At 65.8% G+C, this 56,295-nt stretch carries 54 protein-coding genes and 2 tRNA genes (2 of these 56 only partly in view); 31 read left to right on the forward strand and 25 right to left on the reverse strand.

Annotation, left to right across the window (positions count from 1 at the left end):
- From fabF to BJG93_RS11245, 8 genes are all read right to left on the reverse strand, one after another.
- Window positions 1–205: the start of a beta-ketoacyl-ACP synthase II gene (fabF, locus tag BJG93_RS11210; protein WP_027198348.1), read on the reverse strand. Its footprint begins 1,034 nt before the window's first position; the window shows 205 of its 1,239 coding nt (coding positions 1–205); it begins with the start codon at window positions 203–205; its stop codon lies off the left edge, out of view.
- Window positions 206–448: 243 nt separating this feature from the next.
- Window positions 449–688 carry an acyl carrier protein gene (gene acpP / locus BJG93_RS11215; protein ID WP_004197638.1) on the reverse strand — a complete coding sequence of 80 codons (240 nt, stop codon included), beginning with the start codon at window positions 686–688 and terminating at the stop codon, window positions 449–451.
- Window positions 689–838: 150 nt separating this feature from the next.
- Complete coding sequence (gene fabG, locus BJG93_RS11220; RefSeq protein ID WP_027198349.1) at window positions 839–1,588, reverse strand: 3-oxoacyl-ACP reductase FabG; 750 nt, start codon at window positions 1,586–1,588, stop codon at window positions 839–841.
- Window positions 1,589–1,702: 114 nt separating this feature from the next.
- Window positions 1,703–2,638 (reverse strand): ACP S-malonyltransferase, encoded by a 936-nt coding sequence (gene fabD / locus BJG93_RS11225; RefSeq protein WP_027198350.1) that lies wholly within the window; start codon window positions 2,636–2,638, stop codon window positions 1,703–1,705.
- A gap of 115 nt (window positions 2,639–2,753) precedes the next feature.
- Entirely contained in the window at window positions 2,754–3,743 is a 990-nt protein-coding gene (locus BJG93_RS11230; protein ID WP_027198351.1) for a beta-ketoacyl-ACP synthase III, read from the reverse strand.
- On the reverse strand, window positions 3,743–4,849 hold the full coding sequence (gene plsX, locus BJG93_RS11235; protein ID WP_027198352.1) for a phosphate acyltransferase PlsX: 1,107 nt from the start codon (window positions 4,847–4,849) through the stop codon (window positions 3,743–3,745). The genes BJG93_RS11230 and plsX overlap by 1 nt, the downstream gene beginning before the upstream one ends.
- Before the next feature lie 169 nt (window positions 4,850–5,018).
- The gene (rpmF, locus tag BJG93_RS11240) at window positions 5,019–5,198 is read right to left on the reverse strand and encodes a 50S ribosomal protein L32 (RefSeq protein WP_027198353.1); all 180 of its coding nucleotides are present in this window, start codon (window positions 5,196–5,198) and stop codon (window positions 5,019–5,021) included.
- A gap of 102 nt (window positions 5,199–5,300) precedes the next feature.
- A complete protein-coding gene (locus BJG93_RS11245; protein WP_027198354.1) occupies window positions 5,301–5,972 on the reverse strand; it encodes a DUF177 domain-containing protein in 672 nt (223 codons plus the stop codon).
- Between the two features lie 288 nt (window positions 5,973–6,260).
- Here BJG93_RS11245 and BJG93_RS11250 point away from each other — a divergent pair, with 288 nt between their 5' ends.
- Both BJG93_RS11250 and BJG93_RS11255 read left to right on the forward strand, forming a co-directional pair.
- Window positions 6,261–6,878 (forward strand): Maf-like protein, encoded by a 618-nt coding sequence (locus BJG93_RS11250; RefSeq protein ID WP_027198355.1) that lies wholly within the window; start codon window positions 6,261–6,263, stop codon window positions 6,876–6,878.
- A complete protein-coding gene (locus BJG93_RS11255; protein WP_027198356.1) occupies window positions 6,875–7,594 on the forward strand; it encodes an SAM-dependent methyltransferase in 720 nt (239 codons plus the stop codon). Before BJG93_RS11250 ends, BJG93_RS11255 begins: the two co-directional genes overlap by 4 nt.
- 112 nt (window positions 7,595–7,706) lie before the next feature.
- On the opposite strand, the gene BJG93_RS11260 is transcribed toward BJG93_RS11255, so the two are convergent.
- From BJG93_RS11260 to BJG93_RS11275, 4 genes are read right to left on the reverse strand one after another with little or no spacing between them, the layout of a single operon-like run.
- Window positions 7,707–8,708 (reverse strand): S49 family peptidase, encoded by a 1,002-nt coding sequence (locus BJG93_RS11260; RefSeq protein ID WP_027198357.1) that lies wholly within the window; start codon window positions 8,706–8,708, stop codon window positions 7,707–7,709.
- Between the two features lie 26 nt (window positions 8,709–8,734).
- The gene (locus tag BJG93_RS11265) at window positions 8,735–9,151 is read right to left on the reverse strand and encodes a Rieske (2Fe-2S) protein (protein ID WP_027198358.1); all 417 of its coding nucleotides are present in this window, start codon (window positions 9,149–9,151) and stop codon (window positions 8,735–8,737) included.
- Window positions 9,148–9,807: an HAD-IIIA family hydrolase gene (locus BJG93_RS11270; RefSeq protein ID WP_027198359.1), complete on the reverse strand. Its 660-nt coding sequence runs from the start codon at window positions 9,805–9,807 to the stop codon at window positions 9,148–9,150. The genes BJG93_RS11265 and BJG93_RS11270 overlap by 4 nt, the downstream gene beginning before the upstream one ends.
- On the reverse strand, window positions 9,800–10,849 hold the full coding sequence (locus tag BJG93_RS11275; protein WP_027198360.1) for an RluA family pseudouridine synthase: 1,050 nt from the start codon (window positions 10,847–10,849) through the stop codon (window positions 9,800–9,802). Before BJG93_RS11275 ends, BJG93_RS11270 begins: the two co-directional genes overlap by 8 nt.
- A gap of 736 nt (window positions 10,850–11,585) precedes the next feature.
- On the opposite strand from BJG93_RS11275, the gene BJG93_RS11280 reads away from it, so the two are divergent.
- From BJG93_RS11280 to BJG93_RS11300, 5 genes are all read left to right on the forward strand, one after another.
- Window positions 11,586–14,804: an Rne/Rng family ribonuclease gene (locus BJG93_RS11280; RefSeq protein WP_027198361.1), complete on the forward strand. Its 3,219-nt coding sequence runs from the start codon at window positions 11,586–11,588 to the stop codon at window positions 14,802–14,804.
- 191 nt (window positions 14,805–14,995) lie between these two features.
- The gene (gene moaA, locus BJG93_RS11285; RefSeq protein WP_027198362.1) at window positions 14,996–16,096 is read left to right on the forward strand and encodes a GTP 3',8-cyclase MoaA; all 1,101 of its coding nucleotides are present in this window, start codon (window positions 14,996–14,998) and stop codon (window positions 16,094–16,096) included.
- 11 nt (window positions 16,097–16,107) lie between these two features.
- Window positions 16,108–16,734, forward strand: coding sequence for a molybdenum cofactor guanylyltransferase MobA (mobA, locus tag BJG93_RS11290; protein ID WP_027198363.1), 627 nt, complete (start codon window positions 16,108–16,110; stop codon window positions 16,732–16,734).
- 61 nt (window positions 16,735–16,795) lie between these two features.
- Entirely contained in the window at window positions 16,796–18,112 is a 1,317-nt protein-coding gene (gene moeA, locus BJG93_RS11295) for a molybdopterin molybdotransferase MoeA (protein WP_027198364.1), read from the forward strand.
- 115 nt (window positions 18,113–18,227) lie between these two features.
- Window positions 18,228–18,503 carry a hypothetical protein gene (locus BJG93_RS11300; RefSeq protein WP_027198365.1) on the forward strand — a complete coding sequence of 92 codons (276 nt, stop codon included), beginning with the start codon at window positions 18,228–18,230 and terminating at the stop codon, window positions 18,501–18,503.
- A 54-nt stretch (window positions 18,504–18,557) separates the two neighbouring features.
- Here BJG93_RS11300 and BJG93_RS11305 read toward each other — a convergent pair whose 3' ends face one another.
- The 5 genes from BJG93_RS11305 to pncB form a co-directional block, all read right to left on the reverse strand.
- Window positions 18,558–20,006, reverse strand: a complete 1,449-nt coding sequence (locus tag BJG93_RS11305; RefSeq protein ID WP_027198366.1) for a DNA recombination protein RmuC — start codon at window positions 20,004–20,006, stop codon at window positions 18,558–18,560.
- Window positions 20,003–20,992 (reverse strand): 2-hydroxyacid dehydrogenase, encoded by a 990-nt coding sequence (locus BJG93_RS11310; protein ID WP_027198367.1) that lies wholly within the window; start codon window positions 20,990–20,992, stop codon window positions 20,003–20,005. The genes BJG93_RS11305 and BJG93_RS11310 overlap by 4 nt, the downstream gene beginning before the upstream one ends.
- 48 nt (window positions 20,993–21,040) lie before the next feature.
- Window positions 21,041–22,477, reverse strand: coding sequence for a sodium:proton antiporter (locus BJG93_RS11315; protein ID WP_051374419.1), 1,437 nt, complete (start codon window positions 22,475–22,477; stop codon window positions 21,041–21,043).
- A 91-nt stretch (window positions 22,478–22,568) separates the two neighbouring features.
- The gene (locus tag BJG93_RS11320; RefSeq protein WP_027198369.1) at window positions 22,569–23,231 is read right to left on the reverse strand and encodes a LutC/YkgG family protein; all 663 of its coding nucleotides are present in this window, start codon (window positions 23,229–23,231) and stop codon (window positions 22,569–22,571) included.
- A 185-nt stretch (window positions 23,232–23,416) separates the two neighbouring features.
- Window positions 23,417–24,613, reverse strand: coding sequence for a nicotinate phosphoribosyltransferase (pncB, locus tag BJG93_RS11325; protein ID WP_027198370.1), 1,197 nt, complete (start codon window positions 24,611–24,613; stop codon window positions 23,417–23,419).
- 292 nt (window positions 24,614–24,905) lie between these two features.
- Between pncB and fdxA the strand changes: the two genes are divergently transcribed.
- The 8 genes from fdxA (at window position 24,906) to BJG93_RS11365 (ending at window position 29,428) form a co-directional block, all read left to right on the forward strand.
- A complete protein-coding gene (gene fdxA / locus BJG93_RS11330; RefSeq protein ID WP_027198371.1) occupies window positions 24,906–25,229 on the forward strand; it encodes a ferredoxin FdxA in 324 nt (107 codons plus the stop codon).
- A 118-nt stretch (window positions 25,230–25,347) separates the two neighbouring features.
- Window positions 25,348–25,423, forward strand: a tRNA-Asn gene (locus BJG93_RS11335).
- Window positions 25,424–25,485: 62 nt separating this feature from the next.
- Window positions 25,486–25,561: transfer RNA gene (locus BJG93_RS11340), tRNA-Asn, on the forward strand.
- A gap of 158 nt (window positions 25,562–25,719) precedes the next feature.
- On the forward strand, window positions 25,720–26,196 hold the full coding sequence (locus BJG93_RS11345; protein ID WP_027198372.1) for a CreA family protein: 477 nt from the start codon (window positions 25,720–25,722) through the stop codon (window positions 26,194–26,196).
- Window positions 26,197–26,322: 126 nt separating this feature from the next.
- Complete coding sequence (locus BJG93_RS11350; protein ID WP_027198373.1) at window positions 26,323–27,165, forward strand: helix-turn-helix transcriptional regulator; 843 nt, start codon at window positions 26,323–26,325, stop codon at window positions 27,163–27,165.
- 156 nt (window positions 27,166–27,321) lie between these two features.
- Window positions 27,322–28,083, forward strand: coding sequence for an AzlC family ABC transporter permease (locus BJG93_RS11355; protein WP_027198374.1), 762 nt, complete (start codon window positions 27,322–27,324; stop codon window positions 28,081–28,083).
- The gene (locus BJG93_RS11360; RefSeq protein ID WP_027198375.1) at window positions 28,080–28,403 is read left to right on the forward strand and encodes an AzlD domain-containing protein; all 324 of its coding nucleotides are present in this window, start codon (window positions 28,080–28,082) and stop codon (window positions 28,401–28,403) included. The genes BJG93_RS11355 and BJG93_RS11360 overlap by 4 nt, the downstream gene beginning before the upstream one ends.
- A gap of 257 nt (window positions 28,404–28,660) precedes the next feature.
- Complete coding sequence (locus BJG93_RS11365) at window positions 28,661–29,428, forward strand: DUF4088 family protein (RefSeq protein WP_027198376.1); 768 nt, start codon at window positions 28,661–28,663, stop codon at window positions 29,426–29,428.
- A 50-nt stretch (window positions 29,429–29,478) separates the two neighbouring features.
- Here BJG93_RS11365 and BJG93_RS11370 read toward each other — a convergent pair whose 3' ends face one another.
- The 3 genes from BJG93_RS11370 to BJG93_RS11380 all read right to left on the reverse strand — a co-directional run bounded on the left by BJG93_RS11370 (window position 29,479) and on the right by BJG93_RS11380 (window position 32,490).
- Entirely contained in the window at window positions 29,479–31,467 is a 1,989-nt protein-coding gene (locus BJG93_RS11370; RefSeq protein ID WP_027198377.1) for an ATP-dependent helicase, read from the reverse strand.
- Between the two features lie 150 nt (window positions 31,468–31,617).
- Entirely contained in the window at window positions 31,618–31,881 is a 264-nt protein-coding gene (locus BJG93_RS11375; protein WP_027198378.1) for a hypothetical protein, read from the reverse strand.
- A 90-nt stretch (window positions 31,882–31,971) separates the two neighbouring features.
- A complete protein-coding gene (locus BJG93_RS11380) occupies window positions 31,972–32,490 on the reverse strand; it encodes a hypothetical protein (protein ID WP_027198379.1) in 519 nt (172 codons plus the stop codon).
- 327 nt (window positions 32,491–32,817) lie between these two features.
- On the opposite strand from BJG93_RS11380, the gene BJG93_RS11385 reads away from it, so the two are divergent.
- The 5 genes from BJG93_RS11385 to fumC all read left to right on the forward strand — a co-directional run bounded on the left by BJG93_RS11385 (window position 32,818) and on the right by fumC (window position 39,088).
- The gene (locus BJG93_RS11385) at window positions 32,818–33,036 is read left to right on the forward strand and encodes an RNA-binding S4 domain-containing protein (RefSeq protein ID WP_027198380.1); all 219 of its coding nucleotides are present in this window, start codon (window positions 32,818–32,820) and stop codon (window positions 33,034–33,036) included.
- Between the two features lie 271 nt (window positions 33,037–33,307).
- Complete coding sequence (locus BJG93_RS11390) at window positions 33,308–34,723, forward strand: MATE family efflux transporter (RefSeq protein WP_027198381.1); 1,416 nt, start codon at window positions 33,308–33,310, stop codon at window positions 34,721–34,723.
- Window positions 34,724–34,869: 146 nt separating this feature from the next.
- Window positions 34,870–35,829 (forward strand): ketopantoate/pantoate/pantothenate transporter PanS, encoded by a 960-nt coding sequence (gene panS / locus BJG93_RS11395; protein ID WP_027198382.1) that lies wholly within the window; start codon window positions 34,870–34,872, stop codon window positions 35,827–35,829.
- Window positions 35,830–36,073: 244 nt separating this feature from the next.
- Entirely contained in the window at window positions 36,074–37,675 is a 1,602-nt protein-coding gene (locus BJG93_RS11400; protein WP_051374482.1) for a phospholipase D family protein, read from the forward strand.
- A 15-nt stretch (window positions 37,676–37,690) separates the two neighbouring features.
- Entirely contained in the window at window positions 37,691–39,088 is a 1,398-nt protein-coding gene (gene fumC / locus BJG93_RS11405) for a class II fumarate hydratase (protein WP_027198384.1), read from the forward strand.
- Window positions 39,089–39,190: 102 nt separating this feature from the next.
- Here fumC and BJG93_RS11410 read toward each other — a convergent pair whose 3' ends face one another.
- The gene (locus tag BJG93_RS11410; RefSeq protein WP_027198385.1) at window positions 39,191–39,697 is read right to left on the reverse strand and encodes an acyl-CoA thioesterase; all 507 of its coding nucleotides are present in this window, start codon (window positions 39,695–39,697) and stop codon (window positions 39,191–39,193) included.
- Between the two features lie 119 nt (window positions 39,698–39,816).
- Window positions 39,817–39,957 (reverse strand): hypothetical protein, encoded by a 141-nt coding sequence (locus BJG93_RS11415; protein WP_167544140.1) that lies wholly within the window; start codon window positions 39,955–39,957, stop codon window positions 39,817–39,819.
- A 208-nt stretch (window positions 39,958–40,165) separates the two neighbouring features.
- On the opposite strand from BJG93_RS11415, the gene BJG93_RS11420 reads away from it, so the two are divergent.
- Window positions 40,166–40,879, forward strand: a complete 714-nt coding sequence (locus BJG93_RS11420) for an ArsR/SmtB family transcription factor (RefSeq protein ID WP_027198386.1) — start codon at window positions 40,166–40,168, stop codon at window positions 40,877–40,879.
- A 161-nt stretch (window positions 40,880–41,040) separates the two neighbouring features.
- Window positions 41,041–43,602, forward strand: coding sequence for a DUF6600 domain-containing protein (locus BJG93_RS11425; protein ID WP_051374420.1), 2,562 nt, complete (start codon window positions 41,041–41,043; stop codon window positions 43,600–43,602).
- A 107-nt stretch (window positions 43,603–43,709) separates the two neighbouring features.
- Here BJG93_RS11425 and BJG93_RS11430 read toward each other — a convergent pair whose 3' ends face one another.
- A complete protein-coding gene (locus BJG93_RS11430; protein ID WP_027198388.1) occupies window positions 43,710–44,681 on the reverse strand; it encodes a thymidylate synthase in 972 nt (323 codons plus the stop codon).
- Window positions 44,682–44,953: 272 nt separating this feature from the next.
- Window positions 44,954–46,348 carry a sigma-54 dependent transcriptional regulator gene (locus BJG93_RS11435; RefSeq protein ID WP_027198389.1) on the reverse strand — a complete coding sequence of 465 codons (1,395 nt, stop codon included), beginning with the start codon at window positions 46,346–46,348 and terminating at the stop codon, window positions 44,954–44,956.
- A gap of 537 nt (window positions 46,349–46,885) precedes the next feature.
- Between BJG93_RS11435 and BJG93_RS11440 the strand changes: the two genes are divergently transcribed.
- The 9 genes from BJG93_RS11440 to BJG93_RS11480 all read left to right on the forward strand — a co-directional run bounded on the left by BJG93_RS11440 (window position 46,886) and on the right by BJG93_RS11480 (window position 55,331).
- Window positions 46,886–47,362 (forward strand): hypothetical protein, encoded by a 477-nt coding sequence (locus BJG93_RS11440; protein ID WP_027198390.1) that lies wholly within the window; start codon window positions 46,886–46,888, stop codon window positions 47,360–47,362.
- 118 nt (window positions 47,363–47,480) lie between these two features.
- Window positions 47,481–47,981, forward strand: a complete 501-nt coding sequence (locus BJG93_RS11445) for a hypothetical protein (protein ID WP_027198391.1) — start codon at window positions 47,481–47,483, stop codon at window positions 47,979–47,981.
- Window positions 47,978–48,646, forward strand: coding sequence for a hypothetical protein (locus BJG93_RS11450; protein WP_027198392.1), 669 nt, complete (start codon window positions 47,978–47,980; stop codon window positions 48,644–48,646). The genes BJG93_RS11445 and BJG93_RS11450 overlap by 4 nt, the downstream gene beginning before the upstream one ends.
- Window positions 48,647–48,672: 26 nt before the next feature.
- Window positions 48,673–50,064 (forward strand): serine-rich family protein, encoded by a 1,392-nt coding sequence (locus BJG93_RS11455; RefSeq protein ID WP_027198393.1) that lies wholly within the window; start codon window positions 48,673–48,675, stop codon window positions 50,062–50,064.
- A 116-nt stretch (window positions 50,065–50,180) separates the two neighbouring features.
- Window positions 50,181–50,894, forward strand: coding sequence for a C39 family peptidase (locus BJG93_RS11460; protein ID WP_027198394.1), 714 nt, complete (start codon window positions 50,181–50,183; stop codon window positions 50,892–50,894).
- A 7-nt stretch (window positions 50,895–50,901) separates the two neighbouring features.
- Window positions 50,902–51,711, forward strand: coding sequence for a hypothetical protein (locus BJG93_RS11465; protein WP_027198395.1), 810 nt, complete (start codon window positions 50,902–50,904; stop codon window positions 51,709–51,711).
- A 94-nt stretch (window positions 51,712–51,805) separates the two neighbouring features.
- Window positions 51,806–53,257 carry a hypothetical protein gene (locus BJG93_RS11470; RefSeq protein ID WP_027198396.1) on the forward strand — a complete coding sequence of 484 codons (1,452 nt, stop codon included), beginning with the start codon at window positions 51,806–51,808 and terminating at the stop codon, window positions 53,255–53,257.
- A 42-nt stretch (window positions 53,258–53,299) separates the two neighbouring features.
- Window positions 53,300–54,760 (forward strand): sigma-54 dependent transcriptional regulator, encoded by a 1,461-nt coding sequence (locus BJG93_RS11475; RefSeq protein ID WP_231337398.1) that lies wholly within the window; start codon window positions 53,300–53,302, stop codon window positions 54,758–54,760.
- 70 nt (window positions 54,761–54,830) lie between these two features.
- Window positions 54,831–55,331 (forward strand): dihydrofolate reductase, encoded by a 501-nt coding sequence (locus tag BJG93_RS11480; RefSeq protein WP_027198398.1) that lies wholly within the window; start codon window positions 54,831–54,833, stop codon window positions 55,329–55,331.
- 97 nt (window positions 55,332–55,428) lie between these two features.
- Here the strand turns inward: BJG93_RS11480 and pmbA are convergent, their stop codons facing one another.
- On the reverse strand, window positions 55,429–56,295 hold the 3' portion of the coding sequence (gene pmbA / locus BJG93_RS11485; protein WP_027198399.1) for a metalloprotease PmbA. 504 nt of this gene lie beyond the right edge of the window; the window shows 867 of its 1,371 coding nt (coding positions 505–1,371); the start codon falls outside the window, past its right edge — the gene reads right to left on this strand; it ends in the stop codon at window positions 55,429–55,431.

Here is a 56,295-nt window from a genome sequence, read left to right on the forward strand (position 1 = left end):
GCGCTTCCTTACCGGGGATGTAGTCCTCGATATTGAAGCCCTTCACCTCGCCGGCGAAACGAGTCGAGAAGTTCGACGCATCGAACTTCGTGATATTGGCAATCCCAGACTTGCCGGCGACCAGATTGGCCCAGCCATCGGCAACATTATTGCCAACAGGCGAAATCAGCCCCAGGCCTGTAACAACAACACGACGGCGGCTCACGGTAACCCCTTTTTCATAGATGACAAAAGCAAAAGCCACAGCGGCCACAGGAATCGCCCTGTGTGCCCTGTGGCTGTTTAAGTCGGCAATCGCGCGAAAAGTTGCGCTGTCAACATCGCTGGCTCCGGCATCGCGCAGGGTGTGTCACTGGACACGCCCAATAGCACAGACCCTGCTGGCACCGGCAAGCGGCACGGCAGGTCGTCATGCGCGGCCCGTGCGGAAACGCAGGCGCGAATGACCTTAGGCCTTGACGTTCGCGCGAGCGTAGTCGATCGCTTGCTGAACGGTGGTGATCTTCTCGGCTTCTTCATCCGGAATTTCCATGCCGAATTCGTCTTCGAGAGCCATCACGAGCTCAACGGTGTCGAGCGAGTCGGCGCCGAGGTCGTTCACGAACGACGCTTCGTTCTTGATTTCCGCTTCCGCAACGCCCAGTTGTTCCGCGACGATCTTCTTGACGCGCTGTTCGATATTGTCCATTACCCCTCCAAGGGAAAAGAAGTTCAAAAATACAGGTGCGCGCATTTTATCAGGTTTGACCCGGCAAAAAAGCGGCGCATCGGGTTCCAGTCAACGCATGCGCCTCGCTTTTCGCAAACGCATCACGGCGCGGATAGTACCCGAAATGGGTTACTGCATATACATGCCGCCGTTCACGTGCAGCGTCGTGCCGGTGATATAGCCCGCTTGCGGCGACGCGAGGAACGCGACCGCATGCGCGATGTCTTCCGGGCTGCCGAGACGGCCAAGGGGAATCTGCGTTTTCAGCACAGTCTGCTGCTCTTCGGGCAGCGCCCTCGTCATGTCGGTATCGATGAAACCAGGCGCCACGCAATTGACCGTGATGCCGCGGCTGCCGATCTCGCGTGCGAGCGCGCGCGTCATGCCCGCGACGCCGGCCTTCGCGGCTGCGTAGTTGATTTGCCCGGGGTTGCCGGCCGAACCGACCACCGACGTGATGTTGATGATGCGGCCACCCTTCGCCTTCATCATCGGGCGCAGCACCGCACGCGACAGACGGAACACCGACTTGAGGTTGGTGTCGACCACCGCGTCCCAGTCGTCGTCCTTCATGCGCATCGCCAGTTGATCCTGCGTGATGCCGGCGTTGTTCACGAGCACGTTCAATACGCCGAATTCCTTGACCGTGCCGTCGATCAGCGCTTCGGCCGCGGCCGCGTCGTTGACGTCGAGCACGGCACCGCGGCCGCTTACGCCGGCCGCCTTGAACGCTTCCGTGATCGCGGCCGCGCCACTTTCGCTCGTGGCGGTGCCGATGACCGTCGCGCCCTGACGCGCGAGTTCCATCGCGATCGCACGGCCGATGCCGCGCGATGCGCCCGTCACGATTGCGATCTGCTTGTCGAGAGTCTTTTCCATCTGTCGGTCCGGATGCCCTTCAATTAGGGCTCATTGATTTTTGTTGATTCGTCTGCCGAGGGACGCCGCGCCAGCGCGGCAATGCTCCGCCGATACGCGCTCGCGAACGCGCGCTCAGCCTGCCGTCACGAGCTTCAGCGTTTCGTCGAGCGACGCCGGATCGGACACCGACGCGCCGACAAGATTGCCGTCGATGCGCCTGGTCAAACCCGCAAGGACCTTGCCCGGGCCGCATTCGATCACCTGTGTGACGCCCTGCGCCGCTATTGCCTGCACGCATTCGACCCAGCGCACCGCACCTGCCGCCTGGCGCACCAGCGCGTCCTTGATTTCGGCCGGCTCGTTGACCACGGCGACATCGACGTTATTGACGACGGGGATCGACGGCACCCGCACGTCGATGCTTGCGAGGTAGTCGCGCAGTTGATCCGACGCCGGTTTGAGCAGCGACGAGTGGAATGGCGCCGACACCGGCAGCGGCAGCGCGCGCTTCGCGCCCTTCGCCTTCGCGACTTCGCAGGCCTTCTCGACTGCGGCCTTGTGTCCCGCGATCACGACTTGCGCCGGCGCGTTGAAATTGACCGCTTCGACCACGCCGGCTGTCGACGCTTCCACACAGACCGCGCGCACGGTATCGTCGTCGAGGCCGAGAATCGCGGCCATGCCGCCTTCGCCTACCGGCACCGCGGTTTGCATCGCCTGCGCGCGGAAGCGCACGAGCGGCACCGCCTCGCGGAACGCCAGCGCGCCGGCGGCGACGAGCGCCGTGTATTCGCCAAGGCTATGTCCGGCGACGATCGCCGGCGCCGGGCCGCCCGCCTGCCGCCACGCGCGATAGATAGCGTAGGCCGCAGTCAGCATGACCGGCTGGGTGTTGGCGGTGAGGTTGAGATCTTCGGCGGGGCCTTCGGCGATCAGCTTGCCGAGGTCCTGGTTGAGTGCGTCGGAGGCTTCCTGAACCGTCTCACGCACGATTGCGTGATCGGCGAACGCGTTAAGCATACCGACCGCCTGCGAGCCCTGCCCAGGAAAAACGAACGCGAATTTCATATCGTCCCCAAAATCGGTTTGATCGGATGAGGCGGCCGGCCGCGGCTGCCAGATGGCGCGCGCTGTTGCGCCGGCCGCATCGGCGCCGCCAGCGGCGCCCGCGATGCGTCGTCGCTCAGTAGCGAATGACCGACGCACCCCACGTGAAGCCGCCGCCGACGCCTTCGATCAGCACATTCTGGCCGCGCTTGATGCGGCCGTCGCGCACTGCGACGTCGAGTGCAAGCGGAATGGACGCCGCCGACGTATTGCCGTGCTCGCCCACCGTGACGACCATGCGCTCCTGCGGCAGCCCAAGCTTGCGGCAGGTGCTTTGCATGATGCGGATATTGGCCTGATGCGGAATCAGCCAGTCGACCTGCTCCGGTTTCAGATCGGCTTTTTCCAATGCTTCGATCGCGACCTTCTCGAGCACGTTGACGGCGAGCTTGAACACCGCCTGACCGTCCATGTGCAGGAATGCGCTGCCGGCCACTACGCCGCCGTTCACGTTGCCCGGCGTGCAGAGAATCTTCGAGTGGCTGCCGTCCGCGTGTAGCGCGCTTGCCAGCAGGCCCGGTTCGTCGGACGCCTGCATGATCACCGCCCCGGCGCCGTCGCCGAACAGCACGCAGGTGGTGCGGTCATTGAAGTCGAGAATGCGCGAAAAGGTTTCCGCGCCGACCACCAGCGCCGTGCGATGCTGGCCACTGCGAATCAGGCTGTCCACCGTCGCCACTGCGTACGCGAAGCCGGAGCAGACCGCCTGCACGTCGAACGCGGCACCGTGATTCCGGATCCCGAGCTTGTTCTGCAGCAGGCAGGCGGTGCTCGGGAACACGAAGTCCGGCGTGGAGGTGGCGACGACGATCAGGTCGATGGTCTGCGGATCGATGTCCGCCGCTTCGATCGCGCGCTGCGAGGCGATCAACGCGAGGTCGCTGGTCGTGACGTTCGGTTCGGCGAAGTGACGCGCATGGATGCCCGTGCGCGCGACGATCCATTCGTCGCTCGTCTCGACACCTTGCCGGGCGAGACGTTCAGCCAGATCCTGATTGGTGACGCGGTTGGGCGGCAGACAGCTGCCGGTGCCCAACACGCGAGAGTAGGTTGTGGATTGAGCCATTATGCCTTCGAGGATTGCGCAGCGTAGGGCTCGGCCGGCTGGCCTGCGATCGGGCTTGCGTGACCCGCACCGCTTGCGTTGCGCGCCGCCTGTTCGAGAGAACCCGCGTTCTCTTCCATCGCTCGCGCAAGGCGCTCCAGCACGCCGTTTTTGACGGCATCATACCCGCGTTTGATAGCCCACTCAAACGCGTAGGCATCGGCGGAACCGTGGCTTTTGATCACGAGGCCGCGCAAGCCGAGCAGCGCTGCGCCGTTGTATTGCCGATGATCGACACGTTTCTTGAAACGCATCAATACCGGGAGCGCGAGCACCGCCATCACCTTGGTCAGCCACGAACGGCCGAACTCTTCCTTGATGATGTTGGACAGCATCTGCGCGAGACCTTCCGACGTCTTCAGCGCGACATTGCCGACAAAGCCATCGCAGATGATCACGTCGACGGTGCCCTTGTAGATGTCGTCGCCTTCAACATTGCCGTGAAAGTTCAGTGTACTCGCACGCAGCAGTTCGCCGGCGCGCTTGATGATGTCGTTGCCCTTGATGACTTCTTCGCCGATGTTAAGCAGCCCGATGGTGGGCCGCTCTTTGCCTTCGAGAGCGGACACAAGCGCGTGCCCCATCTCCGCGAACTGCAGCAGATGCTGCGGCTCGCAGTCGACGTTCGCGCCCAGGTCGAGCATCATCGTATAGCCGGTGGGATTGGGCAGGGCAAACGCGATGGCCGGGCGTTCGATGCCGGACAGCGTTTTCAGCACATAACGCGAGACCGCCATCAATGCGCCGGTATTGCCAGCGGAAATGCAGGCTTGCGCCTCGCCTTCCTTGACGCAGTTCAGCGCTACGCGCATCGACGAATCTTTTTTCTTACGCAGCGCGACCTCGACCGGATCGTCCATCGCGACGACCTCGGTAGCAGGCATGACGGTCAGCGCCGGCAGATCCTGAGCCTTCAGCTTCTTCAGCTGCGCACGAATCGCACCTTCAATGCCGACGAGCAGCAACTGCGCATCGGGATGCGACCGAACGAAGTTGACGGCAGCGAGAACGGTCACGGACGGGCCGTGGTCGCCTCCCATGCAATCTATCGTGAGCTTTACTGTCATGGAGTGCGACGAATTTCAGACGCTGCTTGGGGTCGCAGCAAGCGCTAAACCGCCAACTGCGATCGACACAAAAAAGCGGCAGTTGAATGCCGCCTTCTTGCCGAACCAGGAAATTGTCAAGCGAGCCGATCGCTACGCGAAACGCCACAGGGCGCATCGCAGTCAACGATTAGTCGTTCTTCGTCTTGACGACTTTCTTGCCGCGATAGTAGCCGTTCGGGCTAATGTGGTGACGCAGATGCACTTCGCCCGTGCTCGGCTCAACGGCCATCGGCGCTGCCGTCAGGAAATCGTGCGAACGGTGCATGCCGCGCTTCGACGGCGACTTCTTGTTTTGTTGAACTGCCATGACTTACTCCAAAAAAATTTTCCGAATTCTAACACAGCCCGATACGGTCTTAACCACTGGCCCAACGGCCCAATGCGCCCGCATCACGCCCCCCGCAACTGTTCAGTGCTTCTCCCCGCCCGGTTCGCCACGCTTCAGACTTTCGAGCGCCGCGAACGGATTGCGCCGCTCATTGGACTGGTCAGGCTCTTCCGCATCGCCAGCTTCGTCCTGCACAGCTTCGTCGCCCTCGGCTTCGCTGCCCTCGGCTTCGCTGCCGTCCGCGCCAGAGACAAGGCTCTCGTGCACTTCAGGGCAGACCTCATGCTTCGGCACGAGCGGCAAGGAAAGCAGCAACTCTTCTTCGATCAAGTCGATGAGATCGAACTGGCGCGTGCCTACGATCACCTCGACTTCGTCCTCGTCGAGCGGAAACTCTTCGGCTTCCGCGTCCGTACTGACGATCCGGTAAGTCGCATCGACGTTGAACGCCTGCGAATACGGCGTCAAGCACCGCTGGCATTCGAGCCACGCGGCACCGTGAATCGCCAGCCGCAGATAAGGCTGGGGACCTTCGGTGCCATCGTCCTGCAATTCCGGCTGCGTCGTCCCTTCCGCCTGCCATGTGAACGCGGTGTCGCGATCTGGCGCTTCCGACGGGACTTCGTTTAACATGCGCGGCAGCTGCGAGACGCGCACGATACCCGCGGCCTGGCGTCCGCTTCGCGCAAATTCGAACAGATCGAGCTCGTGCGGGTCGGACAGACCTGCAGGTTTGCCAAGATGTTGAGTCATGTGCGCTCCTGCGTCGGCAAGCGTGTTGCCGGGGTGATTCGCGAAGGACGATCAGATCCGCCGCGAAAATGATCCGGTTTGCAAGGCAGCCAGCGGGGCCGCGGCCGTTTCCTTAAATCTTCCGGCTGCCGAAAGCCGCGAAACGCGCCGAGACCCTTCAAGCGCAAGCATACCGTGAAAAGCCCAAAATCATATCCGTTTTGTCTTTTCGAGTCAAACACTTAAGCTCGTACCCGCGCGATGCTCGCGCGACCCCGTACGACCCGCCTCTCCCTTTGCCAGCAAACCATGTCTGACTCCTCTAAACGCACGCAACGCCTGATTCTCGCTTCGAGTTCGCGGTATCGCCGCGAGTTGCTCGAACGCCTGCGCGTGCCGTTCGACGTCATCGTGCCCGCGATCGACGAAACCCCGCTCGCCGGTGAAACGCCCGACGCAACCGCGCTGCGGCTCGCCGAAGCCAAGGCCCGCGCGGTCGCCCGAGGCCTCGCCGCCAACCAACGCGCGCTCGTGATCGGCGCTGACCAGGTCGCCACCTACGACGGCCTGCAAATCGGCAAACCCGGCACACACGACAAGGCGCTCGCACAATTGCAGGCGATGCGCGGCCGCGACGTGCTATTTCATAGCGCGCTGTGCCTGTTCGACAGCGCGACCGACTCCGCGCAAACCGTCGACGTGATCACCCGCGTGCGCTTTCGCAACCTGCCGGACACGGCGCTCGACGCTTACCTGCACGCCGAAACGCCGTACGACGTCGCCGGCAGCGCCAAATCCGAGGGTCTCGGCATCGCGCTGCTCGAAGCCATCCATTCCGACGACCCGACCGCGCTGGTCGGCCTGCCGCTGATCGCGCTGTCGCATATGCTGCTCGCGGCCCACTACCCGCTTCTGGATGCACGATGACCGGCACGCTCTATCTGATTCCGAACACGCTCGGCGAAGGCGACGCGAGCGCGCTCGATCTGGTGCTGCCCGCGCCCGTGCGCGCCCGCGCGGCGTCGCTGCACTATTACATTGGCGAAAACGCGAAAACCACGCGCGCGTTCCTGAAGAAAGTCGGCACCGAGCGGCCGATTCAGGAAATCGAAATCCGCGAACTGAACGTCAACACGCCGGCCGGCGAGATCGACAAGCTACTTGCGCCGCTGCTCTCGGGGACCGATGCGGGCCTCGTCTCGGAGGCCGGCTGCCCGGCAGTCGCGGATCCTGGCGCGTTGCTCGTGCGGCGCGCGCACGAGCGCCGCGTGAAGGTCGTGCCACTGGTCGGGCCGAGTTCGATTTTGCTCGCGCTGATGGCGTCGGGGCTGAATGGCCAGAGCTTCACATTTCACGGCTATCTGCCCGTCGACGCCGCCGAGCGCGCCAGACGTCTGCGCGATCTCGAACAACACTCGCGTAAGAACAGGCAAACGCAGATCTTCATCGAAACACCGTATCGGAATCGTGCGCTGCTCGACACACTGCTCGCGACCTGCGCGCCGTCGACGCTCATCTGCGTCGCCGTCGATCTCACGCTGCCAAGCGAAATGATCGCGAGCCGGAGCGTTGCCGACTGGAAAAAGAAGCCCGACATAGACCTGCATAAGCGGCCGGCGATCTTTCTAATTCTGGCGGCCTGAGCGCGGTCACCGGCCGCCACCGAGGACCAAGCCCCAAACCCGCGCGCAAAGAGAAAGTCCGTGAGGTCGGCCGAGCCGGCCGCCGCACGGCAGTTCCTCTATCGCTGCGAGTTCAATGCAGACGCGTATTCGCGCCGAGCGCCATTGCCCGCAGCGCTCCCGCACTGACCGCGGCGCCGAATTTGCGGGCTACACGGTCCGTGATGCTCTCTTTTACCGTGTAGTCGATGATGTCCGGCGCCTTGAAGATCTCGCGCGCGACGTAATCGGCATCGCCGAAACCGTCGGCGAGACCCATCTCGACGCTCTTCTGTCCGGTCCAGAACAGACCCGAGAACATGTCCGGCGTTTCGTGCAGACGCTTGCCGCGCCCTTGACGCACCGCGTCGATGAACTGCGCATGGATCTGATCGAGCACATTCTGCGCGTGCTCGTCCATCTTCGACGTTTCAGGAGAGAAAGGGTCGAAAAAGCCCTTGTTCTCGCCCGATGTGTGCAACCGGCGCTGAATGCCCAGCTTATCCATGAGGCCGGTGAAACCGAAGCCGTCCATCAGTACGCCGATCGAACCGACGATGCTCGCCTTGCTGACATAGATCTTTTCCGCGGCCGCGGCCGCGTAGTAGCCACCCGATGCGCACATATCGCCGACTACGACGTATAACGGTATTGACGAGTATTTGCCGCGCAAGCGCCGTATTTCGCTGTTAATCATGCTTGCCTGCACCGGACTACCGCCTGGGCTGTTGCAATAGAGAATCACGCCGGCGGTATCGGAATCTTCGAACGCGGAATCGAGTGCGGTGTTGACGTCCTGCGCGTTCGCGTTCGTGTCGGTGGCTATCTCACCGTCGAGCGAGACCATCGCCGTATGACGGCCAGTCGTGGCGACCCGCTGGCCGGAGAAGCTCAGCGCACCCCACATTGCCAAAGCTAGTAAGGCCAGCAACACGAAGCGGAAGAAAATGCGCCACCGCCGCGCGGCGCGTTGCTCGCTGATCGCAGCCAGTGCGATGCGTTCAAGCGCGGCCCGCTCCCAGCCCGGTTCGTCGGCCGGCGCACGGGGGCGGCCGGCCGGAGCCGGATCCTTTTCGGGGGTCAAGTTGTCGGGCATGCGAAGAGTGGAAGATAGAAAGAAAATCAGCGCGTGACTGGCAACAATTCGCCGTCGGGTATCCAGAATACAGCACGGCCCTCGGATGTATCGCGTTCCTCCACCTGCAACCGACGCAACCGGCCCCCACGGCACGGACCACCCACGCATTTGCCGGTATCCGGCTCGTAAATCGCGCCATGTGTCGCACACATCAAGTATAAACCCGACGATTCGAAGAACTGCCCCTCCTGCCAGTCCAATTCCATCGGTACATGAGCGCAGCGATTCAAATAGCCATGAGCGCAGCCGTCATATCGGACGAAAAACACCACGACGTCCTGCCCGCCAAGCTGGGCGTCGCGCCGGATGCCGTCGCCTCCGTCGACCAGCTCGTCGCCCGCGCAAATGCGCACGCCGAGCACGGCGGCAGCAGTAGAGGTGCCCACGCCGTCGCCGTTCATGCGTTCTCCCGCAGCCAGCCGGACAGATCGCTGACGCTGGACGCGACGAACTTCGGCGACATCGCATTGAGCGAATTCGCCGGATGCGCGCCATATGTCACGCCGATGCCTGCCATGCCGGCGTTGAGCGCCATTTGCAGATCGTGGGTCGTATCGCCGATCATGACCGTGCGCGCCGCGGCTTGCCCCAATTCTCGCGTGAGCTCGTGCAGCATTGCCGGATGCGGCTTCGAGAAGGTTTCGTCAGCGCAGCGGGTGCCATCGAACAAGCTCGTTACGCGCGCCTGATCGAGCGCACGATTGAGCCCGACGCGGCTCTTTCCTGTCGCGACTGCGAGCAGATAGCCGACATCGCGCAATTCCTGAAGCATCTCGCGCACGCCGGGGAATAGTTCGGTGGTCTGGTCTTTTACCAGGAAATGAAAGCGGTAACGCTCGGAAAGCCGCGGATAGTCGACCGGATCGAGCGTCGGCGCGGCAATCTGCAGTGCGTCGCGCAGGCCGAGGCCGATTACGTAGCTAGCGGCTTCGTCGGCGGGTACCGGCAGGCCGAGGTCGCGGCACGCCGCCTGGATGCTCCGCGTAATATGCAGGGTCGAATCCATCAGCGTGCCGTCCCAGTCAAACACGATCAAATCATATTGTTCTCTAGCCATGCACGGTCGTCTCCGGGTTGGACCCAGCGCGTAGTTCGTTGAGTTGTTCGATAAAGCCGCGGCAGTCGGCCGGCAGCGGCGCGTCCAGCTGTAGAGGCGACCCGGTGGCCGGGTGCGTGAGCTTGAGCCGGTAAGCGTGCAGAAACATACGTTTGATGCCCGGCTTCGCGTTGGCGCGCGCCAGCGCCTTGTTCAAGGCGAAATCGCCGTATTTGGCGTCGCCCACGATCGGGAGTGCCAGATGTTGCAGATGCACCCGGATCTGGTGCGTGCGCCCCGTCTTCAGTTCGGCCTCGAGCAGCGCGTAGTTTTGCCAGCGGTCGACCAGGCTGAAGATCGTATGGGAAGCGAGGCCATCGGCCTGCACGCGCACGCGGCGCTCGCCGTCGGCGGTCAGATACTTGTGCAGCGGCTCCTTCACCGCGCGGCGGCGGCCCCAGTCGCTCGCCCATTCACCGTGCACGCACGCGTAATAGCGCTTGTCCATCCGGTTGTCGCGAATCTGCTCATGCAGATTGACGAGTGCCGCGCGCTTCTTCGCGAGCATCAGGATGCCCGAGGTCTCGCGATCCAGCCGGTGCACGAGTTCGAGGAATTTCGCCTGTGGCCGCGCCTCGCGCATCTGCTCGATCACCCCGAACGCGACACCGCTGCCGCCGTGGACTGCGACGCCGGCCGGCTTGTCGATCACAAGCAGGTGCTCGTCTTCGAACAGGATGTGAAAGCCGGCCGCGGGCACGGGCACGTGGGCTGCAGCCTGATTCGGCTGGGCGACGCGAATGGGCGGCACGCGCACCAGATCGCCCGGTTCGAGCCGGTATTGCGCATCGATCCGCCCCTTGTTCACGCGCACTTCACCGCTGCGCAGGATGCGATAGATATGGCTTTTCGGCACGCCCTTGCAGACACGCAACAGGAAGTTGTCGATGCGCTGACCGGCCGAGCTGTCGTCGATTTCGATCAGCGAAGCCTGCTCGCTTGAAACCGGCCCTTCGACCGCGCCTGCAACTAATCTCTGGGATGTTTTGCCTAACTCTTTCATTCTGAATATAATTTGCCCAGCGGTCCGCGACGGCCGGCGCTGTTCGCACAGTGTCCGGGATGCGGGTGGATTGCGCGAGCGCAAGCGATAAACCGTTATTTTACTTGCGCCGGGGTCTGGTTGCTCGCCCTGAAAATGAGATGCAACAAGTTGCACGCACGAAGTCAGCACCCGGCAGGGACGTCGCCCACAGGCGCGTTCGGTCAAGGTCGGCTTCGACGGTAACGGAATTTTGGTAAAAAAGAATTTAACTTTCAGCTTCGCGTTTCCGGGTGGTATGACGCCCTGCTGGACGAAGCTGCGAGTCGCGAAAATACGGCGTGCGCCCGAGGCGTCTTGTAGAAAGTGCAAGACTTGGCGACGTCAAAAGAAGGCGAGACACCCCCAGCAGGAAAAGACGCGCCGCCTGCGCGAACTTCCCGTTGCGGCATGACCGCGGACTTCGGCCCTTCGCCCGCGCGCCCGTTTTGGCGCGCCGGCTTCACAGGACGAGGACTGATGAAGGTCTGCTGGCTAAACGCGGCGTGTCAGGCCATGATTTGAAGCCGTGTTCGCATGTGCCCTGCGGCACCGTGCCCGTTGTTATCGGGCCGGGCCCTCTCAGGCAATTCTCCCGCCATCTTTCCCGCTCCAGCGTGCTTGTGAAAACACAATAAGACGCGGCACGCCTGCCTTCTCCGCTCTCGCGACTGACAACCGCGCAGCTGGGCCGGCGAGGCCGCTCTGGAGCCGTTCAATGAAACGAATGTTGTTCAATGCGACGCAGCAGGAAGAGCTGCGCGTCGCCATCGTCGATGGGCAAAAACTCATCGATATCGACATCGAAACCGCCGGCCGCGAACAGCGCAAAGGCAATATTTACAAGGGCATCATCACGCGCATCGAGCCGTCGCTCGAGGCCTGCTTCGTCAATTACGGCGAAGACCGTCACGGCTTCCTGCCGTTCAAGGAGGTCGCCCGCCAGTACTTCCGCGATGGCGTCGATATGCGTTCCGCACGCATTCAGGACGCCCTCAAGGAAGGTCAGGAACTGATCGTCCAGGTCGAAAAGGAAGAGCGCGGCAACAAGGGCGCAGCCCTGACCACGTTCATCTCGCTCGCCGGCCGCTATCTGGTGCTGATGCCGAATAACCCGCGTGGTGGCGGTGTGTCGCGCCGGATCGAAGGCGACGACCGTCAGGAACTGCGCGAAACCATGGCGCAACTGCAACTGCCGGAAGGCATGAGCATCATCGCGCGCACGGCGGGGATCGGCCGCAGCGCCGAAGAGCTGCAGTGGGACCTGAATTACCTGATGCAACTATGGCGCGCGATCGAAGCCGCATCGCAAAGCGGCACGGCCGGCCAGCCGATGCTGATCTATCTCGAATCGAGCCTCGTGATTCGCGCGATTCGCGATTACTTCCAGCCGGATATCGGCGAAATCCTCATCGACACGACCGAAATCCATGACCAGGCGCGCGCCTTCATGGACATCGTGATGCCGGACAACGTCGGCAAGGTGAAGCGCTACCACGACGACGTGCCGCTCTTTTCGCGCTTCCAGATCGAGCACCAGATCGAAACCGCGTACTCGCGGACCGTGCCGCTGCCGTCGGGCGGCGCGATCGTGATCGATCACACCGAGGCGCTCGTCGCGATCGACGTGAACTCGGCGCGCGCCACCAAAGGCGCGGACATCGAGGAAACGGCCGCGCGCACGAATCTCGAAGCCGCCGACGAAGTCGCCCGCCAGTTGCGTCTGCGCGATCTGGGCGGACTGATCGTGATCGACTTCATCGACATGGAATCGGCCAAGAGCCAGCGCGAAGTCGAACAGCGCCTGAAAGACGCGCTGAAGCACGACCGCGCCCGCGTGCAGATGGGCAAGATTTCGCGCTTTGGCCTGATGGAGCTGTCGCGTCAGCGTCTGCGTCCGGCCCTGTCCGAAGGCAGTCACGTTACGTGTCCGCGCTGTAACGGCACCGGTCACATCCGCGATACCGAATCGTCCGCGCTGCAAGTGATGCGGATCATTCAGGAAGAAGCGATGAAGGAAAACACCGCGGCGATCCACTGCCAGGTGCCGGTCGAAGTGACCGCCTTCCTGTTGAACGAGAAGCGCGCCGAAATCAACAAGATCGAGTCGCGCTTCAAGGTCAACGTCGTGCTGATCCCGAACAAGCACCTCGACACGCCGCACTACAAGCTCGAGCGTCTGCGTCACGACGACGTGCGCCTCGACGATCCGCGCGCATCGTGGAAGATGGCCGAAGAAGCGGCCCGCGAGCTCGAATCGGAAACCGGCTACAGCAAGCGCGCCGAGGAAGTGAAGCCGAAGCAGGAAGCGGCGGTCAAGGGCATCACGCCCGAGAAGCCGGCTCCGAGCGCGCCGGTCCGTCCGGTTGCAACCCCGGCTCCGCTCGCGGTGACGCCGGCCAGCGGCGGTTTCATCGGCTGGCTGAAGAATCTGTTCGGCATCCAGCCGGCTGCTCCAGCCCCCGCCGCGCCCGCTACGACCGACAAGCAGGCCCGTCCGCAACGCGGCGAGCGCACCGAGCGCGGTGAGCGCACGGGCGAGCGCGGCGGCGATCGCAACCGCAACCGCCGTGGCGGCGCGGGCGGCCGCGACGCCGCAGCGCGCGGCGAAGGCGTGAGCGGCGGCCGTCAGGCGCAAGCTCAGCAGCCGTCGCAGCGTCGCGAGGAACGCGAAGGCCGTGAGGCACGCGAGGGCCGCGCGCCGCGTGAACCGCGCGAGGTCCGAGAAGGCCGTGAACCGCGTGAGGCCCGTGAAGCACGTGAACCGCGTGAAGCACGTGAACCGCGCGAGGGTCGCGAACGCGACACCCGCGGTGTCGAACGCGCGGAGGCCGTCGAAGGCACGGCACGCGCCGAGCGTCAGGAACGCGGTGAGCGTCGCGAGCGCGCGGAACGCGTCGAGCGTGGCGAGCGTCGCAAGCCGCAGGCGGAAGCCGCCGCGGCGCTGACGCAAACCGACGCGCAAGCCGCCGACGAACTGGCGCGCAACCGCACCGAAGCGGTTGAAAACGGCGTGCCGGTCGATCAGGAAACGGTCGCACGTGACGGCGAAGAGCGCCGTCGTCGCCGTCGCGGCCGTCGTGGTGGCCGTCGCGAGCGTGAAGAGGACGTGAATGGCAACCTCGCGGCGGACGTCGCGGAAGCAGAAGGCGACAACGTTGCGGCGAGCGACGAAGCGCCGCTGCGCGCGAAGCAGCCGGTCGAGCCCACGCGCGAGGTCGGCGAAGCGAAGGACGTGACGCCGGTCGAGGTGGTGGTCGCCGCTGTCGCAACCGAAAGCGTCGTCGTGACCGAACTGCATGCGGCAGCCGAAACGCCGACTCTCGCTGCGGAAAATGCCGCGAAGACCGAAAAGATCGTGCCGGTCGAAGAGGCTCCGGTGGCGTCGATCGAACCGGTGGAAGCGACGATTGAAGCGCCGGCGCGAGCAGAGCAGGCCGCGCGCGAACCGGTCGCGCCGGTTGCTCCGGTCGAACCGGCCGCGCATGCCGAGTCACCGTCTGTCGAGCCGGCCGCGGCACTACAGCCGGCCGCCCCGACCGAACCGCAAACCGCTCCGGCGGCGCTCGACGTCGCGGCTCCAGCCACGATCGTCGAGACACCGGCAGGCGAGCCAGCACCGCAAGCCGAGATCGTCGAACCGCACCCGGTCGTCGCCACGGAACCCGCCGTGGTCGAACCGGCGCCCGTCGCTGCGGCCCCGCAGCCGGCTCCCGTGCGCAGCGCCACGCCCGCGGCATCGGCCGACGCATTGCAGCCGATCCTCGAGCAGGCCGGCTTGACCTGGGTAAACACCGACGCCGACAAGCTGCGCGCCGCGCAGGAAGCGGCGGCGCGGACGGTCAAGCCGCCGCGCGTGATCCGTGAGCGCAAGGCCCTGCCCGCAGTCGACAACACGCCGATGCAACAGGTCGAAACGATCAAGCGTCCGCAGTAAGCCGCGTCGTTGTCCGTGAAAAAGCCCGCCCTTTCCGGCGGGCTTTTTCTTTTGGCGGCCTTTCGTGGCCGCGGGCTGCGTCTTGCCGCTCCCCGTATACCCCGACAGCGTCCGCCGCACACCTGCCGCCGCGGGCATTTCCGATAGAATCAATCATCCGCTGTCCGTTCAAGCACCTGACGAAGCATTTCATGTCCCGACGCATCATCCCCGTTGCCGATCTCAGCGCGGCGCCGGTCATCACGGGCCCAGCGCAGACGCCTACCGGCGTGCTGCAGGATGCGCTCGCGCGTCCGTTGCGCGATCTGCGCATCTCGGTGACCGACCGTTGCAACTTCCGCTGCGTCTACTGCATGCCGCGCGCGGTATTCGACAAGGACTATGCGTTCCTGCCGCACAGCGCGCTGTTGAGCTTCGAAGAGATCGAGCGGCTCGCGCAGTCGTTCGTCGCGCATGGCGTGGAAAAAATTCGCCTGACCGGCGGCGAGCCGCTGCTGCGTAAGAACCTCGAATTCCTGATCGAGCGGCTCGCCCGGTTGACCACGCCCGCGGGCCGTCCGCTCGACCTCACGCTGACCACCAACGGGTCGCTGCTCGCGCGCAAGGTGCGCAGCTTGAAGGACGCCGGCCTCACGCGCGTGACGGTCAGCCTCGACGCGCTCGACGACGCGCTGTTTCGCCGCATGAACGACGCCGACTTCGCGGTCGCCGACGTGCTCGACGGCATCGCCGCCGCGCATGCGGCCGGGCTCGCGCCGGTCAAGGTGAACATGGTCGTCAAACACGGCACCAACGACGGTGAAATCCTGCCCATGGCGCGTCATTTCAAGGGCACGGGCTCGGTGCTGCGCTTCATCGAATACATGGACGTCGGCACCTCGAACGGCTGGAACATGACCGAAGTGCTGCCTTCCGCCGACGTCGTCACGCGCATCGCCGAGCATTTCCCGCTCGTCCCGCTCGAAGCGCACAGTGCCGCCGAAACCGCCCAGCGCTGGGGCTATGTGGACGGCGGCGGCGAGATCGGCGTCATTTCGAGCGTCACGCGCGCGTTCTGCGGCAACTGCACGCGCGCGCGTTTGTCGACCGAGGGCAAGCTGTACCTGTGCCTGTTCGCCTCGACCGGTCATGATCTGCGCGCGCTGTTGCGCGGCGGCGCGAGCGATGCCGAGATCGCCACCGCCATCGCCGAGATCTGGCAGGGCCGCGCCGACCGCTACTCGCAGCTGCGCGGCACCCAGCCGGGCGAGCCGGTGGGGCGGCGCGTCGAAATGTCTTACATCGGCGGCTGAGCCGCCAAAACATGTCCATTACCCGCGAACAGATCACCGGCCTCGTGCTCGCGGGCGGGCGTGGCGCGCGCATGGGCGGCGTCGACAAGGGGCTGCAGCCGCTTCATGGCCAAGCCCTCGCCGCTCACGTGCTGCGGCGCCTCGCGCCGCAGACCGGCGCGCTCGTGATCAGCGCGAACCGCCATCCCGACACCTATGCGGCGCTCGGCTTACCGTATCGCGCGACGCTGGTCGCCGACACGCTTCCCGACTTCCCCGGCCCGCTCGCCGGCATGCTCGCCGGATTGCGCGCCGCCGGCACGGCATACTTGCTGAGCGCGCCCTGCGATTCGCCGTGGCTGCCTGCCGACCTCGCCGCGCGCCTCGCGCATGCGCTCGACGCGAACGACGCCGACATCGCCACCGTCGCGACCGTCGACGCCCATGGCGAAACCTCGCTGCACCCGGTGTTCGCGCTGATGCGCAGCACCGCCGCAGACGACCTGGCAGCTTTTCTGGCCACCGGCGAGCGCAAGGTGCGCGCGTGGTACGCGCGCCACAAGACGGTCGAAGTCGTCTTTACCGACGAGCACGCGTTTTACAATGCCAACTCGTTACAAGAACTCGCCGACCTCGAACGTCACCGAGGCCCCGGCTGACATCCGCTCCGGCAGCACGGCAACAGCCGCGCCTGTCTCCGGTCGCGACGCCCCGCCATTCATGACCACGCTCAACGACTTTTCCCGCTGCGTCGCGCAGTACGATCCTCATGCGCTACCCGTCCCGGCCGCTCAGGCGATTGTCCGGCAGTGGGCGACGCCGGTCGCGGCCATCGAGCGCGTGGCGTTGCGCGATGCGCTCGAACGCGTGCTCGCCGCCGACATCGTGTCGCCGATCGACGTACCCGCGCACGACAACTCCGCGATGGACGGCTACGCGTTCAACCACGCGGCGCTCGCCGGCGCGATGCGAGGCGGCGCGAGCCGTGTCGAGCTGACGGTCGCCGGCAAGGCGCTCGCCGGCCATCCGTTCGCGGGCCGCGTCGCGGCAAAGCAGTGCGTGCGCGTGATGACGGGCGCCTGCATGCCCGCCGGCTGCGACACCGTCGTGCCGCAGGAACGGGTGGAGCGCGACAGCGCGGATTCACCGTCGATCCGCTTCGCGGCCAGCGCGATCGCGGCGGGCGCGAATTGCCGCCGCGCCGGCGAAGATCTCGCGCGCGGACACGTCGCGCTGCATGCCGGGCGCATCGTGCGCGCGTCGGACCTCGGTCTGCTCGCGTCGCTCGGAATCGGCGAAGTCAGCGTGCGGCGGCGTCTGCGCGTCGCGTTCTTGTCGACCGGCGATGAACTGCGCTCGCTCGGCGAACCGCTCGACGCCGGCTCGGTCTACGACAGCAACCGCTACACGCTGTTTGCGATGCTGCGTCGCCTGAACGTCGACATGCTCGATCTCGGCGTCGTGCGCGACGAGCCGGCCGCGCTCGAAGCCGCGCTGCGCAGTGGCGCGGCCAATGCCGACGTGGTGCTGACCTCGGGCGGCGTATCGGTCGGCGAAGCGGACTTCACGAAGCAACTGCTGCAGACCTTCGGGGACGTCGCCTTCTGGAGCCTCGCGATGCGCCCTGGCCGGCCGCTCGCGTTCGGCCGCCTGTGGTCCGGCGCACAGGCGGGACTCGGCAAACCTGCGCTATTCTTCGGGCTGCCCGGCAATCCGGTCGCCGTGATGGTGACGTTCTATCAGATCGTGCGCGAAGCGCTGCTGCTGATGGCCGGCGCGACGCCGCAGCCGCTGCCGGTGATTCACGCGACGAGCCGTGTGGCGATGGGCAAGCGCGCGGGCCGCACCGAATTCCAGCGCGGCATCGCCGAACAGGACGCGCACGGACACTGGCACGTGCGCCCGACCGGGTCGCAAAGCTCGGGCGTGCTGAGTTCGATGAGCGAAGCGAACTGCTTCATCGTGCTCGGGCACGACGAGGGCGACATCGACGTCGGCGAACGCGTGTCGATCATGCTGTTCGACGGTCTCATCTGACGTCACCCGCGGCGCATCTCACGCACATGGTCGGCATAAGATCGGCACCACACCCGCGCACCTCATCGACACTCCACCCACTATCACTACTACGACACACTGGGGTTTGACTTACATGAAAAAACAGATCTCGTTCATCGCACCCGGGCAGACGGCCAAAGCGCTGATCCTCGTGTATCTGACGTTCTCGGTGCCGATCGTGCTGCTCGGCGTCGTGGTCGCGTTCGTGCGCTATGGCTCGGTCGAGCTCAGCACGGTGTTCAGCGCGCTGCTGCTGAACGCGATCCTCGGCTTCGTGCTGTTGTGGATCGCGTGCCACGCATACAACTGGGTCGCGTCGCGCTTCGGTGGCATCGAGATCCATCTGGCCGACACACCGGAAGAAGCGTAATGCCCGCGACGATCCGCGCGGCCACGCCCGGCCCGAATTCCAGCGCCTCGCCCCTCATTGCTCGTCAGGCTCCTGGCCCGACAGCGCATCCCCGAGCAACCCGCTCGCCTCGTCGCCAGGTAACGCCTCGACGTCGCGCAGCTTGCGGTTCATCACGCGCGTGCGGGTTTCCGCAGCCTCGATAGAACGCGTGACGGTTTCGAGCTGCGCCTTGGTCTTCGCGAGCACGTCGCCGAATTTACCGAACTCCGTCTTCACCGCGCCGAGCACCTGCCAGACCTCGCTCGAACGCTTTTCGATCGCGAGCGTGCGGAAGCCCATCTGCAAGCTATTGAGCAACGCGGTCAACGTGGTCGGCCCCGCAATCGTCACGCGATAGTCGCGCTGTAGCAGGTCCGAGAGCCCCGGCCGGCGCAGCACCTCCGCGTATAGGCCTTCGGTCGGCAGGAACAGCAGCGCGAAGTCGGTCGTATGCGGCGGCGCCACGTACTTCTCCGCGATGGCGCGCGCCTCCGCGCGGATGCGCGCTTCGAGCGCGCGCGATGCTTCTTCGACCGCGACCGGTTCGGCGCGCTCCTGTGCTTCGATCAGCCGCTCGTAATCCTCGCGCGGGAATTTGGCGTCGATCGGCAGCCAGACCGGCGTATTCGCGCCGCCGGGCTCCGTGCGCCCCGGCAGCCGAATCGCGAACTCCACGCGATCGGCGCTCTTCGGCACCGTCGCGACGTTCTTCGCGTATTGATCGGGGGTCAGCAGCTGTTCGAGCAACGCTTCGAGCTGCACTTCGCCCCACGTGCCGCGCGTCTTCACGTTGGTCAGCACGCGCTTCAGATCGCCGACGCCGGCCGCCAGCGTCTGCATTTCGCCGAGGCCGCGATGCACCTGTTCGAGCCGGTCGGACACGAGCTTGAACGATTCGCCAAGACGCTGTTCGAGCGTCGCGTGCAGTTTTTCGTCGACGGTACGACGCATCTCCTCGAGCCGCGTTGCGTTGTTCGCCTCGATGTCCTTCAGACGCTGCTCGATCGTCGCGCGCACTTCGGCGAAGCGCCGGTCGTTCGCCTCGATCAGTTGCCCGAGTTGCAGGCTCAGCGTGTCGCCGAACTGCTTCAGTGAGCGGCCCTGCTCGTCGCGCGCCTGCTGCGCCTGTGCCTGCAGGCTGTGACGCACGGCGTCGAGCTGGTGCGCAAAGCCGTCGATCTTCCCGCCCTGCACCGTCGTCATGCTGCTGAACTGCGCGGCGAGCGTCTGCTGAAAATGCGCGAAGCCGCCGCTTTGCTCGGTGCGCGACACGCGCGCGGTCTCGGCGATGTCGTTGCGCAGCTGCCGCTCGAGCCGCTCGGCGGTATGCACCTGGGCGTCGACGACGGCATCGACGCGTTCGTTCAGCATCTCGAACTGCTCGTGCTGCGCCGTGCGGTCGTGACCGCGTAGCAGTAACGCCAGTGCGATCGCGAGAGCGACCGCCAGCACCGCGACGGCCGCCACCAGAATCATCGTCATGAACGCGCCTTGCCGAGCACGTCGGGGTTGATCGGATTGGGCGGTTGACCCGCGCGCGGTCCTACGCCGAGGCCGGCGATCAGGTTGTCCGCGGCGAGATTCGCCATCGCGCGGCGGGTGGCCTCGGTCGCGCTCGCAATGTGCGGCGTCAGTACGACGTTCGGCACGTCGAGCAACGCCGGATGCAGTTGCGGCTCGCCTTCGAACACATCGAGACCGGCCGACGCGATGCGCCTGTCACGCAGCGCGTCGGCCAATGCGGCATCGTCGACGATGCCGCCGCGCGCGATGTTCGTCAGCGTCGCGCTCGGCTTCATCAGCGCGAGTTCGGGCGCACCGATCGTGTGGTGATTGTCTTTCGTGTACGGCAGCACCAGCACGACGTGGTCGGCGCGCCGCAGCAGATCCTGCTTCGACACGTACTCCGCGTTCAGTTCGGCCTCGATTTGCGGCGCGACGCGCGAGCGGTTGTGATAGATGACCCGCATGTCGAAGCCCTGCGCGCGTCGCGCCAACGCCTGGCCGATGCGGCCCATGCCGATCACGCCGAGCGTCGAGCCGTACAGGTCGCTGCCGAGGAAGCCGTCATAACTCCACTTCTGCCAATGCCCGGCGCGCAGCCAGTGCTCCGCTTCGGCGATGCGGCGCGCGGCCGCCATCATCAGCGCCCAGCCGAAGTCGGCGGTCGATTCGTTCAGCACGTCCGGCGTATTGGTGCCGAGCACGTTCGCCGCGTTGAACGCGGCCATGTCGAAGTTGTTGTAGCCGACCGCCATATTCGACACGACGCGCAGACGCGGCGCCGCGGCGAGCACCCCCGCGTCGATCATGTCGCCGGCCGTCAACGCGCCGTCCTTGTCCGCGAGACGGCGCTTTAGCTCGTCGGCGGGCAACACGTCGCCCTCGTTCCAGTCGACGTCGAAGTACTGTTTCAGCCGGTCGATTACATCGGGAAAGATCGAACGGGCAACGAGGATTTTCTGCATTGCAAGTCTCCGTATCGCACGTCGAGGGATTGCCTCGGCGTTGCAGAGTCAGCGTCCAAAAAAGAGCCAGCCGGTCAGCGCGAACAGCGGCAGCAACACGGTGCCGGACCACCCCAGATAGGCGAAAAAACTCGGCATGCGCACACCGCGCGATTGCGCCATGGCCTTCACCATGAAGTTCGGCGCGTTGCCAATATAGGTGTTCGCGCCCATGAACACGGCACCGGCCGAAACCGCCGCGAGCGTGGTCGCGCCGGTGGCCATCAACGTCTGCGCGTCGCCGCCGGCCAGGTTGAAGAACACGAGGTAGGTCGGCGCGTTGTCGAGAAACGAAGATAGCAGGCCGGTGGCCCAGAAGTACATGATGTCGCGCGGCTCGCCAGCCGGGTCGTTGACCAGATGAACGACGCCCGCGAACGCGCCGGCTTGTCCCGCGCGCAGGATCATGATGACCGGCACGATCGTCACGAAGATGCCGGCGAACAGTTTGGCCACTTCCTCGATCGGCGCCCAGTTGAAGTCGTTGCCCGCGCGGGCCGCGCGCGGCGTCAAGGCGAGCGACAGCAGCGTGACGACGATCAGCGCTACGTCGCGCACGGTGTTTTGCAACTCGACGTGCGTGCCGAACACGTCGAACGCGACGTGCGGGCGCCACAATCCGCTCATCAGCACGAGCGCGATCACCGCGGCGAGCAGCACAAGATTGATCTTGCCGTCGATACCGAGCGGCGCGCCACTGGGCGTCGGATCGAGGAACGCTGAACGCACCTCTTCGCGCCGGTGAAAGTAGTACGAGTCGAGCGCAAAGAAAGCGGCGAGCAGCATGCCGCTCACGAACAGCATCGGTAGCGCGAGATGCGTGGTGGTCCAGAAAAAGCTCACGCCTTCGAGGAAGCCGAGGAACAGCGGCGGATCGCCGAGCGGCGACAGCGCGCCCCCGATGTTCGCGACGAGGAAGATGAAGAACACGACCACGTGGGTCACGTGGCGGCGATTGTCGTTTGCGCGCAGCAACGGGCGGATCAGCAGCATCGCAGCGCCGGTCGTCCCCATCACGCTCGCGAGCAGGGTGCCGAGCGCGAGAATCGCGGTGTTCAGGCGCGGCGTGCCACGCAGGTTGCCGCGCACGCAGATTCCGCCCGCGACGGTATATAGCGCGGTCAGCAGGATGATGAACGGGATGTACTCGTCGAGCATCGCATGCGCGAGTGCGCCGAGCGCCGCGTTCGCGCCGAAGCTTACGGCAAACGGCGCGATGAAGGCGAGCGCCCACGCCGCGGCGATCTTGCCGAAGTGGTGATGCCAGAGGGCGGGCGCGATCAGCGGAACGATCGCGATCGACAGCAGCATACCCGCGAAGGGCAAGCCCCACAGCGCCGACAAACGCGCGCCGTCGAGCGTCGCGGCCTGCGCTGACGGCGAGCACAGCGCGGCCATCGAGGCAACGGCGAGCCACAGGCCCGCGCGGCCAGCCCGCGAATTCATGCCGATACAGGCCGCGCGACGGCTTGCAACCGCACACTCGACAGATACCGTGTGTGTCGCGTATGCGTTAGCTCGCCGCCGCGCGACGCGTTCAAGCATCCTGCACGACGACCACATGCACCCGGTAAGGGCCATGCGCGCCCAGCACGATGGTCTGCTCGATGTCGCCGGTGCGCGATGGCCCCGACACGAAATTAACCGCGCGCGGCAGCTCGCCACGTTCCTTGCGGATCAGGTCGAGCGCCTCTTCATGACCCGCGACGATGCGTGAGCCCGGCACGATCGCGATGTGCGTCTCCGGCAGCAGTCCTGCCGACGCATACGTCTCGGGACCCGACAGCAACACGAGCGTGCCGGTCTCCGCGGTCGCGCAGAAGCAGCCGGTGAGGCCGACCACGTCATTGTCTTGCGGTTTGCGAAATTCGACGGCAAGGCCGGCTTCGGCCCACGGCAGATCGCGCAGCGTTTGCCACGCGATGGCCTGCAACGGCAAGCCGTGCTGCGTCAGATAGCGATGCGCGGCGGCGGGTACATCGGCGAGGGCTTGAACGGTGTCGACGGTGGTCGCCAGTTTCTGTGCTTCTTCGATGAAGCGCGCGCGCAGATCGGCGGGCATCTCCGGACGCGGACCTGCTGGATGACGCGCGAGATAGTCCGCCGCGGCTTCGCGCTCGGCGGCGCTCGGCTCGGGCTCGCGCCCTTGCGCGGCGCGGATGCGCGCCAGGATGTTGCGGCGGGCAATCGATGTGTCCATGGGCGAAATCCTCGTGTCGACGGCCGTGCGATATGGCGAGGATTATACCGGCCGCCCTCCACGCGAACAGCCTGGCCGAACGGCATATTGCCGCCAGTCGACAGCACAGCGACACTGTTCGTCACGCCCCCGAATGCGAGCAGACCATGAACTGGCAAGGAACTGAAATCAGGCCGCGAAGCGCGCTACTTCGCCGCTTCTTCTGCCGACTGCGCGATGCCGAACACCTGTCGCAGATACGCGAGATATGCCTTGTCCTCGCACATGTTCTTGCCCGGCGAGTCCGACAATTTGGCGACCGGCTGACCGTTGCAACGAACCATCTTGATCACGATCTGCAGCGGGTTGTAGCCGAGGTCGTTGGTCAGATTGGTGCCCACGCCGAACGCGAGCTTGCAGCGGCCGCGGAAGCGCTCGTAGAGTTGCAGCACCTTCGGGATGTCGAGCGCGTCGGAGAACACGAGGACCTTCGTGCGCGGATCACAGCGATTCGCCTCGTAGTGTTCGAGCAGTCGCTCGCCCCAGTCGAAGGGATCGCCGGAATCGTGGCGAGCGCCGTCGAACAGTTTGCAGAAGTACATGTCGAAGTCGCGCAGGAACGCCTGCATGCCGTAGACGTCGGAGAGCGCAATTCCGAGGTCGCCGCGATATTCCTTCGCCCACATCTCGAAGCCGAAGATCTGCGAGTCGCGCAGCCGCGGACCGAGCGCCTGGCAAGCCTGCAGGTACTCGTGCGCCATCGTGCCGAGCGGTGTCAGGCTGTGCTTCATCGCGTAAAAGACGTTGCTCGTGCCGGCGAACTGCTCGCCGAGGCCGTCCTTCAGCGTGAGGATCACCTCCTCGTGCCATTGCTTCGAGAAACGGCGGCGCGTGCCGTAATCGGCGATCTTGCAGTCGGCGAACTCCGGACGAGCGCCCAGCAGTTGAATCTTGTCGAGCAGACGGACGCGGCCCACGTGATAGTCGGGCGTTTGCTGGGTGTTGCGGAAATACACTTCGTTGACGATCGCGAGCACCGGGATCTCGAAGAGGATCGTATGCAGCCACGGCCCTTTGATGTCGATGTCGATTTCGCCATTGCCTTTCGCCGACGGCGTGATCGAAATGTACTTCTCGTTCAGATGGAACAGCGCGAGAAACTCGATGAAGTCGCCCTTGATGAAGCGCATGCGCCGCAGGTAGTCGAGTTCGTCGTCGGTGAAACGCAGTTCGCAGAGCTTGCGCACTTCGTCGCGAATCTCGTCGATGTACGGCACCAGATCGACGTTCGTCGTGCGGCAGCGGAAGCGGTACTCCACGTTCGCGGCGGGGAAGTGATGCAACACCACCTGCATCATCGTGAACTTGTACAGATCGGTATCGAGCAGCGAAGTAATAATCATGATGGTGCGAACTGGACCGCTGAAAAAACGAAAAAGGGCTCACGGCACCCTTGCAACCGACGCGCTGAGCGAGCGGCGCGCCAACCTGACGCATGTTACCCGAATGCGCCGCAGCCATCGTGCCACCGGGCCCTCGCCGGCTCCTCGGGGCCGCTCGCGGCACGCCATAAACTAATCACAAAAACATATATAAGACGCCCGGCGCGGTGCTTTATGCGCCTGTTGACGTTACGTTACAATAGCTTTTTTGGCGTCCGCGCCTTCCCCGATTCCGCATGCAGGAGCTGCCTGAATGACCCACGTTGTGACCGAAAGCTGCATCAAGTGCCGCTATACCGACTGCGTCGATGTGTGCCCGGTGGACTGCTTTCGCGAAGGTCCCAACTTCCTCGCGATCGACCCCGATGAATGCATCGACTGCGCCGTGTGCGTGGCCGAGTGCCCGGTGAACGCCATCTATGCCGAAGAAGACGTGCCAGGCGACCAGCAGGACTTCGTCGCGCTGAACGCCGACCTGGCCAAAGGGTGGCCGAGCATCACGAAGACCAAGGCGCCGCTGCCGGAAGCCGACGAATTCAAGGATGTGAAGGAAAAGCTGGCGCTGCTCGCGCGCTGAGTCCGGCCACCTGTCACCTGCGTTGGCCGTTCGGATTTAATATCGTGGTGAACGCAGAGGTATTGACAGACGTGTAAGCTGACTCTAAAATTTCGCTTCTCTGCTGTTGTTGTTCTGTTCCTCGATAGCTCAGTCGGTAGAGCGCCGGACTGTTAATCCGTAGGTCCCTGGTTCGAGCCCAGGTCGAGGAGCCAAGAATTGCAAAAGCCCGTTAACCAAGACGGGTTTTTTTATGTAGATCAGGTTGTACTGCTGTTCCTCGATAGCTCAGTCGGTAGAGCGCCGGACTGTTAATCCGTAGGTCCCTGGTTCGAGCCCAGGTCGAGGAGCCAAAAATGTGAAAGGCCCGCATCCGTGCGGGCCTTTTTGTTATTGCGGCCCGATGCATAGCCTCCCGCGCGCGGTGCGCCGTTATAGGATGGCGGATTAACGGCGCACGTTTCACTCGGCTCTGGCGCCGGCCCACTCCAGGCACTTAACCGGCACGCTCATGAAATCCACCTCGCTACGCATCGCGCTCGCGACCGTCGGCGCACTGCTGCTCGCTTCGGCGCACGGCGAAGAAATCGCCAGCGTCAACACGAATTTTCACGTTACCGGCTCCGACCGCGTGGTCGTCGAAGCGTACGACGATCCCGTCGTACGTGGGGTCACCTGCTACGTGTCGCGCGCGCGGACCGGCGGCGTCAAAGGCACGCTCGGCATCGCCGAAGATCCGACCGAGGCGTCGATCGCATGTCGCCAGGTCGGGGAGCTGCATTTCACCGGCCCGGTCAAGCCGAAGGACGACGTGTTCTCGGTCAGCATGTCGCTGATCTTCAAGTCGCTGCATGTGGTGCGCGTGGCCGACACGAAGCGCAACGCCCTCGTCTACCTGACGTACAGCGACCGCGTGGTCAGCGGCAGCGCGAAAAACAGCGTCAGCGCCGTGCCGATGCCTGCCGGCACGACGATTCCGGTCAAGTAAGGGCAAGGACGGGCGATCGACGGTGCGAGCGGCGCGCGGCGCTCTCCCGCCGGCGCGCCGCCATCGTCCCGGACCGCGACCACGACCACGACGCGCTAAACTGGCCGGTCCAGCCGAACTTTCGTCATGACCGCCATCCCTCGTTTCCGCGATTCCGCCCGGTACTGGCGCACGCCGCTTCTGCCCGGCGCGGATCTGCTCACCGCCGAATATCACGACCACGAGTTCGCGCCGCATTGGCACGACGCCTACACGATCCCCGTTATCGTCGCGGGCGCGGAGTGCTACCGCTATCGCGGCGAGAACCATGTCGCCGAAGCGGGCAGCGTGCCGGTCATCAATCCGGGGGAATTGCATACTGGGTCGAAGGCGGTCGAGGCCGGCTGGCGGTATCGCGTGATGTACGCGCCGGTCGAGTTTCTCCGCGCGCTTGCCGACGAAGTCGCCGGCAAGCCGCAAGGCTTGCCTTGGTTCGCGCCCGGCGTGATCCGCGATGCCGATCTCGCGACGCGTCTCGCGCGCGCCCACCGTCTGCTCGAGGCCGGCGACGACGCGCTCGCCGCCGAAGCCGCGATGCTCGACGCACTGTCCACGCTGCTGGTCCGCTACGCGCAGACGCGCCCCGCTTACGCGCGCGTCGCTACCGACGACACCCGCGTCGCACTGATGCAGGAGCGTCTGAGCGGCGATCTCGTCGAACCGGTGACGCTGGCTGAGCTCGCGAGGGCGGCGGGTCTGTCGCCGTTCCATGCGGCGCGGCTGTTCACGCGATCGACGGGCCTGCCGCCTCACGCGTGGCGCAATCAAGTGCGCCTGCAACGCGCGCTCGCACCGTTGCGCGCCGGCGTACCGGTAACCGACGTCGCCGCCGCGAGCGGCTTCACCGATCAGAGCCATTTCACGCGGCATTTCCGGCGCACGTTCGGCGTGCCGCCGGGCCAATGGCAGGGAACGCGGCGCGGCTCGTAACGCCGTGCGACACCACCGGCGCCTGCACCACGCGCTATCAGCGTCCCACTGCAATCCGTGGGCGCCAATCAACCATCCAGCAGCCATCCCGCCGCAAGAACGTACAAGTCCGACCGCCCGTCAGCCGCTATGCTTCCGGAACCAAGGAGGCGTAGATTGACCGATTCCACCCAAGGCCCGCCCGCCCGGGCCGGCCATCTCAAAGAATTTGCCGCCGGCGCGCGCGACATCGTTCCGATGATGGTCGGCGCCGCGCCGTTCGGCGTCATTTTCGGCACGCTCGTGACATCCGGCCCGCTGCATTTGTGGCACGGCCAGCTGATGTCGCTCGTCGTCTTCGCGGGCTCCGCGCAGTTCATCGCGCTCGGACTCATCGCCGGGCATGCGAGCTTCGCCGTGATCTGGGCGACCACGTTCGTCGTCAATCTGCGTCATGTGCTGTATAGCGCCACGCTCGCGCCGCACGTCGCGCATCTGCCGAAGCGCTGGCGTTGGGCGCTCGGCGCGCTGCTCACCGACGAAGTCTTCGCGGTCGCGTGGGAGCACTACCGGCATCGCGAGCCAGGCACGGTCGGCCCGTACTATTTCTTCGGCGCCGGTGTCGCGATGTACCTGAACTGGCAGCTGTGGACCGTCGCCGGCCTGCTATTCGGCGCGGCTTTCCCGGGCCTGCAATCGCTCGGTCTGGACTTCGCGATGGTTGCGACCTTCATCGCGATCGTCGTGCCGCAACTGGTCGCGCTGCGCTATCTCGCGGCAGCCGTCACCGCCGGCACGCTGGCGTTTTTCTGGCAGGCATGGCCGTACAAGCTCGGCCTGCTAGGCGCGGTGTTCGCGGGAGTCGCGGTCGGCGTGCTGCTGTCGATGTCGCGTCCGAACCTGCGCGGCGCGCGCCGCACCGCGGGGGCCTCGCGATGAACTACGTCGTTCTGATCGTCGGCATGGCCGCGATTACGTGGCTGATCCGCGCGGCGGTGTTCGTGCTCGGCGACCGGCTCGTGTTCCCACCGCTTCTGCGCACCGCGCTCAGCTTCGTGCCCGTCACCGTGCTGACCGCGATCATCGTCCCGATGGCCGTGTCGCCGCACGGCCACAACGCCGAGTTGACCTGGCGCAACCCGCAGCTGGTCGGCGCACTCGCCGCGATCATCGTCAGTGCGCTGACGCGCCGGCCGCTGCTGACGATCGCAATCGGTCTAGTCGTGTTCTTCGTCTGGCAGTGGGCGGTGCTGAAGTAAGCGCACTCCTCCTTCGTGCTCAGCAACTGATCCGCGGTCCGTCGACACCGCGCCACGTCGCCGGCCGACCCTCAAGTTTCCCGCCACCCCGCCGATATGCAGTCGAGGTCCGCTCATCGGGAGTCGTCCCGCTGGTTACGCGGCAACAGGTTGGAATCAAGCGCGTCGGCAGCCGGCGTCGCGTCGCGTCGGTCCGTGAGTGGCCGGGCGATCTTGCGACGGCGCGCCGCGCGCGGCCGCATTAAACGGGATAACACATGGGTCAAATCACCCTGAAGCTCAAGGACGAGACCGTCGCGTCGCTGCGCAAGGACTTCGAGGCCTTTTTGCGGGTCTCGCTGAAGCTCGATCCGCAGTTCGCGACGCCGTCGTTCGAGGATTTCCTGCGCGCGAAGCTGCTCGACAATATGGTGCCGCTCACCGAGCACGCAGTGCAGCGGATGCTGCAGGGCGGTCAGTACGCATGGGCCAAACGCACGCTCGACAAGGAGTTTCCGGACGTCGTGTCGATCCTGATGCGGCAGGCGAGCGAGTTTGGCTTCGGTTTCGCGGCGCGCTCGGAATGGACGCCCGAGGAGCTCACCAAGCAATGCCGCGAGTGGGCGGCCGCGATCGTCAAGGAAGCCGAAGGCGACGCGACGCTGGTCGACCCGCTCGCCTCGCAGATCAAGAGCACGGTGCAGGACATCCAGTCGCTCGAGGAAGTGATGCAGACGCCGGCGTGGCGGCTCGTCGAATCGCTGCGCCAGCGCGTCTACGAGGCGAAGGTCGCGTGCGAGACGAGCGTGGGCAGCACCGCTCGCGAGAAGCTCGGCGAACTGCGCGGGCTGTTGCGGCTCGGCATTTCGCACGGCACGTTCCAGAAGCAGGAAGCGCAGCAGATCATGGAGTATCTGCGGCTCCTGAAGCCGGAGATTTTCGTCGAGGAGCCGTACGACGTGTTCTCGCGGCTCGCGGCATGGCTGCGCAATTTCTTCGTGCCGCCGTCTCCGGTCGCGCAGCAACAGCAGCGGCAGTCGCGCTGAGCGTGTATTGACGCGCACCCGCGCGTCAGCCGCAACGCGCCGCGCCCCGCTCAATCCCACATCTTTCTGAGCTTCGCCGCGATCTCGATCTTCGCCTGCGCGGCCGCGGCGAGCCCTGCCGCGCTCGGCGCGCTCGCCACCGGCACGCGCGGCCATGCGTAGGCATCGAACAGCGGCAGCATCGGCGTGGCGATGAAGCGGGTGCGCGACGCCCACACATGCCGGTCGCCCAGATGCGTCTGGTTGTGCACGTAAAAGCGCTGCGGCACGACGATATGCAGGTCTTCCTTCGCGCGCGTCATCGCCACGTAGAGCAGGCGCCGCTCCTCGTCGATTTCCTCGTCGCTGCCGGTGCCGAGATCGGACGGAATGCAGCCGTCGACGCCGTTCAGCACGAACACGTTGCGCCACTCCTGGCCCTTCGCCGAATGGATCGTCGACAGGATCAGGTAGTCCTCGTCGATCAGCGGCACGCCGGATTCGTCGCTGGTGGCATCGGGTGGGTCGAGCGTCAGCTCGGTCAGGAAACGCTCGCGCGACGCATACGTGCCCGCGATGCTTTCCATCTGCAGCAGGTCCGCGTGACGGATCGCGGCGTCGTCGTGATTGCGCTCGAGGTGCGGCTCGTACCAGCGCCGCACCATCTCGAACTCGGCGGGCCACGGGGTTTGCCGCCCATACACACTCGACATCAGCCGGACGAACGGATGCCAGTCTTCCCGCGCGCGCGCGGGCGCCGCAAAAGCGGCCAGTACGCCGCCCGCGGTCGCGACTGGATCGCCGCCGCCCGCGCGCGCGACGATGTCGTCGAGCAGCTTCGCCGCGGTGGCCGGGCCGACGCCCGGCAGCAGCTGGACGACCCGAAAGCCGGCGACGCGGTCGCGCGGATTCTCGGCCCAGCGCAGCACCGCGAGCACGTCCTTCACATGGATCGAGTCGAGAAATTTCAGCCCGCCGAACTTGACGAACGGGATGTTGCGGCGCGTGAGTTCGATCTCTAGCGCGGCGCTGTGATGCGCGGCTCGAAACAGCACCGCCTGCGACTTCAGCTTCACGCCCTGCTCGCGCGCTTCGAGCACCTGCTCGACGACGTAGCGGGCTTGCGCGGCATCGTCGGCGACCGTGACGAGGCGCGGGCGCTGCGCCGACGCCTTGTCGGTCCACAGATTCTTCGTGTAGCGCTCGCTCGCGAGTTCGATCACCGCGTTCGACGCGGCCAGAATCGGCTCGGTCGAGCGATAGTTGCGCTCGAGCGTGACCTGTCTCGCCGGCGGCTCGAACTGCGCGGGGAAGTCGAGGATATTGCGCACGGTCGCGCCGCGAAACGAATAGATGGATTGCGCGTCGTCGCCCACCACGGTCAGGCCGCGGCCGTCCGGCTTCAGCGCGAACAGGATAGACGCCTGCAGGCGGTTGGTGTCCTGATATTCGTCGACCAGCACGTGATCGAAGCGCGCCGACAGATCGGCCGCGATAGCGGGCTCCGCGGCCATGTGCGACCAGTAGAGCAGCAGATCGTCGTAATCGAGCACGCTCTGTTTCTGTTTCGCGTCGACGTAGGCGGCGAACAGCCGGCGCAGATCCTCCTCCCATTCGCGACACCACGGAAACGCGCGCTCCAGCACCTGGCCGAGCGATGCGCCGGTGTTGACGACGCGCGAGTAGATCGCAAAGCAGGTGCCCTTCGCCGGAAAGCGCCGCTCCTTCGCGGACAGCCCGAGCTCGTGGCGCACGAGGTTCATCAGATCGGCGGAGTCTTCGCGGTCGTTGATCGTGAACGCGGGCGCGAGACCGATCAGATCCGCGTATTCGCGCAATAGCCGCGCGCCGACGCTATGAAACGTGCCCGCCCACGTCAGCCCTTGCGCGAGCGCGGCGCGGGCCCCGACGGTGGTGGCGCCCGCGATCACGAGTAGCGCGCCGGGCGGCGCGTCCGGCGTGTCGGTCCCGTATTCGACGGCTTCGCGTTGGGCGGCGTTGAGCTTCGCGAGCCAGGCGGCGGTATCGAACGACGGAGCGAATTCGGCGACGGTGGACACGGGTCGGTTTTGCGGGTTGGAGGGATTTCAGGATGCGACGCACACTGTATATCCATACAACCCCATGCGACAAGCGCCCTTTTTTGAGCGCCTACGTGTATGAGTGAAAGGTTGACCGGCGGATGCCCGCCTGCCGGTCGACGCCGCGCGCTACTGCTTCTTCGCGTCCTTCACGTTGGCCTCAGCGCTGGCCTTGTCGGCGTCGGCCTGCGCGTCGGTTTTGGTCTTGTCCGCCTTCGCCTGGGCGACTGCGGCTTTCTTGTCGGCCTTCGCCTGTTCCTTCGCGGCCTTCTTGTCCGCATGCGTGGTGGGCGCCGCGGCCGGCGTGGCCGTCTGCGCGAACCCGGCCGACGACAGGCAACCTACGATCAGCGCGGCGTAAATCCGGTTTCGGGTCGAATGGTTGATGTTCATCTGCGATCTCCCTGACGTAAAACTGGTTAAGCGAAACTCACCCGCGGCGCGCGAGCCTCGCCACTCACGCGCCGCCGCATCGAGCCCGGTTTAATGCTTGACGTCCGCGCCATCGGCCTGCGCGGCAGCCTGCCCTTGCATGTTCATCTTCATTTCGTCATTGGCGGTCTGTCTGTCCGCCTTCTGGTTCAGCTTCGCGCCGCGCACCTGCTCCTTGTACTGGTCCTTTGCGGCCTTCTGCTGCGCCTTCAATTCCGCTTTCGAGGATTTTTTCGCCGCACGATACTCGGCGTTGGCCTTCGCGTCGGCGTCGCGCCTCTGCACGAGCGGGTCGGTCGAGCCCGAAGCCGTCAAACGGGCCGGCGGCGGAGCTTCGACGCCTTGCGCGGCAGGCGCGCCCGGGACTTGCTGCATGCCTTGCGCAGCGGGCGGCGCCTGCAAGCGCTGTGCGCCAGCTGCGGACGGCGGCGCCATCTCGGCGGTGCCTTGGGTCTGGATCTGCGCCTGAGCGCCAGGGCCTGCTGCCGGCTGCGCGGTCTGCGCGACGGCGGCCGTCGCGGTAAAAGCAGTGAGGGCGGTACCGATCAGGAGCGAACGAATCTGGGTCATGGCTATCCTCTCTAGCATTGTCGGGACAGGAGCGCACTCTCTGGCGTTGCGACGAAGGCCTGTGCCGCGCGCCCCGCCGGTGTGTGCGTCGCTGGATTCAGCGGGCTTCGCTGTTGAAGCCCACTTTATGAGCGAAATCCTTTCGATGCGACCAGCGTTACGGAAGGTTTCACTTTCCGACAACCGAATAACATCTGCTTTCATTTGCTTGCGGGCTCGTTGGGATCACTCCGGCCCAAGCGGGGCGGCCCCGCGGCGCCGCACCGCGTGCACTTGCCTTATGATGCGAACCCCTAGCCCGACCCTGTGCCCCAAGGTGCAAACGCCATGCCGAATCTGAACTTCACACTCACCGGCGAATACGTCGAACTACACAATCTGCTGAAAATCACCGGCCTCGCGGACAGCGGCGGCTCCGCGAAGATGATGGTTGCGGACGGCGCCGTGATGGTCGACGGCCGGGTCGAGACGCGTAAGACCTGCAAGATCCGCGCGGGCCAGGTCGTGCTGCTCGGCGATACGCGGATCGCGGTCCACGAAGCCTGACGGCAGTCCGGAAATTCGCAGCACGCCGCGCACCAGCATTGTGCGTCGTCCATCGACATCGGCCGGGCGAGGCAATAAGCTGTCGGTTTCGACAGGTAAACGACGGACCGCGCCACGGGCGCGAAGTCGGCTGACCGGCTCGCCGCCGCGCCGCGGATTTTCCGGCCCGCGCACCGCCCTGTGGCACACGCAGCGCGATGCAGCGCCCCCGCTTGCTCCCGCCCCTTCGCTGTCGCCACCCCTGTTGCCACCTTTCGCCGCCAGGCATCCGATGACGCAACCCAGCTTCGCCCGAACGGCCAGCCGGCCGCCCACCCTATCCCGCCACGCGGTCGACACCGCGCGGCTCGCCGCGCCGCTCGCGATCGCGCAACTTTCGCAGATGGCGATGAGCGTCACCGACACGATCCTGCTCGGCTCGCTCGGCCCCGATGCGCTCGCCGCCGGCGGCCTCGGCGCGAACCTCTTTTTCGTCGTCGTCACGCTATTGCAGGGCGTGCTGACCTCGGTCAGTGTCAGCGTCGCCCACGCGCGCGGCGCGCAGGACGACAGCCGCGTGCCGCATATCTACTGGACCGGTTTCGTGCTGTCGGTGCTGCTGTCGGTGCCGGCGTTCATCCTGCTGTCGTTCGCATCGCACATTCTGGGTGCGTTCGGCGAGCCGGGTCTGCTCGCGCACAACGTCGGCCAATACGCGGCGGTACTGCGTTGGGGCGCACCCGCGAGCCTGATCGGCGTCGGCCTGATGCGCTCGTTCCTGCCGGCGATCGGCGCGGCGCGGCGCCTGTTGTGGGTGTCGATCGTCAGCGTCGGGGTGAACGGCTTCCTGAACTACGGCTTGATTCACGGCGCGTACGGGCTGCCGCGGCTCGGCTTTCTCGGCTCGGCGGCCGCGACCACGATCACCGTGTGGCTGACCGCGCTCGTGCTGATGGCGCTGCTGCATCTGCGGCCGCGCTTCCGGCATTTCGTCGTCGCGACGCGGCCGAAATTGCCGTTGATGGGCGAATTGTTCGGCATCGGCTGGCCGGTCGCGATCACCTACGGCGTCGAGTCGACGCTGTTCCTTGCCACTGGCCTGATGGTCGGCCTGCTCGGCGAATCGCAACTAGCCGCGCATCAGATCGCGCTGAACGTCGCATCGGTCGCCTTCATGGTTCCGCTGTCGATCGGCCAGGCGGCCAACGTGCGGGTCGGCTACTGGGCCGGCGCCGGTCAGCCGCTCGCCGCGCGCCACGCGGGCTTCGTGGCGCTCGCGCTCGGTGTCGGCTTCATGTCGATGTCGGGGCTCGTGCTGATCACCGCGCCGCGCTGGATCGTCGGCCTGTATCTGCATCTCGACGACCCGGCCAACGCGCCGACCATCGCGCTCGCCAGTTCGCTGCTCGGCGTGGCGGCGATTTTCCAGATCGTCGACGGTATGCAGGCGGTGGGCTCCGGTTGTCTGCGCGGCCTGAAGGACACGCGCGTGCCGATGATCGCCGCCGCGTTCGGCTACTGGGTGATCGGGTTTCCGACCGGTTATCTGCTCGCGTTTCACGCCGGCCTCGGCGCGCGCGGCTTGTGGTGGGGTCTCGCGGCAGGCCTCGCGAGCGTCGCGCTGTTGATGACCCTGCGCTTTCACAGGCTGAGCCTGCGCCGTACGCCGACAGCGGCATCGGTCACGCCGCCGGCGCGGTCGGTCTGAGCGAACGAGCGCTATGCGCCACTCGTGAAGCACGCCCCGGCCAACGGTAAAATGCCGCCGCGCCACGCGAGCGCTTGCGCACGTGGCCCTGCCACGCCGCCGCACCCCCGCTTGTCGCGACACAACATAACCAAGGACCACTCGCCATGCTTGCCCGCATCACCCGCCTGTTCCCGCTCTGGGCCGTGCTCGTCTCGGTCGCCGCGTATTGTTCGCCGGCCTCGTTTTCCGGCGTCGCGCCGCACGTCACCGCGCTCCTCACGATCATCATGCTGGCGATGGGCGTCACGCTCTCGACCGCCGATTTCCTGCGCGTCTTCACGCGCCCCGCGCCGGTGATCGCCGGCATCGTGCTGCATTACCTCGTGATGCCGCTCGCCGCATGGGGTATCGCGAAGGCGCTGCGCATGCCGCCCGACCTGACCGCCGGCATGGTGCTGGTCGGCAGCGTCGCCAGCGGCACCGCGTCGAACGTGATGATCTATCTCGCGCGCGGCGACGTCGCACTGTCGGTGACGATCAGCGCGCTGTCGACGCTCGTCGGCGTATTCGCGACCCCGCTGCTCACGCGGCTTTACGTCGACGCGTCGATCGTCGTCGACGTGCGCGGCATGCTGACGAGCATCGCGCAGATCGTCGCGCTGCCGATCGTCGTCGGTCTCATCGTCAATCGTCTGTTCGGCAAGCTCGTGCGCAAGATCGAACCGATTCTGCCGCTCGTGTCGATGGTCGCGATCGTGCTGATCATCGGCGCGGTGGTGGGCGGCACGCAGAAGAGCATCGCGTCGGTGGGCCTCCTCGTGATGGTCGGCGTCGTCCTGCACAATGGCATCGGCCTGCTGGGCGGCTATTGGGGCGGCCGCCTGCTCGGTTTCGACGAAGCCGTCTGCCGTACGCTCGCGATCGAAGTCGGCATGCAGAACTCCGGACTCGCCGCGACGCTCGGCAAGCTCTATTTCACGCCGCTCGCTGCGCTGCCTGGCGCACTGTTCTCGGTCTGGCACAACCTGTCGGGCTCGCTGCTCGCGGGAGTGTGGGCGGGCCGCCCGGCCAAAGGCTCGACGCACGCCGATGGCGAGCGCGCGCTGCACGCCGAACGCGTCTGAAGTCGCTCTGCGCGCCGCGGTTTGCATCAGGTACGGGATCACTGAACCGCGGCGCCCCGACCAAATGAGCGGCATTCGCTTGCGTGCGCGGAACACGATTAATACGCGCCCCAATTCCCTTAGAATGGTTTTCTCGACAGCGCAGTAGGCCTTCGCTGTCGTCACGCAAAAAGCTTGCAAACAAGGGGAAAACAGCGTGCAGGGCCAATTCGAACAACATCGGCGGGCCGCGCGCCGCCGCTCCATCATCAGCACAACGAGACAACTTTTCCTGCTCAGTTGCGCGGCGGCATGTTTGACTGCCTGCGCGACCAGGCCGCCAGCCACCGCGTTCGACCGCGCGGTCACGCACGCGCTGCCCGCCACCGCCGCTACGCCGCTGCGCGAGGCGCTCGCGCCGCTCGAGGCGAAGCATCCACGGCAGTCGGCTTTTCGCGTCCTGCCGAACGGCACGGACGCGCTGCAGTTGCGCATCGCGCTTGCGCGCGCGGCGACCAAAACCCTCGACATGCAGTACTACATTGCCAACGAGGACACCACCGGCAAGCTGCTACTCGGCGCCGCGCTGTACGCGGCCGATCACGGCGTACGCGTGCGCATGCTGGTCGACGATCTGAACTTCAAGGACATCGACCGCATCATGGCGGGGCTGAACACGCACGAGAACATCGAGATTCGCGTGTTCAACCCGTTCGGCAGCGCGCAGGAAGGCATGTTCGAGCGCACCACGAACCTGTTCACACAGATCGACCACTTCACGCGCCGCATGCACAACAAGGCGATGATCGTGGACAACCAGCTCGCGATCGTCGGCGGGCGTAATCTGGGCGACGAGTACTTCAGCGCGAGCGAAACGCTGCAGTTCCGCGACCTCGACGTGCTCGCGGCAGGCCCGATCGTCGCCGACGTCTCCGCGAGTTTCGACGACTACTGGAACAGTGACCTCGCCTATCCGCTGCGCGCGCTGAACAAGCAGCAATTCGACCGTAAAGAACTCGACCAGACCCGCGACGACCTGCGCCACCACTGGCGCACCAACGCCGATCCCTACAACGCCAAACCGCTGAACGCGACGCCGCTCGCCGCGCAGATCACGAGCGGGCAGCTCGGCCTCACGTGGGCGAGCGCGGAATTCAAGGCCGATCTGCCGGAGAAGATCGCGCATCCGTCGCCGGACTATGTGAGCCCGCCGCTCGCGCGGCTGCGCGAACTGATGCGCGACGCGCACCACGACTTCCTGATCGTGTCGCCCTACTTCGTGCCGCACGCCTCGGGCGTGCAGGCAGCCAGCGAGCTCACGCATCGCGGCATCCGCATCGCCGTGCTGACCAACTCGCTCGCGGCCACCGACGCGGTCGCCGTGCAGGCCGGCTACAGCCCGTTCCGTGTGCCGCTGCTCAAGGCAGGCGTCGAGCTGTACGAATTGAGGCCGTATCAGGACACGCCGAACGTGGCGCTGGTCGGCTCGCAGTCGCGCGCGAGCCTGCACGCGAAAGCTTACGTGATCGACCACCAGATTCTCGTGATCGGCTCGATGAACCTCGACCCGCGCTCGGCCAATCTGAACACCGAGCTCGCACTCGTGATCCACAGCCCCGAACTCGCCAAGCAGGTCGCTCGCATTTTCGAGCGCGCCACCCAGCCCGATCACAGCTACCACGTGACGCTCGCCGACTCGACCCAGCTGGCTTACTTGCGCTCGATCGGCGCGCCGCTGTCACCGCTGGTGTGGACCGACGTCGAGAACGGCCAGATACGCACCTACATTTTCGATCCGCAGGCCGGTTTTTACCGGAATGCGCTAACCGGTCTATTCTCCTTATTGCCGGTCAACTCGGAACTTTGAGAAGCGGAGTCAACCATGACTGAAGACGTACGGATGGAGCGCGACACGTTCGGCGAAATCGCAGTGCCGAACGCCCGTCTGTGGGGCGCACAGACGCAGCGCTCGCTGCAGAACTTCAAGATTTCGACCGAGAAGCAGTCGCCCGAACTGATCACCGCGCTGGCTGTGATCAAGCGCGCGGCGGCCGAAGTCAACCTCGGCCTCGGCGTGCTCGACGAGCAGAAGGCCCGCGCGATCATGCAGGCGGCCGACGAGATCATCGACGGCAAGCATCCCGGCGAATTTCCGCTCGCGGTCTGGCAGACCGGCTCGGGCACGCAGACCAACATGAACCTGAACGAGGTGATCGCGAACCGCGCGAGCGAGCTGCTCGGCGGCGAGCGCGGCGAAGCGCGCAAGGTGCATCCGAACGACGACGTGAATCGCGGGCAGTCGTCGAACGACGTATTTCCGACCGCGATGCACGTGGCCGCCGCGCAGGCCATCGTCAAGCATCTGCTGCCGGCGCTGAAGACGTTGCGCGATACGCTCGACGGCAAGGCGAAAGCGTTCGCCGACGTCGTCAAGATCGGCCGCACGCATCTGCAGGACGCGACGCCGCTCACGCTCGGCCAGGAGTTCTCCGGCTATGTCGCGCAACTCGAGCAAGGCATCCGGCACGTCGAGTCGACGTTGCCGCATCTGTACGAGCTTGCGCAGGGCGGCACCGCGGTCGGCACGGGACTGAACGCGCATCCGAAGTTCGCCGACAGCGTCGCCGCCGCGATCGGCAAGCTGACGGGTCTGCCGTTCGTGTCGGCGCCCAACAAGTTCGAGGTGATGGCCGCCGCCGACGCGCTGGTGTTCGCGCACGGCGCGCTCAAAACGGTGGCCGCGAGCCTGAACAAGATCGCCAACGATATTCGCTGGCTCGCGAGCGGTCCGCGCTGCGGTCTGGGCGAGCTGTCGATTCCCGAAAACGAGCCGGGCAGCTCGATCATGCCGGGCAAGGTCAATCCGACCCAGGCCGAAGCGCTGACGATGCTGTGCGCGCAGGTGTTCGGCAATGACGTCGCGGTGAACATCGGTGGCGCAAGCGGCAACTTCGAACTGAACGTGTTCCGTCCGATGATCGCGCACAACGTGCTGCAGTCGGTGCGCCTGCTCGCCGATGGTGCGCATAGCTTTAACGAGAACTGCGCGGTCGGCATCGAGGCGAATCACGCGCGCATCGATAGTTTGCTCAACGAATCGCTGATGCTGGTGACGGCGCTCAATCCGCACATCGGCTACGACAAGGCCGCGCAGATCGCGAAAAAAGCGCACAAGGAAGGCACGACGCTGAAGGCGTCGGCGCTGGCGCTCGGCTATGTCACCGAGCAGCAGTTCGACGAGTGGGTGCAACCGAAGGATATGGTCGGGCGCACCACGTGACGAGGCGCGAGGCGGCGCGACAAATGGTGCGCAAAGGGGCGCGCCAACGGGGCGCGCAAACGGGCCGCACAAAGGGCCGTGCCGTTCGCGCCCGTGGCAGGCTTAAATCTTTCCCTGCGCGACTTCTTCCGGCTTCAGCTCGACGATCGCGTCGAGCGCTTCCTTCACGTCCATTGCGTATCTGGCGAGGCGTTTCTGTTCCTCCGTCTGCGGCACGAAGGCGGGCACCGGCACCGGATGGCCGTTCTCGTTGACGGCGACCATCACGACGAGACAGTCGGTGGTCTGCAGCAGCTCGCCGCCCTTCGGATCGCCTGCGTACACCGACACGTGGATGTGCATGCTGGTGCGGCCGGTCGCGACGATGCGCGCGCGCAGCTCAACCAGATTGCCGACAAGGATCGGCCGGCGAAAACGGATATTGCCGACGCTGACCGTCACGCAATAGCGCCCCGACCACACCGCTGCGCATGCGTAGGCGGTTTCGTCGATCCACTTCATCAGCGCGCCGCCGTGCACCTTGCCGCCGAAGTTGACCGAGGTCGGCTCGGCGAGAAAGCGGAAGGTGGTTTCCGAACGGTCCAGCGGTGCTGCGGCAACAGTGCTCATCTTGACTCCGGTCAATCGGACGCATTGAAAGGAGGCGATTATACGAGCGCAATATTGCGCACGCCGTCGATTGGGAGACGCGGCGCGCGGCGCGCCGATGGGCCGGCCGACGCTCGGGCCTAGTTGTGGACGCTGATCCCTTCGTCGATGATGCCGTACATGTTGATGCTGCCGCTGCCGGCCGAGCCCGAGCCGGCTCCGCCCCCCGCGCAGGCGCTCAATAGCAGGACCGCCGCGACGACGGCCAGAAGAGTTTTCATCACATCGAATTCCTGCACGAACAGGCTTCGATTCTAGCCTGGCGGCACGAGACAACGCGCGGGCCCGGGCCGGCACGAAACACCGCCGCATTCATTGTTCACGCCAGGCTGAAACGTCGAATCCCTGATGCGCGTAGAGTGGGAATCGCAGTGGACCGCTCTGCCATTCGGCCGCACTGCCCTTCGCCGCCCATTCAGGAGACGCGTCATGACGGCCCCCCTTGCAGACGACCAGAACCACTTCCCCGGCCTGAGCCGGATCGGCGCACTGCTCGCCGACCCCGGCCGCGCCGCGATGCTGTGGGCGCTGATGGACGGCAGCGCCCGCCCCGCCGGCGAACTGACGATGATCGCGGGGTTGTCGCCCTCGGCGGCGAGCGCCCACCTCGGACGGCTCACCGACGGCGGGCTGCTCGCGCTCGAAGTACGCGGCCGGCATCGCTATTTCCGGATCGCGTCGCCGGACATCGCCGCATCGATCGAAGCGCTCGCGACCGTTGCCCAGGTGAGCGCGCCGCAGCGCGCCGTGCCGCGTCCGGCCCGCACCGTGCCGCTCGAGATGCGCTACGCGCGCACTTGCTACGACCACATGGCCGGTGAGCTGTCGGTGCGGCTGTTCGAGCGCATGCTCGAGCGCGGGCTGCTGACGCAAAACGGCGCATCGCTCGAAGCGACCGCGCAGGGCGCCGCCCGCTTCGCCGACTGGGGCATCGACGTTGCCGCGCAGCAGACCCGGCGGCGGCGCTTCGCATGTACATGCCTCGACTGGAGCATGCGCCGGCCGCATCTGGGCGGCGCGCTCGGCGCGGCGCTGCTCGACGCGTGGTCGTCGCAGGGCTGGGTTGAGCGGACCTTGCGGCCGCGCGTGCTGCGCGTGACGCCGGCCGGCCAGCAGCATTTCGATGCGTTTCTGGCCGGCTAGACGGTGGCGCCATCCGCGGCGCGGCGCGGCGAGACCCGACGCGAGACCTTTTGTTACACGCCCGCGAATCCACCTTACAAATGAGCGGGCTTTGAAACATAAGCGGCAAGTACAGTGACTGAATGGACCCGGCCAATTGCCACGTCCGCCGGAGATCAGTCATGACACACGCCAGGCAGCCCATGCAGCAAGCCGGAATGAAAGGCCGGACGAGCGGCTATACGCTGATCGCGGCCGCCGTCGTTGCGCTCGCCGCGCAAACCGCCCAAGCGCAGCAAGCGCCACTCGCGCCGCAAACCGCGGCGGCCGTCGCGCCGGCTGGCAATCAGCCGGGCGGCGATCCGTCGGGCGGCGACCCGCCGGGGCGCATCGCGCGTCTGAACTACACGGCCGGCGCCGTGACCACCGAGCCCGCCGGCGCGACCGACTGGTCGTACGCGCAGATCAACCGGCCGCTGACGACCGGCGACCAGCTGTGGAACGACCAGAACGCACGCTCCGAGCTCCACATCGGCTCGACCGCGGTGCGCCTCGGTCAAAACACGAGCCTCGACGTGCTCGATCTCGACGACACGACCGCGCAACTGAAAATCGCGCAAGGCACGCTGTCGACGCGCGTGCGCGAACTCGCGCCCGGAACCTCGTATGAAATCGACACGCCGAACCTGGCGCTCGGTGTGAACGGTCCCGGCGACTACCGCGTCGATGTCGCGCCGGACGGCAGCAGCACGACCGTCACCGTGCGCAGCGGCGGCGCGATCGCGTACGGCGACGGCGGCCAGGTGCCGGTCGCGGCGGGTCAGCAGATCCGCTTTGCCGGCACCAGCCTGCAGCAGCTCGCCGACAACCGTGCGCCCGCGCCCGACGAGCTCGATCAATGGGCCGCGAGCCGCGACGCTACCGAAGACCGCTCGCTGTCGGCGCGCTACGTGTCGCGCGACGTCCCTGGCTATCAGGACCTTGATGCCAACGGCACATGGCGCGAAACGCCGCAGTACGGTGAAGTATGGGTGCCGAGCGCGACGCCGGCCGGCTGGGCGCCGTATCGCGACGGCCACTGGGTCTGGCAGGCGCCGTGGGGCTGGACCTGGGTCGACGACGAACCCTGGGGCTTCGCGCCGTACCACTACGGCCGTTGGGCCGAGGTCGACGGTGCGTGGGCCTGGGTACCCGGTTCGCTCGATGCGGACACAGCGCCGGCCTATGCGCCGGCGTTGGTCGCGTTCGTCGGTGATGACGAGGGCGGCGTCGACTGGGGCGTGAATCTGGCGGTCGGCGGAGTCGTCGCGGCAGGCGTCGCGTGGTTTCCGCTCGGGCCGGGCGAGCGGTGGCATCCGCATTGGCGCGATCACGACCGCTGGAGCGCCCGATACTACGACCGCGTCAATCGCACGACGATCGTCAACGAATACCACCGCAACCCGAGCATCCACAACACTTACGTCAACTATCGCGTGCCGGGCGGTGTGACTGCCGTGCCGGCGACCGCGTTCGTGCACGGTCAGCCGGTCAGTCGCTTCTCTCATCACGTCGATCCCGCGCAGTGGCGCAACGCGCGAATCAACCCCGGCGCACCGGGGATCGCGCCGGTGCGTGAGAGCTTCGGGTCGGATCTGCGGCGGGCGAATTATCGGCCGCCGGCGAGCGTGGTCGCACGGCCGGTCGTCGCGACGCGCAACCCCGTCATGCCGCCTGCCTATCACGATGAACTCGCGCAGCGCTTCGCGCAAAGCGGCGGTCGGGTGCCCGGCGCCGGCCAGCCGGTCGTGCGCACCTCGGTGCCCGCGCATATGACGGGCGCACCGGGCGCACTGACGGTGGCGAACGTGCGAGTCGTACGGTCGCATGTGCCGGGACGTCCGCCGGGAATGGCGGCGGGTGCACCCGCTTCGCCGGACGCGGCTGGCAGCAACGCGCCACGTGGCGTCGAGCAAGCCGGCCAGCGGCCCGGCGAAATAGGCGCCGCCGGGCCGCATGGCGCAGCGCCGCAAGCGCGTCCGGGCATGCCGCCGCAGATGGGCGGCAACGCGCATCCGCCGCAGCCTGGCGAGAGCGCTCGCACGGGCCTGGGCCATCCGTCGAACGGTGTGCCGCGGCCGCCGCAGGCAGGTGGCATCGATCCAGCCAACGCCGCGTACGCAGGGCAGCACGGTGCGCCGCAGGAATGGGGCGCGGTCGGCAGGCCGCAGCCGACATGGACGCAGCCACATACGCCGATGGCGCAACAGGCACCGCGCATGGAGCAGTCCGGCGGACCGCAACAGCCGAGGTTCGCGCCGCAGTCCGGTGTGCCGCATCCGCCGGGAAATCCGGCCGCGCAGCAACAGGCGCGTGGGCCCCAGGGATCTCCATCGTCGATGCAACGCGCGCCGCGCGCCGAGCCGCCGCAACAACCGCGTATCGAATCGCGTCCGATGCCGATGCCGCAAGCTCGGCCCGAGCCGCAGTTCCAGCAGGCGCAGCAACCGCGTGTCGAACCGCGTCCGATGCCAATGCCGCAAGCCCGGCCCGGGCCGCAGTTCCAGCAGGCGCAGCAACCGCGTGTCGAACCGCGTCCGCAAATGCAACCACCCCGGCCGGAACCGCGTCCCCAGATGCAGATGCCGCAGCCGCGCCCCGAACCGCGGCCCCAGCAAGTGCAGCAGCCGCGTGCGCAGCCGCAACCGCAACACGCCGAGCAGCACCAAGGCGGCGGCAATCGCGACGAGCATCACAAGAGCTGAGCTGCGCGCCTGCCGTCGCGACATCAAAAAAGCCCCGCGATGCAAACCATCGCGGGGCTTCACTTAATTCGACGGGCACGAGCGCTACCGCCCCGCTTCTACCGACGTCAAATCGCCATCGGCGCCGTCAGCGGTTCGTGATGCCGATAGCCGATCAGCGAGAAATCCGCCGGCTCGATCTTTTCGAGCCACTCCGGCTCGTACACGCCGGTCATCGCATAGTCGGGCACGCGATCCGCAATCGCGAGCCGCGGACTCTCGTACGGCTCGCGCTTGAGCTGCTGGTGCAGCATGTCGAGCTGATTCTCGTAAATATGCGCATCGCCGATGAAATAGCTGAACCAGCGCGGCGTATAGCCCGTCAGCCGTCCGACCAGATGCAGCAGCGCGGCCCCCTCGGTCAGATTGAACGGCGTGCCGAGCCCCACGTCGTTGCTGCGGATATACAGACACAGCGAAATTTCGCGGCGCGTGACGTTCGGTAGGAACTGGTACAACAGATGGCAGGCCGGCAGCGCGATCTGGTCGAGCACGGCCGGATTCCAGGCATGGAAAAGAATCCGGCGATCGGCCGGATTCTGCATGATCGTGTCGAGACACTGGCGCAGCTGGTCGATCGCCTTGTAAAGCAGTACCTTCGAGCGGCCTGCTTCATCGAACTGCGTGATCACGCGAAAACCGCGCGCCTGCGCGTCGGCGAGCTGTGCGCTCGCGCCGGCGTCGAGTACCTTGTAGGCCGGCCACTTGCGCCATTGCACGCCGTAGACATCACCGAGATCATCCGGGCCCTCGCGATACGGATTGGCGAGCCACTGCGCGTTCTGATTCGCGTTCCCGTCCCACACCTTGCAGCCGAGTTCGCGGAAATCGGCGGCGCTGCGCGAAGCACGCAGAAACCCGACCAGCTCGCCGATTGCCGACTTGAATGCGAGCTTCTTCGTCGTGACCGCGGGAAATCCCTGCTGCAGATCAAAGCGCAGCATCGCGCCGGGCATGCTGATGGTGCGGATGCCGGTGCGGTTTTCCTGCCACGTGCCGGTGTCGAGAATCGTGCGGACCAGGTCCAGGTATTGTTTCATGCAGTTTCCTTCGACGCGGCGCGAAGCGAATCAGGCGCGCTCACGGAATTGAGCAAACCTTGATTCTAACAAGCGCCACCGGACGACGCCGGGGCACGGCGCGCCGCATGGGGAAAATATCAAGGGGGGTTTAGACGGAAAGGAAAAGACCGCGGACACGAAAAATACGAGCGGCCAATACACCCGCGCGACAGCGCTTCGACGCGTCGCTTGCCACGTGGTGGCGCTGCGCCGGGTATGAGAGTCGCCAACCTCGCCGGCCGCCCGCCGCCTTACAAGTGCTGCACCGACGCCGGCAATTCGCGGTGCGGCGCCGACATCGGCTCGCCTTCCATATGACGCATGCCGTGCGAGCACAGCAGCCGGTACAGCGTCACCCGCGAGATACCCAGTTCCTGCGCCGCGTCTCCGAGCCGCCCGCGATGCCGCAGCAACGCAAGCTCGATCGCCTGACGTTCGGCCGCTTCGCGCGCCTGCGCGAGCGACACCGGCACGATCTCGACATATTCGGCCAGTTCGAGGTCGCGCGCGGTGATCGCGCGCCCCTCCGACATGACGATCGCGCGCCGCACCCGGTTGATCAGCTCGCGCACGTTGCCCGGCCAGCCGTAGTTATGGAGCGCGGCGATCGCATCGGGCGCGAAGCCGCGCAGCCGACGGCTCGCATCCTTCTTGAAACGTTCGAGCATGTGCCGCGCGAGCAGCTCGATGTCCTTGCCGCGCGCGCGCAGCGGCGGCTCGTCGATCTGCAGCACGCAGAGGCGGTGATACAGGTCAGAACGGAAGCGCCCCTCGATCATCGCCGCGGTCATGTCCACGTGGGTGGCCGAAATGATCCGCACGTCGACGTCGATCGCGGTATGCCCGCCGAGCCGCTCGACCTTGCGCTCCTGCAGGAACCGCAACAGGCTCGCCTGACTCTCTAGCGGCAGATCGCCGATTTCGTCGAGAAACAAGGTACCGCCGTTGGCCGCCTCGACCCGGCCGATCTTGCGCTGGTTCGCGCCGGTGAACGCACCGCGCTCGTAGCCGAACAGTTCCGATTGCAGCAGATGCGGCGGAATCGCGCCGCAATTGATCGGCACGAACGGCGCGTTGCGCCGCGCCGAGCGTTCGTGAATGGCAACCGCCGTCAGCTCCTTGCCGGTGCCCGATTCGCCGGAGATGAACACCGGCGCGTCGGTCATCGCGACCTTGCGGATGGAACGGAACAGCGCAAGCATCGCGTCGCACGAGCCGACCATCTCGCCCTCGGCGCCCTGCGAGCCGTCGTTCGACGCGGTTTCGCTCAACGAGATCATGCCGTATGCATGACCGACAGAATCGACGATACGGTCGCCCGAATAGGGCACCGTCACGTAATCGAAACAGTAGTCGCGCACCAGCCGGCGCAAAGCGGCGTCTTGCAGCTGGCCAGGCGTGGTGGCGGCGACCCAGCCGACGTTCGGCATCGTCAAACAGGACTCAAAGGCGGCGATTTCGTGCGGCTGGAAATCACTGGACAGATCGAGCAGGCCTCCAGCAGCCGAGCCGGTGCGCACTGCCCGGCGCGCATCGCGCGCCGATCCCACGACTTCGACATGCCAGCCGCGCTGCAGAAAACGCGTATTCAGTTCCGCGCTGGGGTCGCGCGAAACGTAAATCAGTTGCCGCGTTGCGGGTTCCATTATTCAGATCCTCTCGTCAACGAACGTTTAGGACGACGCATGCACCTGAAACTGCGGTTCAGACACGCTGACTCGTTCGGGATTCGCGAATCGCAAAACCCGAACGGCCATTCCATTCCGTGCGGACAGCTGATCCCCAAGAAAGCGGCGTGTGTGTTTGAGACGGCCTGATACGGGGCCTTTTTTAAACCGAAGCTGTTTTCGAGAGCTTACTATACGCGCGCCGCTTCGAAAACAATTATGCGAATTTAATCGATGGACCCCTTGCCCATCAAGGCTGAGCGGCCGATCACCATTTATTCAGCCGACAAATAAAAGATTAGTGGAAGCGCTTTTCGTGGCGTTCTCGCGACAGTAGTTCGTACCTCGCGGATTAACGAATTACAGGTATTTTCTGCTGATCCGTTTCAGCGCCGCAACGTTTTCTCCCGATTCGGAACGCATTAGATGCGTTTCTGCTAGCTGGCGCCAGACGTATCAATGGATTGCGAGCGATGGCACGTGTTTCGCTAAATGGCCAGCACAGGGAGACACATCATGCGACTCGCATTCCGCATCGATCTGATAAGCCGCCGCGCATCGTACTTCGCACTCTGCTCAGCCCTCGCATTCAGCGCACTTCCGGCGAGCGCCGGCACCTCCACAGCGCAGGCCGCCCCGGCGTCATCCGCCTCGCTGGCGGATTCCAGCGAGGCCGCCGTCCCCGCCTCCGCCAGCCTGCAAGCCACCACGCCGATTGCCGCGCAGGACGTCAGCCAGAGCACCGCCAAGGGGTGGAACCCGGCTGCCGATGCTGCATCGATGAACGATATTTCGCTCGACGACCAGGTGCTGTCGCGGCAACGCGGCGGCGCTGTCGGCATGTTGATGGTCGCCACGACACCGCAACTCATGCAACACAGCGACAACCAGGTGACGTTGTGGGACGAGATCGCCCCGCCTTTGCCGCTGCCGGTGCCTGTCGACGCCGCGCGCGCCGCCCAAGGCAATCTCGCGACTTACCAGCGCAAGTAGCAGAACGAAGCAGCGAACAGACAGCACGCAACCAGGCAAGGCAGGACCGGTGGCCGCGCGCAACGCAACGCGCCCCACGACGGCGGGACACAAGTAACAACAGAAAGGGGACCGGGACATGACTTCGCATCGCCACACACCGCGGGCCGCCTGCGCCCGCGCCGCCCTTCTCGCCAGCGTCCTCGTCACCATCTGCTTCGCGAGCCACGCGGATGCCGGGCAGCTCGCCAATCCGGGCGACATCATCGTCGAGCGCAGCGTCACGCCGCGCGACGCGTTCGTCCCCGTGCCGCGCGACCAGGACCCGGTCGCGGTGCGCGCCACCACCTTCCCGGCCAACTCGTTCGATCCGACCATCGCGACGCTCGTCGGCGATGCCGATCTGACGAACGCGCACGGCTCGAACGGCGTCGCCGCCGGCGGCGCGCTCGGCGGCACCGGCATGCAGGCCGTCACGCAGATCCTGAGCGGCAAGCCGACCGGCAACACGATCCCGCTGAACTCGGGCGGCATCGGCGGACCAGCGGCGGGCGTCGGCGGCACGATCAGCTCGTCGGTGACGGGCGCGCTCGCGCCGCTGTCGAACGTGCTCGGCGGCGCGCTCGGAGCTCTGAAATGAGCACGCTCCTTCGCCCCTCGCTGCAATCGCTGCAAGTCGCCTCGGCACGCCCGGCCCTGCGCGTATGCAGGTGCCTGTGCATTGGCGTCGCTGCGCTCGTCGCCGGCGCCGCGCACGCGCAGTCACAAGCGGTGCCGGTCGTCGGCGCGACCGCGACGATCGGCACCGCCGCGGGCATGGGCGTGACCGGCGCATTCGCGGTCAACCAAACGGCCGGCCTCGACAACGCGCAGGCGAATCAGATCACGGTGACGAAGGGCGCGGCGGCCGGGAACGCGAACGCGAGCGTGCAAAGCACGGCGGTGGTCGCGAATGTGCCGCGCGCACAAGCGTCGATCGAAGCGAACGCATTGTCGAACACCTCCGGCGCGGTGCTGGTGAACCAGTCGGCCGGAGCAGGCAATCTGCAGCGCAACAGCACCGAGCTCGGGGCTGCGGCGCTCGGAGTCGAGACCGTCTCGGATGGGGAGCTTTCCGCGACGGCCCCGAAAAACGGCAGCCCGGGGCAATCCAGCGCGCTTCACGGCATGCGCGAGGCAAGCATTTCCAGCGATGCCTTGCGCAACGCAAGCGGAATCGTGCAGATCAACCAGGCGGCCGGCGCCGGTAATGCCACGGCAAACAGTTTTGTGCTCCGTCCCCCGGCGGGCACTTTTTTTAACTGACCACACCCAAAGTATCGGAGCGAATCATGAAGCGCACTCTTATTGCAGCAGCCGTGCTCGTTACGGCATCGGGCAGCGTGCTCGCCGCATCGCCGAAGGCCTACCTGTTCAACTCGACGGCCGTCGGCGAGATGATCGGTGTCGAAGGCTTGGTCGGACTGTTCGGCTGTGTGCACGTGTCCAGCACGGCAGGCGCGGTGATCAACAACGACCAGTCGGTCAATGTGAACGCATCGCTCGTTCCGCAGGCGCAGACCTACACCACCGGCGCCGTGACCACGACCCTCAACAACAGCAGGACGTCGGTCAGGGGCGCAGGCACGGCATTCGCGTTCACGACGCAAAACCATACGTCGTCGAGCTCCAGCTCGCAGGGCTTCGAAGCCTCCGGCGGCTACGCGTACGGCAGCCACAGCGCGAGCCTGACGGGCGGCGGCTATGAAACGAGCCAGCAGGCAGCCGGCATCGCGGGCAGCTTCTCGCACACGAGCCAGAACTCGGGCGGCCATCTGTCGGCGGGCGGTTCGATCGGCGGCAGCTACACCTATCAGGACCATAACGCGCTCTCGCACGGCAGCGGCTCGTTCAGCGCCCGCGGCGGCCTGCAGGCCGGGTATCGCGAATCGAGCTACTCGAATTCGTCGGGCGTCGCCGGCGGCTTCGAAGCGAGCGAGGCGTCCGGACAACACCGTACGTGGGGCTTCAGCGCGAGCGAAGGCTCCGGCTATGCGATGGTCGGCGAGCACTCGTCGGGCTACTCGCGCAGCCGCGCGTCGTCGACCGACTCGTATCGCGCCGCATGGGGCGTCGACGCGGGCATGTCGAGCACCGACGTGACGACCCGCGGTTCGATCACGCAACACATCGACAACCAGGCGGCCGGCACGCTGACCGCCACGACTGGCGCGAGCGCGGCCAACAACGTGTCGGGCAACCTCGGCATCAACATCGCCGAAGGCATCAGCAACGCGCAGAGCAACGATGTGGCGCTCGCTTCGGTAGACATCGGCAACGTGTTCGGCAATGCGCAGGACTTCAACACGCAATCGTCGAGCGGCAACGCCCGGATCAATAACTTCAATCTGAACGCGTCGGTCGGCAACGGCTCGCTGTCGGGGGTGACGGGCAATGTCGGCGTCAACATCGCTTCGGGCATCGGCAACGTGCAGAACAACAGCCTCGCCGGCGCAGTGACGACGACCAACCCGCGCGAAGCGCTGACGACCGCGATGAATGCCACCGACAGCAACGCGCAAACCGCCGGCATGACGGTGCACGGGCAGTTCCAGGGCACGGCCAGCCTCGGCGCGAACACGTTGTACGGCGCGTCCGGCAACATCGGCGTGAACATTGCTGGCGGCGCGGGCAACCTGCAGCACAACGGCCTTGCCATCGCGGCGCTGAACAGCGGCAAGTAAGCCGACGACACGACGGCCGCCGGCAAGTAGAAGCAGCACGAAGGAAGCACAAAGCAGTCGGAAGGGCGCGCCGGCAGCCAGAGCAGCTGCCGGCGCGGATCGCGCAGGAGACCAGCATGACCGGGTTCAAGGGGTTCCCGGCGCTACCGTTCGCGGTAGCGCTGGCAGGTTGCGCGCTGTGCGCGGATCACGCCGCCGCACAGTCGCGCATCGACACGTCCACTTTCGTCGGCGTGCCGTTGACGAAGACCGTCCGTTCGATGAAGGACCTGCGCTACAACCACATCGTCAATCAGCAGTTCGACTACAGCTGCGGCGCGGCGGCGCTCGCCACCCTCCTGAAGTACGGCTACGGCATCGATATTCCGGAGACCGAATTGATCGGCCGGATGATGGCCTTCTCGACGCCCGAAGTCGTCGTCAGCAACGGCTTTTCGATGCTCGACATGAAGCACTTCGTCCAGACCATCGGACTGCGCGGCCGCGGCTTTCGCGTCAACGTCGACGCGCTCCACCATCTGCAGATCCCCGTGATGGTCCTGATGAACATCGACGGCTACGAGCATTTCGTGCTCGTCAAGCATGCGCAGGACGGCCGCGTGTTCATCGCGGACCCGGCGCTCGGCAATCGCATCGTGCTCGAAGAGGACTTCGCGAAGACCTGGAACGGTCTCGTGTTCGCGGTCCTCGGCAAACCCTTCAGGGAGGATTCACCGCTGTTGCAAGACAACGAGTCGCTCGCGCTGAAGCTGCGCGCCGCTGCACTGGCGGCCGGCACCGCCGCGACTCCCTTTTTCGAGTACGGCTTGAACAAGGCAGACATGTTCTGATCCCGCCATGAAGTCACACTTCACACAGCTTGGGTTCGTGCTCTGCGCCATCGCATGCGGCGCTAGCGGCCTCGCCCAGGCTTCGGAGCCCGCCGCCTCGCCCGCGGCCACCGAACTTTCGATACCGTCCGCGCCAGGCGCGCCGCCCGTGCGGGTGCAGCTCGTCGGCGACGACGTGCTCGCGACCCAGACCGGCAAATACGCGGGCGCGACGATGATCTCCGGCTTCGTGCTGAACGTCATTTCGCAGTGGCAGTTGCCCAACGGCGCGAGCGCGCTCGCCCAAGGCTCGCTGAGCGCGGTGCACGATGGCAGCGGCCAGCTCACGCGCTCCGTCAGCACGTTCGCCCGGGTGAATGACGGCGCGCTTGGCCATGCGGGCGATTCGGGCGCCGATCCGAATGCCCTGGCGCGCGGCGGCCAGAGCATCGGCGTCAATGGCGTGTCGCAAGTCACCCAGGTCGCGGGCGATCGCAACAGCGGCATCAACTCCGCACTGATCGACTTCGACAACAACGCCGTGACGCTGACGGGCTCCGCCAACGCACCGTCGGCATCGGCCAGCAATTCGACCGGCTCCGTAAAAGCCGGCATTTCGTTCGGCAGCAACGGCGTCAGCGTTGCGCTGCAGACACCCGCTGGGCTCGCCACCCAGACCATCGCGCCGAGCAACGGGCAGATCGCCCAGTTGCTGCAGATTGCAGGCAATAACCAGCAAGTCGCCAACGCCCTGCAACTGCATCTGCAAACCCAGCAGATGTCGGCTTCGATGCTTCGTCAGTCAGGCGTGTTACAGGCGCTGCAAAACAGGAGATAACGCGGCGGGCCGCCACCCGCCAGCTGCAGCACGAGCAGTAAAAAGACGGCCGCGCAAACAGCACCGCGCGGTTGGAACACCGGGGGAGCAAAAAATGAAAAAAGTGTCATCGACCAGGGCGCCGCGCATCGCCCTCGCGGCCATTCCGGCCGCCGCCATGCTATGGGCTGTTTCGCCATCGGCGAGCGCGCAGGCGCTCGCCGGTCAATCCGTGGAGGACCGTCTGAACACGCTGATGCGCGTGGTCGACGAGCAGCAGCGGCAAATCCATTCGCTCGAACGCCAGGTCACCGAACTCGAGATGGCGCAACGCGGACGCGGCGTGCCAGGCACCGGCGCCCCCGCCGGCAACGAAACGGTGGCCGAGCAGTCCGGCGCCGACGGCCTGCCGGTGCCGCTGCCGCCGCTCGCGCAGATTGCGCCAGGCGCGCCCGCGCCGACGGGCACCACCGGCACCGCGACCGGCGTGCCGGTCAAGCCGCCGACGCCGGACGGCGGCAACGCAGCCAGTGCCGGCGCCGGCGGCCTGCCCGCCGCCACCGACGGCAGCGGCGCGGTCGGCCAGACCCAGCGCGCGAGCGAGCCGGTGCGCACCCAGGCCGAGCAGGCGGTCGTGCAGCGCGAGCATGCGCCGCTCTTCGACCACAAACTGACGATGGACTTCGGCATCAGCGACACGTACTACGACCGTCGCCAGTTGCAGTTGTCGGGCTTCCTCGCGCTCGACGCGATATTCCTCGGCAACATCAACCTCGGCCAGACCAAGTCGCACCAGGTCATGGCCGACCTCGACACTCGCTACGGCGTGTCCGACCGCATCAACGTCGACGTCGACGTGCCGTACGTATACCGGCGCAGCACCTTCATCGTCGGCGGCGCGGGCGGCGCGGCGAGCACGCTGTCGGACGCGACGGTGTCGAGTCACGACATCGGCGACGTGAACTTCGGCATCTACTACCAGTTCCTCAAGGAAACCAACGCGATGCCGGACGTGGTCGGCAGTCTGCGCGTGAAGGCGCCGACCGGCAGCTCGCCGTTCGGCCAGAAAGTCGTGCAGGTCGACGCGGACAACACCAACCTGGTCGCGCCGACCGAGCTGCCGACCGGCACCGGTTTCTGGAACATCACGGCGGGTCTGTCGGTGCTGAAGACGTACGACCCGGTCGTGCTGTTCGGCAGCGTTTCCTATACCTACAACCTCGCGCGTTCGTTCGCGGACATCTCGTCGGTGCAGGGCCAAACCGAACCGGCGACGGTCAAGCTCGGCGACATCGTGCAGTTCGGCGGCGGCGTCGCGCTCGCGTTCTCCGACAAGGATTCGGCCAGCGTGTCGTTCACGATGGCACTCGAACCGGAGTCGCAGACCAAGGCGCCGGGCGGTACCTATCAGAAAGTGCCGGGCAGTGAAACCACGGCCGCGGCGATGAATTTTGGCCTGAATCACGTCGTGAACAAGCACCTGACCATCAATGGCTCGGTCTCGATCGGACTCACACCCGACGCACCGAACTTCGTGGTCGGCGTGCGCTTTCCGTACACCTTCTGACGTGCCAACGATGCGAGGTCGAACGTGCGTGAATCACCTCATATGACCCGTGAGACTTCCGTCGCGACAGCGGGACCGCAGCTGTCGCTCGCGCTGCCGAAGCAGCGCGCCGCGGTGCGCGGCGTCGAGCGACAGCTGCTGTACGTCGCGCATACGCCCGACGAAACGCTGATCGCGCATCTGAAAAGCCGTGGCTGGCCGGTCGCGGTCGCGCGCTCGGCGCACGAACTCGGGCGGCTCGTGAAGCCCGACATCGCGTGCGCGGGCGTCGTCGATCTGGCGAGCTTCGCGCCGCGCGACATCGGCGGGCTGGAGGCGAGCCTGCGTCAGCAGCAGGTCGGCTGGATCGCGCTCGCGACCGACGAGCGGCTCAACGATCCGCTCGTGCGACGCCTCGTGCGCCACTACTGCTTCGACTTCGTGAAGCCGCCCGTCGCGCACGCGACGATCGACTATCTGGCCGGCCACGCGTTCGGCATGGTCACGCTGTGCGACCCGGAACTCACGCCGCCCGCCAGCGAAGCGGGCGACGAGGAAATGGTCGGCACCTGCGAGGCGATACAGCAGCTCTTTCGCACCATCCGCAAGGTCGCGAACACCGACGCAAGCGTGTTCATCGCGGGCGAATCGGGCACCGGCAAGGAGCTCACCGCGCTTGCGATCCACGAGCGCTCGCCGCGCCGCAAGGCGCCCTTCATGCCGATCAACTGCGGCGCGATTCCGCCGCATCTTCTGCAATCGGAACTGTTCGGCTACGAGCGCGGCGCGTTCACCGGCGCGAACCAGCGCAAGATCGGCCGGGTCGAGGCGGCCAACGGCGGCACGCTCTTTCTCGACGAGATCGGCGATCTGCCCCTCGAGAGCCAGGCGAGCCTGCTGCGCTTTTTGCAGGAAGGCAAGATCGAGCGGCTCGGCGGGCGCGAATCGATTCCGGTCGACGTGCGCATCATCTCGGCGACTCACGTCGATCTCGACAGCGCAATGCGCGAAGGCCAGTTCCGCGCCGACCTGTTTCATCGCCTGTGCGTGCTGCGCGTCGACGCGCCGCCGCTGCGCGCGCGCGGCCGGGACATCGAGATTCTCGCGTATCACATCCTGCGCAAGTTCAAGACCGACAACGCGCGCAAGATTCGCGGCTTCACGCCGTCGGCGATCGAGGCGCTCTACAACTACAGTTGGCCCGGCAACGTGCGCGAGTTGATCAACCGCGTGCGCCGCGCGATCGTGATGGCCGAGAACAAGCTGATCTCCGCCGACGATCTCGACCTCGCGCAGTACGCCGAGCAGCAGACGACGACGCTCAGCGAAGCGCGCGAAGCCGCCGAGAAACGCGCGATCGAGACGGCGCTGCTGCGCCATCGGCACCGCTTGAACGAGGCGGCGGCGGATCTGAACATTTCACGGGTGACGCTGTATCGGCTGATGGGCGTGCATGGCTTGCGCGACCAGGGTGGCGCCGACGACAACGGAGCGCCCGCCGCGGACGGGCCGGCGCAGGGGTGAACGGCGGCGCGCATCGGTGCGGATCGGCGCGTCGGGTAGAATCGTCCGATTGCCCTCCTCTTTCCATTCGATGACGACGCTCACCCTGATCGTCGCTCGCGCCAGCAACGGCGTGATCGGCCGCGACAACCAGTTGCCCTGGCGACTACCCGAAGACCTCGCGTTCTTCAAGCGCACGACGATGGGCGCGCCCATCATCATGGGCCGCAAGACCCACGAATCGATCGGCCGGCCGCTGCCGGGACGCCGCAACATCGTCGTCACGCGCGATGCCGCGCGGCGCTTCCAGGGCTGCGACACCGCGACCAACCTCGACGACGCGCTCGCGCTCGCCGCGCAGGATCAGGCGCCGCAGGCGTTTCTGATCGGCGGCGCGGAACTGTACGACGAAGGGCTGCGCCACGCGGACAAGCTGATCGTCACGGAAATCGCCGCCGACTTCGACGGCGATGCGACCTTCCCCGCGATCGATCGGCACGCATGGGAAGAAATTGCGCGCGAGGCGCATCATTCGAACGCGCCGAACGACTTCGATTACGCATTCGTCACGTATCAGCGCAAGGACGTCTGAACGCTCGCGCAGCGCATCCGACAAAAAACGCCACGCAACGTTTCGTTGCGTGGCGTTTTTGTTTGGTGCGGGGCGGCGCTGGATCGGAGCGCGCCGCTCACTGTCCCGCGATCGTCATCCGCTCGATCAGCACCGAGCCGGTCTGCTTGGTGCCGCGCGTGATCGTATCGGCACCGATCGCGACGATATGGCGGAACATCTCCTGCAGCGTGCTCGCGACGGTGATCTCCTCGACCGGATACTGGATCTTGCCGTTCTCGACCCAGAAGCCCGATGCGCCGCGCGAATAGTCGCCCGTCACGTAGTTGACGCCCTGCCCCATCAGCTCGGTCAGCAGCAGACCGGTGCCGAGCTTCTTCAGCATCGCCTCGAAGTCGTCCTCGGCGCGCGTGTTCGAACTGAGCAGCGACAGGTTGTGCGAGCCGCCCGCGTTGCCGGTGGTCTTCATGCCGAGCTTGCGCGCCGAATACGTCGACAGGAAGTAGCCCTCGACGACGCCGTCCTTCACGACCGAGCGCTGGCGGGTGCGCACGCCTTCCTCGTCGAACGGCGCGCTGCCCATCGCGCGCACGACGTGCGGATCTTCGACCACCTGCACATGTGGCGCGAACACCGGCTTGCCGAGGCTGTCGACCAGAAACGAGGTCTTGCGATACAGCGCACCGCCGCTCGTCGCCTGCACGAACGCGCCGAGCAGGCCCGCCGCGAGCGGCGCCTCGAACAGCACCGGCACCTTGCGCGTGTCGAGGCCGCGCGCACCGATCCGCGCGAGCGCGCGCTGCGCCGCGTAACGGCCGACGGCTTCGGGATCGGCGAGGTCGTCGGCGCTGCGCGTCGACGTGTACCAATCGTCGCGCTGCATGTTGCGGCCGCTCCCGGCGATCGGCGCGCACGCGATGTAGTGGCGCGAATACGGATAGCCGGCGAGGAAGCCACGCGAGGTCGCCAGCACGAACTGCGAGTG

It is taken from the genome of Paraburkholderia sprentiae WSM5005, from assembly GCF_001865575.2.
GTDB lineage: Bacteria > Pseudomonadota > Gammaproteobacteria > Burkholderiales > Burkholderiaceae > Paraburkholderia > Paraburkholderia sprentiae.

Bases quoted from the DNA above. Each gene is read 5' to 3' on its own strand.
- acpP (WP_004197638.1), bottom strand. From the start codon at position 688: ATGGACAATATCGAACAGCGCGTCAAGAAGATCGTCGCGGAACAACTG.
- fabG (WP_027198349.1), bottom strand. From the start codon at position 1,588: ATGGAAAAGACTCTCGACAAGCAGATCGCAATCGTGACGGGCGCATCG.
- fabD (WP_027198350.1), bottom strand. From the start codon at position 2,638: ATGAAATTCGCGTTCGTTTTTCCTGGGCAGGGCTCGCAGGCGGTCGGT.
- BJG93_RS11230 (WP_027198351.1), bottom strand. From the start codon at position 3,743: ATGGCTCAATCCACAACCTACTCTCGCGTGTTGGGCACCGGCAGCTGT.
- plsX (WP_027198352.1), bottom strand. From the start codon at position 4,849: ATGACAGTAAAGCTCACGATAGATTGCATGGGAGGCGACCACGGCCCG.
- rpmF (WP_027198353.1), bottom strand. From the start codon at position 5,198: ATGGCAGTTCAACAAAACAAGAAGTCGCCGTCGAAGCGCGGCATGCAC.
- BJG93_RS11245 (WP_027198354.1), bottom strand. From the start codon at position 5,972: ATGACTCAACATCTTGGCAAACCTGCAGGTCTGTCCGACCCGCACGAG.
- BJG93_RS11250 (WP_027198355.1), top strand. From the start codon at position 6,261: ATGTCTGACTCCTCTAAACGCACGCAACGCCTGATTCTCGCTTCGAGT.
- BJG93_RS11255 (WP_027198356.1), top strand. From the start codon at position 6,875: ATGACCGGCACGCTCTATCTGATTCCGAACACGCTCGGCGAAGGCGAC.
- BJG93_RS11260 (WP_027198357.1), bottom strand. From the start codon at position 8,708: ATGCCCGACAACTTGACCCCCGAAAAGGATCCGGCTCCGGCCGGCCGC.
- BJG93_RS11265 (WP_027198358.1), bottom strand. From the start codon at position 9,151: ATGAACGGCGACGGCGTGGGCACCTCTACTGCTGCCGCCGTGCTCGGC.
- BJG93_RS11270 (WP_027198359.1), bottom strand. From the start codon at position 9,807: ATGGCTAGAGAACAATATGATTTGATCGTGTTTGACTGGGACGGCACG.
- BJG93_RS11275 (WP_027198360.1), bottom strand. From the start codon at position 10,849: ATGAAAGAGTTAGGCAAAACATCCCAGAGATTAGTTGCAGGCGCGGTC.
- BJG93_RS11280 (WP_027198361.1), top strand. From the start codon at position 11,586: ATGAAACGAATGTTGTTCAATGCGACGCAGCAGGAAGAGCTGCGCGTC.
- moaA (WP_027198362.1), top strand. From the start codon at position 14,996: ATGTCCCGACGCATCATCCCCGTTGCCGATCTCAGCGCGGCGCCGGTC.
- mobA (WP_027198363.1), top strand. From the start codon at position 16,108: ATGTCCATTACCCGCGAACAGATCACCGGCCTCGTGCTCGCGGGCGGG.
- moeA (WP_027198364.1), top strand. From the start codon at position 16,796: ATGACCACGCTCAACGACTTTTCCCGCTGCGTCGCGCAGTACGATCCT.
- BJG93_RS11300 (WP_027198365.1), top strand. From the start codon at position 18,228: ATGAAAAAACAGATCTCGTTCATCGCACCCGGGCAGACGGCCAAAGCG.
- BJG93_RS11305 (WP_027198366.1), bottom strand. From the start codon at position 20,006: ATGACGATGATTCTGGTGGCGGCCGTCGCGGTGCTGGCGGTCGCTCTC.
- BJG93_RS11310 (WP_027198367.1), bottom strand. From the start codon at position 20,992: ATGCAGAAAATCCTCGTTGCCCGTTCGATCTTTCCCGATGTAATCGAC.
- BJG93_RS11315 (WP_051374419.1), bottom strand. From the start codon at position 22,477: ATGAATTCGCGGGCTGGCCGCGCGGGCCTGTGGCTCGCCGTTGCCTCG.
- BJG93_RS11320 (WP_027198369.1), bottom strand. From the start codon at position 23,231: ATGGACACATCGATTGCCCGCCGCAACATCCTGGCGCGCATCCGCGCC.
- pncB (WP_027198370.1), bottom strand. From the start codon at position 24,613: ATGATTATTACTTCGCTGCTCGATACCGATCTGTACAAGTTCACGATG.
- fdxA (WP_027198371.1), top strand. From the start codon at position 24,906: ATGACCCACGTTGTGACCGAAAGCTGCATCAAGTGCCGCTATACCGAC.
- BJG93_RS11345 (WP_027198372.1), top strand. From the start codon at position 25,720: ATGAAATCCACCTCGCTACGCATCGCGCTCGCGACCGTCGGCGCACTG.
- BJG93_RS11350 (WP_027198373.1), top strand. From the start codon at position 26,323: ATGACCGCCATCCCTCGTTTCCGCGATTCCGCCCGGTACTGGCGCACG.
- BJG93_RS11360 (WP_027198375.1), top strand. From the start codon at position 28,080: ATGAACTACGTCGTTCTGATCGTCGGCATGGCCGCGATTACGTGGCTG.
- BJG93_RS11365 (WP_027198376.1), top strand. From the start codon at position 28,661: ATGGGTCAAATCACCCTGAAGCTCAAGGACGAGACCGTCGCGTCGCTG.
- BJG93_RS11375 (WP_027198378.1), bottom strand. From the start codon at position 31,881: ATGAACATCAACCATTCGACCCGAAACCGGATTTACGCCGCGCTGATC.
- BJG93_RS11380 (WP_027198379.1), bottom strand. From the start codon at position 32,490: ATGACCCAGATTCGTTCGCTCCTGATCGGTACCGCCCTCACTGCTTTT.
- BJG93_RS11385 (WP_027198380.1), top strand. From the start codon at position 32,818: ATGCCGAATCTGAACTTCACACTCACCGGCGAATACGTCGAACTACAC.
- BJG93_RS11390 (WP_027198381.1), top strand. From the start codon at position 33,308: ATGACGCAACCCAGCTTCGCCCGAACGGCCAGCCGGCCGCCCACCCTA.
- panS (WP_027198382.1), top strand. From the start codon at position 34,870: ATGCTTGCCCGCATCACCCGCCTGTTCCCGCTCTGGGCCGTGCTCGTC.
- fumC (WP_027198384.1), top strand. From the start codon at position 37,691: ATGACTGAAGACGTACGGATGGAGCGCGACACGTTCGGCGAAATCGCA.
- BJG93_RS11410 (WP_027198385.1), bottom strand. From the start codon at position 39,697: ATGAGCACTGTTGCCGCAGCACCGCTGGACCGTTCGGAAACCACCTTC.
- BJG93_RS11415 (WP_167544140.1), bottom strand. From the start codon at position 39,957: ATGAAAACTCTTCTGGCCGTCGTCGCGGCGGTCCTGCTATTGAGCGCC.
- BJG93_RS11420 (WP_027198386.1), top strand. From the start codon at position 40,166: ATGACGGCCCCCCTTGCAGACGACCAGAACCACTTCCCCGGCCTGAGC.
- BJG93_RS11425 (WP_051374420.1), top strand. From the start codon at position 41,041: ATGACACACGCCAGGCAGCCCATGCAGCAAGCCGGAATGAAAGGCCGG.
- BJG93_RS11430 (WP_027198388.1), bottom strand. From the start codon at position 44,681: ATGAAACAATACCTGGACCTGGTCCGCACGATTCTCGACACCGGCACG.
- BJG93_RS11435 (WP_027198389.1), bottom strand. From the start codon at position 46,348: ATGGAACCCGCAACGCGGCAACTGATTTACGTTTCGCGCGACCCCAGC.
- BJG93_RS11440 (WP_027198390.1), top strand. From the start codon at position 46,886: ATGCGACTCGCATTCCGCATCGATCTGATAAGCCGCCGCGCATCGTAC.
- BJG93_RS11445 (WP_027198391.1), top strand. From the start codon at position 47,481: ATGACTTCGCATCGCCACACACCGCGGGCCGCCTGCGCCCGCGCCGCC.
- BJG93_RS11450 (WP_027198392.1), top strand. From the start codon at position 47,978: ATGAGCACGCTCCTTCGCCCCTCGCTGCAATCGCTGCAAGTCGCCTCG.
- BJG93_RS11455 (WP_027198393.1), top strand. From the start codon at position 48,673: ATGAAGCGCACTCTTATTGCAGCAGCCGTGCTCGTTACGGCATCGGGC.
- BJG93_RS11460 (WP_027198394.1), top strand. From the start codon at position 50,181: ATGACCGGGTTCAAGGGGTTCCCGGCGCTACCGTTCGCGGTAGCGCTG.
- BJG93_RS11465 (WP_027198395.1), top strand. From the start codon at position 50,902: ATGAAGTCACACTTCACACAGCTTGGGTTCGTGCTCTGCGCCATCGCA.
- BJG93_RS11470 (WP_027198396.1), top strand. From the start codon at position 51,806: ATGAAAAAAGTGTCATCGACCAGGGCGCCGCGCATCGCCCTCGCGGCC.
- BJG93_RS11475 (WP_231337398.1), top strand. From the start codon at position 53,300: ATGACCCGTGAGACTTCCGTCGCGACAGCGGGACCGCAGCTGTCGCTC.
- BJG93_RS11480 (WP_027198398.1), top strand. From the start codon at position 54,831: ATGACGACGCTCACCCTGATCGTCGCTCGCGCCAGCAACGGCGTGATC.